Raw genomic sequence first — 56178 nt, forward strand, 5'->3', positions numbered from 1 at the left:
TCGGCCATGGCGCGCAGCGTCTCGGGCGGCAGGCTGCCGTCCTGCCGGCGCGGCAGGCCCTGGGTGGCATAGGCGCCGAACATCTCGTCGAACTGCCATTCGTGGCGCACCGCCGCCACCCGCCCCTGCGCGTCGAACTGCACCACGGCGCGCGCGTCGATCCACATGTGGGGGTGGGCCTGGACGGCCGGGGCTGCCGCCGTGCCGATGAGCGCAGCGGCCATCAAGGACGCATGGCGTCGGCCAATTGACGCACGTTCCATTCGAACATTCCAATGTAGGTTCCCGCCGGCGTACCGGGCTGGGCCAGCGCATCGGAATAGAGCGTACCACCGACCCTGGCGCCGGTCTCGCGCGCCACGGTTTCCACCAGCCGCGGGCTCTGCACCGTCTCCACGAATACCGCGGGCACATGCGCCTCGCGCACCTGCTTTATCAGCACGCCGAGTTCGGACGCCGAAGGCTCGGCCTGGGTCGACATGCCCGCGACCGGGATGAAGCGCACCCCGTAGGCATCACCGAAATAGCCGAAGGCGTCGTGCGAGGTGACCACCGTGCGCCGCCCGGCGGGAATGGCGTCGAAAGTGGCGCGGACCTGCGCATCGAGCTGCTCCAGGCGCTGCGCATAGGCCCGGCCGCGCTCGCGGTAGGCCGCCGCACGGGCCGGATCGGCCTGCGCCAGCGCCTCGGCGATATTGCGCGCGTAGACGGCCCCGTTCTTCAGGCTCTGCCAGGCGTGCGGATCGAATTCGCCATGATGATGGTGATGTGCGCCGGCGTGATCATCGTGGTCGTGCCCATCGTGATCATGCCCATCGTGGTCATGCCCATCGTGGTCATGCTCATCGTGATCGTGTTCCTCGTGCGCATGCCCGGACCCGCGTTGCGCCGCCTCATGGCCATGCTCCCCGTCTCCGGCCAGCCGGCGCGGCGCCACCCCTTCGGAAGCCACCACCGTGCGGCCGGCATAGTCGGCGGCCTTGAGCAGCCGCGGCAGCCAGGCCTCGAACTGCAGCCCGTTCACCACCAGCACCTGCGCGGCCCCCAGCTTGCGCGTGTCCGAAGGCGTGGGCTCGTAGGTATGCGCATCGCCGTCCGGACCGACCAGCGTATCCACCGTCACGTCGGGGCCGCCCACTTGCCGCACGATGTCGCCCAGGATGGAAAAGCTGGCCACCACGCGCAGCGGCGCGTCGGCCGCGGGCGCCATGGCCGGCAGGCAGGCCAGCAGCAGCGCCGCGGCCCGGGCGGCCATGGGCCGCATGCCTCGCAGGGAGGCCAGGGAAATCTTGATCATGCAACAGCTCCAGTTCGGGACCGCCGGCGCCATGGCTGCGCCAGCAGCCCGCCATGCGGTCCGGTAAGGACGGAAAACAGGTAGATCGCGCCGGCGGCCAGGATGATGGCGGGCGAGGCCGGCACATCGGCGTGGTACGACACCAGCAGCCCGGCCAGCGCGGCGGCGATGCCGCATCCCGCGGCCGCCGCCAGCTGGCCCACCACGCTGGCGCACCAGAACCGCGCCGCGGCGGCGGGCAGCATCATCATTCCCACCACCATCAGCGTGCCCAGCGCCTGGAAGCCGGCCACCAGGTTCAGCACCACCAGCACCAGGAAGGCCATGTGCGCCAGCGGGCCCGGTCCGCCGCAGGCGCGCAGGAATCCCGGGTCCAGGCATTCGGCCACCAGCGGGCGGTACAGGACCGCCAGCGCCAGCAAGGTCAGCGTGGCCACGGCGCTCATCAGCAGCAGCGCCGTGTCGTCCAGCCCCAGCACCGTGCCGAACAGCACGTGCAGCAGGTCCATGTTGGAGCCGCGCAGCGACACCAGCAGCACGCCCAGGCTCAGCGAAACCAGGTAGAAGGCGGCGAAGCTGGCGTCCTCGCGCAAGGGAGTCAGGCGGGCCACCAGGCCCGAGAGCAGGGCCACGGCCAGGCCGGTGACGACGCCACCCAGCATCATGGCCCCCAGCGACATGCCCGACAGCAGGAAGCCCGCGGCCACGCCCGGCAGGATGGCATGCGACATGGCATCGCCCACCAGGCTCATGCGCCGCAGCACCAGGAACACGCCCAGCGGCGCGGCTCCCAGCGACACGGACACCGCCCCGGCCAGGGCGCGCCGCATGAAGCCGAAGTCGGCGAACGGCCCGATCAGCCAATCCAGGATCGTCATGCCGCCGCCTCGCCCACGGCCAGCACGTCCGCCGCCTCGCCCCAGCCCGCGACCTGGCCGGCCAGCGCCAGCGCCTGCGGGAATTCGCGGCGCACCAGCGCCAGGTCGTGCAGCACCGCCACGATGGTGCAGCCGCGCGCGTGCAGGCGCCGCAGCGAGGCCATGAGGGTCTGCACCGTGGACGGATCGACCGCGGCGAACGGTTCGTCGAGCAGCAGCACCGGCGCATCCTGCAGCAGCATGCGGGCGTACAGCGCCCGCTGCAGCTGCCCGCCGGACAGCTCTGCCAGCCGCAGCCCGGCCTGGTCCTGCAGCCCCACCTCCGCCAGCACCGCGTCGATGCGCGCCGTCTCGCGGCGTCCGAAGGCCCGCCAGGATCCGACCCGGCGCCAGGCGCCCATCGCGACCATGTCGGCCACCGTGATGGGAAAGCTGCGATCCAGTTCGGAGCCCTGCGGCAGCCACGCCAGGTCGCGCCGTCCGCCGCCCTCGAACCGTACACGCCCCGACAACGGCCGCAGCACGCCCATGATGCCCTTGAGCAGGGTGGATTTTCCCGCGCCGTTGGGGCCGACGACGGCCGTCATGCTGCCGGGCTCCAGCACACCGGAGACCGGGCCCACGGCCAGGCGGCCGCCCCAGCCGAAAGCAGCGGCGTCGAGCACGATGCGCGGCGGCGTCATTGCAGCGCCTCCGGGCTCATGCCCACCACCCGAGCGCCCAACCCGTGAGCGCCCAGGCGCACAGCGAGACGCCGGCCGTCACGGCCAAGCGGACCCCCACGCCCAGGCGCAGGGCGGAATTCCGGCGGGAGACGGGAAGCGAAACGGAGGGCTGGCTGGGCATGCGGAACGGCATCGGAAGTTTTATTATGTTATATCATAACAATTCTGGGCCAGTGGCCAGGCTGCCGTTTCCGCCGCAAGGTAATTTCTGCTACCTTCGCCCCATTCGCACGAACCTCCCCGGAACCCTCCCGCCACCGCCATGCCCGCCGCGTCCAGCTCCCCCGACACCATCGCCGAACAGCTCCGGCTGGCCGAGTCGCTGTGTGCGCAGCGCGGCCGGCGCCTCACGCCGATCCGGCGCAAGGTCCTGGAGCTGCTGCTGCGCCATGGCCGCAGCCTCAAGGCCTATGAGCTGCTCGAGGCCATGCGCGGCGTGCACCCGGGGGCGGCGCCGCCCACCGTATACCGTGCGCTGGACTTCCTCATGGACGAGGGCCTGATCCATCGCCTCGACGCCGTCAATGCCTGGAGCGCCTGCCACGACGCGGCCGGCGCCCCGCACGACCTGCTGGTGGTATGCACCGGCTGCGGCGCCGTGGCGGAACTCAGCGACCCGGCCATGAGCCGCCAGCTCGCCGAGCGCGTGGCGCAAACCGGCTATGCGCTGGCCACGCACGAAACCGAGATCCGGGCGCTGTGCCCGCAGTGCCAGAAGAACCCGCCGGCCGGCCAGCATTCCGGCCATCGCCATACCCATTGAGCTCTGCAGCCGCAACCAGGCCGGACGGCGTTGGGCGCTGGCGGGCCGCCCCGGGAAAGCCCCCTTGATTTTCCCGATCCTGCCCCCAAATGTTGGGATCATTCGGTAGTTGGCCGGCTTCCGCCGCGATCCGCAGGAAAGGCGGGCCAGGGTTGCCACGGGGTTTGCCCATGGCTTCCGACTGTGCTGTAATCCTGCGTCCGGCCGCCGATTGGCCGGCCGCCGTCGCCCTTGTTTACGACGTGCGCCCTGGCGTACGCCGACTTCGTTAGCAGCTTCGCCATGAACACCCCGCGCAGTCTGGACAAAATGGTCCCCGTCACGATCCTCACCGGTTTCCTCGGTGCGGGCAAGACCACCCTGCTCAAACGCATCCTCAACGAATACCACGGCCGCCGCATCGCCGTGATCGAGAACGAGTTCGGGCCGGAAAGCATCGACAACGACCTGCTGGTGCAGGAGCGCGACGAGGAAATCATCGAGCTGTCGAACGGCTGCGTATGCTGCACCGTGCGCGGCGACCTGATGCGCACGCTGTCCGAACTGCGCGCCAAGCGCGAAGCCGGCCAGATCAACTTCGAGCGCGTCATCATCGAGACCACCGGCATGGCGAATCCCGGCCCGGTGTGCCAGACCTTCTTCATGGACGACGACATCGCCGAGTACTACCGCCTCGACGCGGTGGTCACGGTGGTCGACGCCAAGCACGGCATGGCCACGCTCGACGCCCAGAGCGAGGCCCAGAAGCAGGTGGGCTTCGCCGACCGCATCCTGGTCTCCAAGCGCGACCTCGTCAACGAGGCCGACTACGAAGCGCTGCGCGCCCGGCTGGTCCACATCAATCCGCGCGCGCCGATCACGCCGGTGCATTTCGGCGAGGCCGACCTCAAGTCCATCATCGACATCAGCGGCTTCAACCTGAACTCGATCCTGGACATCGACCCGGCCTTCCTCGCCGACGAGCACCCCGACGCCGCGCACGATCATGACCATGGTCACGACCACGACCATGATCACGAAGGCGATTGCGGGCCCGACTGCGGGCACGCGCATCACCATCACCACCATCATCATCATCATCATCACGACGACGAGATCGGGGCTTTCGTGTTCCGCTCGAACAAGCCGTTCGACCCGGTCCGGCTGGAAGAATTCCTGGGCGGCGTGGTGCAGGTTTACGGCCCCGACCTGCTGCGCTACAAGGGAATCCTGTACATGAAGGGCGTCAATCGCCGCATGTTGTTCCAGGGCGTGCACATGATGATGGGCGCCGAACCCGGCAAACCCTGGACCGCGTCCGAGAAGCCGTCCACCAAGATGGTCTTCATCGGCCGCAAGCTGCCCCAGGAAATTTTCACCCGGGGCCTGGAGCAGTGCCTGGTCGGCTGACGCCGCCCCGGCACGGCCTCCGGATCGATTCATAGTGGAGTGTTTTCATGGCTACGAAGGCAGCAACCAAGAAATCAAGCAAGTCGGCCAACGAGACGGCGATTGATCTGCCCAGCGAAGAAGAATTGCTGGCCATGCCCGAATCCGACTACATGAACGATCGCCAACTGGCGTTCTTCAAGGAAAGGCTCAAGCAACTCGAGCAGGACATCCTCGCGAACGCCGGCGAAACCACCGAGCACCTGCGCGAGACGCAGTTCGTGCCCGATCCTGCCGACCGCGCCACCATCGAGGAAGAACACGCGCTGGAGCTGCGCACGCGGGATCGCGAGCGCAAGCTGCTCAAGAAAGTGCAGCAGGCCATCGCCCGCATCGACAGCGGCGAATACGGCTGGTGCGAGGAAACCGGCGAACCCATCGGCATTCCGCGCCTGCTGGCCCGTCCCACGGCCACGCTCTCGCTCGAGGCCCAGGAGCGCCGCGAGATGCGGCAGAAGCTCTACGGCGACTGATTCCGTCACGCTTTTTCACGCAAGCCATCAGGGCTATGCTGGGCAACCGGCATGGCCCTTTTCATTTCCCCGGCAGCCGCGCGAGGCCATGCCGCCGGCTTGAAATCATGGCGCGCGCCCCCAGATAGGACCTTCAAAGGAAGGAACGCATGGAACAATTTCACGCCACCACCATCGTCTGCGTACGGCGCGGGAACCAGGTCGCGCTGGGCGGCGATGGGCAGGTCACCCTGGGCAACATCGTGATCAAGGGCACCGCCCGCAAGATCCGCCGCCTCTATCACGACAAGATCCTTGCCGGCTTCGCCGGCGCCACGGCCGACGCCTTCACCCTGCAGGAGCGCTTCGAGGCCAAGCTCGAGAAGCACCAGGGCAACCTGATGCGCGCCGCGGTGGAACTGACCCGCGACTGGCGCACCGACCGCGTGCTGCGCCGGCTCGAGGCCATGCTCATCGTGGCCGATGCCGAGCACACCCTGGTGCTCACCGGCAACGGCGACGTGCTCGAGCCCGAGCACGGCCTGGCGGCCATCGGCTCGGGCGGCGCCTACGCGCAGTCGGCGGCGCTGGCGCTGCTGCGCAACACCGAGCTGCCGCCCGCCGAGATCGTGAAGCAATCGCTCGAGATCGCCGGCGACCTCTGCATCTACACCAACCAGAACCACGTGATCGAAACGCTGGGCGACTAGCCCGCAGCCCCACGGGACCGCACCACCATGTCCGCATCCACCATGACCCCCGGAGAAATCGTCTCCGAGCTCGACAAATACATCGTCGGCCAGAACCGCGCCAAGCGCGCGGTGGCCGTGGCACTGCGCAACCGCTGGCGCCGCCAGCAGGTGGCCGAGCCGCTGCGCCACGAGATCCATCCCAAGAACATCCTGATGATCGGCCCCACCGGCGTGGGCAAGACGGAAATCGCCCGCCGCCTGGCCAAGCTGGCCAACGCGCCCTTCATCAAGATCGAGGCCACCAAGTTCACCGAAGTGGGCTACGTGGGCCGCGACGTCGACACCATCATCCGCGACCTCACCGAGTATTCCATCAAGCAGACCCGCGAGCTCGAGATGCGCCGCGTGCGCACGCAGGCCGAGGACGCCGCCGAAGACCGCATCCTCGACGCGCTGGTGCCCCCGCCGCGCGGCGCCAACGGCGAACCCGAGCGGGGCGAGGAAGGCACGGCGCGCCAGACGTTCCGCAAGCGCCTGCGCGAAGGCAAGCTCGACGACACCGAGATCGAGATCGAGATCGCCCAGCCCCTGCCGCAGATGGACGTGATGACGCCGCCGGGCATGGAAGAGATGGCCGAGCAGCTGCGCGGCATGTTCGCCGGCCTGGCGCGCGACAAGAAAAAGCCCAAGAAGATGAAGGTCAAGGACGCCTTCAAGCTCATCGTCGAGGAAGAGGCCGCCAAGCGCATCAATGAAGACGACCTCAAGGCCGCGGCGGTGGCCAACGTCGAGCAGAACGGCATCGTCTTCCTGGACGAGATCGACAAGATCGCCGCGCGCCAGGAAACCGGCGGCGCCGACGTCTCGCGCCAGGGCGTGCAGCGCGACCTGCTGCCCCTGGTCGAGGGCACCACGGTGAACACCCGCTACGGCATGGTGCGCACCGACCACATCCTCTTCATCGCCTCGGGTGCATTCCACCTGTCGCGCCCGTCCGACCTGATCCCCGAGCTGCAGGGCCGCTTCCCCATCCGCGTCGAGCTGGAGTCGCTCACGGCGGCAGACTTCGTGCGCATCCTGTCCGACACCGACGCCTCGCTGATCAAGCAGTACTCCGCGCTGCTGGCCACCGAAGACGTCACGCTGGAGTTCACCGACGACGGCATCTCGCGCCTGGCCGAGCTGGCCTTTTCCGTGAACGAGCGCACCGAGAACATCGGCGCCCGCCGGCTGTACACGGTGATGGAGAAGCTGCTGGACGACCTGTCCTTCGACGCCACCGCGCAAAGCGGCAAGACGGTGCGGATCGACGCCGCCTACGTCGACGAACAGCTTGCCGAGACTGCGGCCAGCCAGGACCTCGCGCGCTACGTGCTGTAGGCCCGATTGCGCCGTCCCGCACGGCGCGTTCCGCATCCGTCTGCAACAGGCCATGATCAAACGCATCATGGCCTGTTTTGTCATGCGCGGGTCATCCCTGCCCAACACACTTCGCGCCACCACCCACTGGAGGAGAAGAGGCGTGAAGCACCTTGTTGGACGACGGGCCTGGCCCGGGGCGCTGGCGGCATCGCTGCTGCTGCTGAATCTTGCTGCCTGCGGCGGCGATGACGACGACGATGGTGGCGCCACACAGCCGCCGCCCGCGGCGGAAATTTCGCAGGGAACGACACTGCAGATGGCGGTGCTGGAAACCAGCGACCTGCACGCCAACGTGCTCGGCTACGACTACTACAAGCTGGCCGAGGACCCGAGCTACGGCGTCGACCGCACCGCGACCCTGATCGCCAATGCCCGCCGGCAGTACCCCAACCACATCCTGCTGGACAACGGGGATACCATGCAGGGTACGGCGCTGTCCGACTACCAGGCGCTGGTGCAGCCCGTGCAGTGCGAGGAAATGGTTGCCGTCTATCGCCAGCTCGACGTGCTCGGCGTGGATGCGGCCACGATGGGCAACCACGAATTCAATTACGGCCTGCCGTACCTGTCGCAGATCACCAATGTCGATTTCGGCCTGGACGGCATCGCCAAGGGCACGCCCGAGAGCAATCCCGCCGGCAAGACCGACTGCGCGGCGCCGGCCTTCCCCTTCGTCTCGGCCAACGTCGTGTCGGCCGCGACCGGCAAGCCCATCTTCGATCCGTGGGTCATCGTGCCCAAGCAATTCGAGGCTACCGCCCCCGATGGCACCCGGACCACGGTCACGCTGGACGTGGGCGTGATCGGCTTTGCGCCGCCGCCCATCATGCAATGGGACAAGACCCACCTGGAAGGCCACGTCAAGGTCGAGGGATGGAAGGAAACCGCCTCGCGCTACGTGCCCGAGATGCGCGCGGCCGGCGCGGACGTGGTGGTGGCCCTGGCGCATGGCGGCATCGACATGCGCACGCCCTACGCCCCCGACATGGAGAACGGCGCAGGCTACCTGAGCGAGGTGCCGGGCATAGACGTGCTGCTCACCGGCCACCAGCACCAGCTCTTTCCCGACACCGCCGAGACCTCGCCCTTCCGCGGCCAGCCCGGCGTGGACGTGGATCGCGGCCTGATCAACGACGTGCCCGCCGTGCAGCCCGGCCAATGGGGCAACAACCTCGGCGTGGTCGCGCTCACGCTGGAGTACGACGGCAGCGCCTGGCAGGTGCAGCGCGACCAGACCCTGGTGCGCCGCGACACCAGCCGCCTCAGCGTGGCCAGCGGCAGCACCCCGGCCACCTACGTGGCGCCCGACGCCAGCATCGCGGCCCTGGTGCAGCAGGCGCACGAAGACACCATCGCCTACGTGAAGACGCCGATCGGCACCACGGACTTCGACATGTCGACCAACTTCGCGCTGGTGGGCGATGTGTCGGCGCTGCAGATCGTCAACATGGCGCAGATCGACTACTTCAAGCGATACATCGCGGCCAACTCGCCCGGCTATGCCGGCCTGCCCATCCTGTCGGCGGCGGCGCCGTTCAAGGGCGGGCGCAACGGCCCCGGCGATTTCACCAACGTGCCGCAGGGCAATATCGCCATCAACAACGCCGCCGACCTGTACCTGTATCCGAATACGCTGCAGGTGGTGCGCGTATCGGGCGACATCGTGCGGCAGTGGCTGGAAAAGAGCGCCGGGCAGTTCAACACGATAGATCCCGACGCAACCGGCGAGCAGGCCCTGGTGGACGCGACCTTCCCCACCTTCAACTTCGACGTGCTGTACGCGGAAGGCAACGCGCTGCAATACACCATCGACCTCACCCGGCCCAAGGGCTCGCGCATCGCCAGCCTCACCTACCAGGGCCAGCCGGTGCAGGCCGATGACATGTACCTGGTGGTCACCAACAACTACCGGGCCAGCGGCGGCGGCGATTTCCCGGGGCTGGCGGGAGGCAAGGGTGACATCGTGCTGCAGGCGCCCGATGCCAGCCGCGACGTGCTGATCAGCTACATCCGCGAGAAGCAGACGCTGGACCTGGCGCAATACGGCGCCGATCGCAGCTGGTCGTTCGTGCCCGTGGCCACGCAGGGCCCGGTGGTGTTCCACAGCGTGGCCGGCACCGCCGCGATGGCGGCAGCCCACGGCGTGGACAACGTGCGCGACACCGGGGAGATCGACAGCGCCACCCAGCTGTCGAAATACGAGCTGCTGCTCGACCCCGCTCCCTGACGCAGCCGCCCGGCGCGGGCCCCGGCCCGCGCCGGCCGTCAGTTCTGGATGGCCGTGACCACGTAGCGGCCGTCCTTGCGCTGCGCCGTGAAGCGGACCTTGTCGCCCGCCTTGATGCCTTGCAGCAGGGTGGGCGGCTCGGCCTGGTACACGAGCGTCATTGCGGGCAGTTCCAGGTCCGAGATGGCTTCGTGCTTGATGGTGACCTTGCCCGCGGCCTGGTCCACGCGACGCACCTCGCCCGACGCCGTGGCCTGCTGCGCCTGGGCCGCCGCCGCGGCCGCAGCGATCGTCACGATGGCCGCCATGGCGGCCGTCTTGTGCATACCCATCCGTGTTCCTCCCGTTGGATGTTGCTCCAGCATACCGCGGCCGCGCCGGCAAACGCTGGTAAAGTTACCCGACACCCCGCGGCGCCGGGGCCCGAAAGGAGTCCACGCGTGAAGAAGCTCATCAACGACCCGCACGACGTGGTGCGGGAAATGCTGGAAGGGTTGGTCGACGCCTCGGCGCACCTGGCGCTGGTCGAAGGCGAGAACATCGTGGTCCCGCGCGACCTGCCGGCGCCCGAAGCGCGCCGGGTGGCCGTCATCTCCGGAGGCGGCAGCGGCCACGAGCCCGCCCACGCAGGCTATGTCGGCGCCGGCATGCTGGGCGCCGCCGTGGCGGGCGACGTCTTCACCTCGCCCAGCGTCGACGCCATCCTCGCCGCGATCCTCGCCGTCACCGGGCCCGCCGGCGCCCTGCTGGTGGTCAAGAACTACACCGGCGACCGCCTCAACTTCGGCCTGGCCGCCGAGCTCGCCCGCGAACGCGGCATCCCCGTGGAGATCGTGGTGGTGGCCGACGACGCCTCGCTGCAGGACCTCGTGCCGCGGGAGCGGCGGCGCGGCATTGCGGGCACGGTGCTGGTGCACAAGATAGCCGGCGCAGCCGCGGCCCAGGGTCGAGCCCTGGACGACGTGGCGCAGGTGGCCCGGCGCGCCGCCGACCGGCTGGGCTCGATGGGCGTGGGCCTGGGCGCCTGCACGGTGCCGGCGGCGGGCGTGCCCAGTTTCGAGCTGGGCCCGCAGGAAATCGAGTTCGGGCTGGGCATCCATGGCGAGAAGGGCGTGCGCCGCGGCGCCATCGTACCGGCGGACCGCATCGTCGACGAAATCCTCGAGCTCGTCCTGGGAGACTTCGCCAAGCGCGGCATCGACTGCAGGCACGGCGTGGCCCTGCTGGTCAACGGGCTGGGCGGCACCACGCCGATGGAACTGCAGATCGTCGCGCGCCGGGCACTGGCGGGACTGCGCGAGCGCGGCATCGCGCCGCAGCGGGCCTGGGTGGGCACCTACATGAGCGCCCTGGAAATGCCGGGGTGTTCGCTCACCCTGCTGCCCGTCGACGAGGAGCTGCTGGCCTTGCTGGATGCGCCCGCGCAGGCGCCCGGCTGGGTTGCCACGGGCCGCATCGCGGCCGAGCGCCGCTACGTGGCCGGCGTGCCGCGGGAGGCGCCGGACTACACCGGCGTGCCGCCCGGCCCGCTGGCCCCCGCGCTGCAGCGTGCGGCCCAGGCGGTGGCCGAGGCGCTCGCCGCGGCCGAGGCCGAGCTCACCGAGCTCGACAGCCGCGCCGGCGACGGCGACCTCGGCGCAAGCATGGAACGCGGCGCACAGGCCATACGCCAGCTGCCGCCCAGCGTCTTCCATACGCCCGAGGCGCTGCTGCTGTCCATGGGCCACGCGCTGCGCCGCGCCATCGGCGGCAGTTCGGGGCCGTTCTATGCCACGGCGCTCACGCGCGCCGGACGCGTGCTGGCCGGCGTGGCCCGGCCCACGCCCGCGCAATGGCACGAGGCCTATGCCCAGGCGGTGGAGGCCGTGTCGCAGATCGGCGGCGCCAGACCCGGGGACCGCACCATGCTGGATGCGCTGGCGCCCGCGGCGCAGGCCTGGGCCCGGGCGCTGGCCTCGCAGGACGGCGCGGCGGCGTTCCGCGCCGGCGTGCAGGCCGCCGAGGAAGGCGCCCAGGCCACGGCCCGCATGACGCCACGCCTGGGCCGCGCCAGCTACCTGGGCGAGCGCGCGCTGGGCATACCGGACGCCGGCGCCGTGGCCGTCACGATCTGGCTGAAGGCAATCGAACGCGCGCTGCATTGAATGCCGCGCCATTCCTGGAGAAACAGATGGCCAACCGCTTGTCCGTGATCGCCACCCGCACCGGAGACGACGGCACCACCGGCCTGGGCGACGGCAGCCGCACCGCGAAGAACGCCCCGCGCATCGCCGCGCTGGGCGACGTCGACGAACTCAACAGCGCCATCGGGCTGCTGCAGACGCTGCCCGGGGTGCCGGCGGACATCGCGCAGGACCTCGATACCGTGCAGCACGATCTCTTCGACCTCGGGGCGGAGCTGTGCATACCCGGCCATCGCGCGCTGGCCGCCGGCCACGTCGCGTTCCTGGACGCCCGCCTGGCCCACTACAACGCCAGCCTGCCGGCCCTCAAGGAATTCATCCTGCCCGGCGGATGCCAGGCCGCGGCACAGGCCCACGTGGCGCGCACGGTCTGCCGCCGCGCCGAGCGCAGCGTGGTGGCGCTGCAGGCCCTGGAGCCGGTGGAAGCCGCGCCCCGGCAGTATCTGAACCGCCTGTCGGACCTGCTGTTCGTGCTCGCCCGCACGCTGAACCGCGCAGCCGGCCGGCCCGACGTCTACTGGCAGCGGCGCACGACCTGAGGCTTCAGCCCAGGCTCACCACCACATTGCCCAGCACCCTGCCCGACTCCACCGCCTCGTGCGCCGACACGATGTCGTCCAGCGCATACACCGCGCCCACCTGGTGTTCCAGCCGGCCATCCTGCATCAGGGCCTGCACGCGGTCGATGGCGCGCTGCCTGTCGGCGGGCAGCAGGTCATACACCAGGAAGAAGTGCAGGCTGATCGAGCGCGGCAGCCATGCGGCGAACTCCAGCGGCACGTCGCCCCGGAAATTCGAGCCGTAGCATACGAACGCCCCGTGCGCCGCCACCGCGCCTGCGGATACCAGCCGGGCGCTGGTGGAAAAGTCCATGTCGATGACTGCCTGCACCCCCTGTCCCTGCGTCAGCGCCAGCACGCGGTCGGCCACCGATTCGGTCTTGTAGTCGATGACATCGGCAAATCCCAGGCGCGCCAGCAGCGCCTTCTTGTCGTCCGAGCCCGCCGTACCGATCACCCGGGCGCCGGCGGCACGCGCCATCTGCGCCGCATAAAACCCCACGCCCGATGCCGCGCCGATGACGAGCACCGGCTTGCCGGCGATGTCGCCCGCCTTCTCCACCGCATGGGCAGCGGTCAGCGCCGGTATGCCGAGGCAGGCGCCCGCCTCGCAGGACACGCCGTCCGGCAAGGGCACCGCCTGCCCGGCCGGCACGACGATGAATTCCGCCGCCGTGCCGCGTGGACGCTGCCATTGGCCATTCCAGACCCACACCCGCTGCCCGGTCCGCGCGGCCGCCACGCCCTCTCCCACCCGGTCGATGACGCCGGCGCCGTCGCTGTGCGGCACGATCACGCCCTGCGTGACCGGCCTGCTGCCGGCGCGCGACTTCACGTCGGACGGGTTGACGCCCGAGGTGGCCAGCCGCACCCGCACCTCCCCCGGGCCGGGTTCGGGATCAGGCAGTTCGCCGACTTCCAGCACGTCGCGTGCGGGTCCGTTCCTTCCATACCAGGCTGCGCGCATGAGGCATCCTCCAAGAGTCAGGGAAAGTGCGGGGCTGCGCCCGGCCGCGGCAATCAGGACGCGGCCTACAGAATGTCTGCCTCCGACAGCGCCGGCGTCTCGGCGATGCGTTGCGTGATCGCGCGGCAGGCCTGCAGCAGCGGCCTCACATAGGCCGCTTCCGGGTCGTCCTTCTGCCGGAAACGCAATGTGCTCACGCTGATGGCGGCCACCGGCATGCCGCCCGCGCCGAAGACCGGCGCGCCGAAACAGTAGATGCCCGCCTCGTTCTCCTCTTCGTCGACGGCCCAGCCGCGCTCGCGCACCTGCCTGAGCTGGCGGCGCAGCGCATCGAGGTCTTCCAGGGTGTTGGGCGTATAGCGCTCGAAGGGCTGGGCCAGCGCTGCCAGCGCCGCTTCCTGCGCCGCCCCGTCGAGCATGGCCAGGTAGGCCTTGCCGACGGAGGTGGAGTGCATGGACACGCTGGTGCCGATGCGCGAGCTCATGCGTACGGCGCTGGGGCTCTCCAGCTTCTCGATGTAGGTCATGTGCGGGCCGTTGGGCACGGCCAGGTGCACGGTTTCTCCGGTGATATCCCGCAGGCGCTTGAGGTCTTCGACCGACGCCAGCCGGAGCTCGGAGCGGCCCCAGCTGCGGCTGGCGAGCTGGATCAGGCGCGGCCCGAGCGTGAGCTTGCCGGTGCGCGGATGCTCGGCGAGCAGGCGTTCGGCCACCAGCGCAGCCACCGTGCGATAGACCGTGGGACGCGGATAGCCGCTCAGCTTGCTGAGCTCGGCCACGGTCATGGGCTCCGGGGTGTCGGCCACCAGCTGCATCAGGTGCATGAACTTCGAGAACGCGGCGGTCCCCGCCACCTGGGCGCCGGATGATCGGGAGAGGGGCTGGGAAGCGGGCATGGCTGGACGCGTGGTGTTCGGAAGGCGGAAAGGCGCGGATACGGCGCAACCCCGCCATTATCTGCGCAAAGAATCCCCCGCGCAGCAACGCCCCTGCGCTTTGGACCGCGGCGCGTACGGGGATCCTAGGCCACCAGGTAGCCGCCGTCCACGGGCAGGATCACGCCGGTCATGAAGGCGGCGGCCGGCGTGCACAGGAAGACCACGCCGTCGGCCACGTCCTCGGGCTTGCCCCAGCGGCCCAGCGGGGTCCGCGCGAGGATGGGGCCGGAGCGCGCCGGATCGTCCTGCAGGGCCTGGGTCAGCGGCGTCGCGATCCAGCCCGGCGCCACCGCATTCACGCGGATGCCGTCTGCCGCATAGGCCAGGGCCAGCGACTTGGTCAGCTGCGCCACGCCGCCCTTGCTGGCCGCATAGGCCGGCACCAGCGAGCCGCCGAAGAAGCTGAGCATGGACGCCGTGTTGACGATGCAGCCGCCGCGCCGCGCCAGGCGTTCGCGCGCGGCGCTGCACACGCGCATGGTGCCGGTGAGGTTCACGGCCAGCACCTGCTCGAACACGGCCGGGTCGTGCTCCGCGCCGCGCCTGATGATGCCGGCGCAGTTCACCACGATGTCCAGCGCGTCCAGGCCCTCGAGCATGGCCTGCACGCCGTCGGCCTGGCTGACGTCGCCCAGGCGCACTTCGATGCCGGGCTCCAGCGCGCCGGCGCCGGACTCCAGGCCGGTTGCAATGGTGCGCGCGCCGAGCGCCGCCAGGCGGTTGGCGATGGCCGCGCCTATGCCCTGGGTGGCGCCGGTGACCAGCGCCGTCTTGCCCTTGAAGAGATCCGCTTGGTATGTCATGACGGGGATGAAGTCAGAAAGTGCCGGGATACGCGCCGCCGTCGGCCAGCACGTTCTGGCCGGTGAGGTAGCCGGCCTGCATGCTGCACAGGAAGGCGCAGATGGCACCGAACTCCTCGGCATTGCCGAAGCGTCCGGCGGGTATGCCGGCCTGGCGCGCCGCACGCACGGCGTCGAGGTCCTGGCCGGACTTGGCTGCCATGGCCGACAGCGCCGACTCGAGGCGGTCGGTGGCGAAGGCGCCCGGCAGCAGGTTGTTGATCGTCACGCCGCGGCTGGCGATGCTGCTGCGCGCCAGGCCCGCCACGAAGCCCGTGAGCCCGCTGCGCGCGCCATTGGACAGGCCCAGCACGTCGATGGGCGCTTTCACGGCGCTGGACGTGATGTTGACGATGCGGCCGAAGCCCCGTTCGGCCATGCCGTCCACCGTGGCCTTGATGAGTTCGATGGGCGTGAGCATGTTGGCCTCCAGCGCGGCCACCCACTGCGCGCGCCCCCAGTCGCGGAAGTCGCCCGGCGGCGGTCCGCCGGCGTTGGTGACGACGATGTCGTAGTCGCGCTGCACCGCGAAGATCTCGTCCCGGCCCGCCGGCGTGGTGATGTCCGCCGCCACGGCCTTCACGAAGCTGTCAGGCCGCGTGCGGGCCTGCAGCAGCTGCTGTTCGGCCGCCGCGAGGGCCTCGGCCCCGCGCGCCACGATGACCACGTTCACGCCCTCGCGCACCAGCGCGAGCGCGCAGCCGTAGCCCAGGCCCTTGCTCGCCCCGCCCACCAGGGCAGTCCTGCCCGATATGCCCAGATCCATGTTCACTCCTGGTTGCGTCCGGCCGGCGCTACGGGCGCATGCCGAACTTCTCTATCAACTGCTTGAAGGTTGCATTGTCGCGCTCCATGAGCGCGGTGAACGCCTGCTGGTCGGCCACCACGTAGCCCAGGTTCTGCTTGGCCATGAACTGCTTCAGGCTGTCCTCTGCCGCGGCCTTGCGGAATGCGGCGCCCAGCGTGTCCAGCACCGGCTGGGGCGTGCCCTTGGGCGCGGCGATGCCGCGCCACGTGCCGATGGACAGGTCGATCTTGCGTTCCTTCAGGGTGGGCACGTTCTCGAATCCCTTGACGCGCTCGTCGGCCATGACCGCCAGGGTCTTGAGCTTGCCGGCCTGCACGTACTGGACCACCTCGGCGGGGCTGACGGCCACCGCGTCGATGTGGCCGCCCAGCAGCGCCAGCACCGCGGGATTGCCGCCGTTGAACGGGATGTGGTTGAACCTGGCGCCGGTCTTGTCCTCCAGCGCAGCCGCGGCCAGGTGCCAGATCGAGCCGATGCCCGCGTTGCCCACCTGCATGGTCTCGGGCTTGGCGCGCGCGGCGTCCAGGAATGCCTCGATGGTGTCGTAGGGCGAGTCGGCCCGCACCGTGATCGCCGAAGGGTCGGCGTTGAGCTGGATGATGGGCGTGAACTGCTGGTAGGTGGTCTTGGTGAGGCCCAGGTGCGGAATGATCACCATGTCGGCCGTCACCAGCGCCAGCTTGTAGCCGTCCGGGGCGCTGTTGGCGACTTCGGTCAGGCCGATGCCGCCGGCTGCGCCCGGCTTGTTCAGGACCACGATGGGCTGCGGCAGGTGCTTGCGCGAAGCGTCGGACATGGCGCGCGCCATGGCGTCGGTGCCGCCGCCGGCGGCAAACGGCACCACCAGTTCGATCGAGCGGCTGGGAAAGCCCTTGTCCTGCGCCTGTGCGGCCGGCAGTGCGGCCAGCGCAACGGCGCCGAGCAGGGTGGAAAGAATGCAGTGGTTGAACACGCGGCGTTTCATGATGTCTCCAGTCTGGTTTTATTGCTGTCGTGGGGCGAGGGGCTCAGTAGGTGGCGCGCCCCCCGGAAAGATCGAATACCGCGCCGGTACTGAAAGTGCACGAGTCCGAACACAGCCAGGCCACCATTTCGGCCACTTCGCCGGGTTCGCCCAGGCGCCGCATCGGGCTCTTGGCGATCATGGTCTGCACATGGGCCGGCGACATCTGCTCGAGCAGGCTGGTGCGCACGGCGGCGGGCGCCACGGCGTTCACGCGGATGCCGGTGGGGGCCAGCTCCTTGCCCAGCGACTTGGTGAGCGCCAGCACGCCGGCCTTGGCGGCGCTGTAGGCGGCGGCGTCGGGCGTGCCCTCCTTGCCGGCCAGCGACGCCACGTTGACGATGCGTCCGGTATCGGCGGCGCGCATGACCGGAACCACGGCACGGCACACGTTGAACACGCCCGTCAGGTTTACCTGCACGATGCGGTCCCAGGCTTCGGGCTCGTACTGGTCCAGCGGCAGCGTGGGGCCGGCATAGCCGGCGCTGTTCACCAGCATGTGGATGGTGCCCAGGCGCGCCAGCGTACCGGCGCAGGCCTGGGCTACGCTGGCGCGGTCGGTCACGTCCACCGTCCAGGCGTGCCCTGCCGAGGCGGGCGGCTGCAGGTCCCACACCGCCACCGTGGCGCCGTGGTGGCGCAGCTGGCGCGCTATCTCGGCGCCGATGCCGCTGCTGCCGCCGGTCACGACGGCAACGCGCCCGGTGTAGTCGTATCCGGCCCTGGCGGAATGCATGGCATGCATGGCGCGCGCCTCACTTCGTGGCAACGAGCAGGCCCAGCCGGGACAGCAGCTCGCGAAAGCGCACGTTGTCGCTCTGGATGACCTGCGCGAACGCGTCCTGGTCCTTGTAGACCACGCTCAGGTTCTGCTTGGCCAGCGTGTCGCGGAACAGCGGCTCGTCGAGCGCGGCCCGGCTGATCCGGCGCAGGTCGTCCACCACGGGCTGCGGCGTTCCCTTGGGCGCAATCAGGCCGCGCCATGCGCCGATCACCACGTCGTGGCCTTTCTCGCGCAGGGTGGGCACGTCGGGGAAGGTGGCCATGCGCTCCTCGGCCATGATGCCCAGGATGCGCAGCTTGCCGGCCGCCACGTGCTGCGCCACCTCGGCAGGGCTGGTGACCACCGCGTCGATGTGCCCGCCCAGCAGCGAAAGCACGGCCGGGTTGGCGCCCGTGAACGGCACGGGATTGAGGTCCACGCCCACGGCGGCCTCGAACATCTCCGCGGCCAGGTGGTAGATGGACCCCATGCCCGGGTTGGCCACCTGCAGCCCGCCGGGATTCTGCTTCGCCGCCGCAATGAATTCCTCCACCGTCTTGTACGGCGCGTCGGCGCGCACGGTGAGCGCGGAAGGGTCTTCGCTCAGCATCGCCACGGGCACGAAATCGTCCACCGTCAGCTTGGTGAGCCCCAGGTGCGGAACGCTGGTCATGTCGACCGTGACGAATCCCAGGCGGTAGCCGTCCGGCTTGGCATTGCCCACGTCCGTGAGGCCGATGGCGCCGGCTGCCCCGGGCTTGTTCACCACCACGAAGCCGTGGGCCATGTGCGGCCTCGCCGCTTCCGCGAAGGCGCGCGCCACCACGTCGGTGCCGCCGCCCGGCGGGAAATTCACCACCAGCTCCACCGGACGCGCCGGATAATCGCCGGCCGCCGCGGCCGGGCCGGGCGAGCAGAAGATGCCGGCCGCCACGAAGGCGGCGGCCACGCCGTGCCATGCTTTCACTTTCTGTCTCCTCGCGGGCGCTATCGCCTCTTGTGATGGATCGTCAGCGGATGAACTGCTGCACGTAGTCTGCGCCCAGGCCCACCTCGGTGAAATGCCTGCGGCACATGTCGATCTTGGTGAAGACGTCTTCGTAGCCCGTGCCTTTGCCCCAGGGATCGGTGTAGTACATGACGCCGTTCACCTGGAAGTACGTGATCATCTCGTCCACATCGGGCGGCACGTACAGCGTGTGGGTCTCGCCCGGAGGCTCGAAGACATAGCTGCCCTCGGTGGCTTCCCAATCGTGCTCGAGATAGCGCCAGCGGCCCTTCAGCACGAAGCCGTGCACCGCCTGCGGATGCCGGTGGCGGCTCAGCACGCCCGACTTGCGCACCTTCAGCAGGTTCATCCAGTAGCCCTGGCTGGCGTTCAGACAGAGCGGCCGGAACCAGACGTTCTCGGCCTGCGGCACCCACAGCCGCTCGTCGGTGGGTATGGCATGGGGGATCACCAGTTCCGGCCGCGCCTCGGGCGGGTTGGGATGCTGGTACGGCATCATCGGATCGGCGTCGGGCTTGTCGATGGGCATGTTGTCTCTCCGCAGATTGTCCATATTATGGAATATATGTTTATGTTATGGACAAAGTATAGCCAGGGCCGCGCCCCCGCAAGATCCCGGGCTTTCCCTTAGCTGCACCACAACAAGACAAAGCCCCGCCAGCAGGCGGGGCTCGTGGTCTACGGCACGGCGCAACGCGCGGCCGCGGCGCGCCGGCCTAGCTGCGCGCCACGGGCCGCCCGTAGAAGGGATAGCTGGGATCGTTGTAGCCCGGCGTGGACGCGTGGCCCGGCGCCACCCAGCCATCGACCATGGCCTCTTCTTCCGGCGTCACGGCAACCTCGAGCGCCGCGTAGTAGTCCTCCATCTGGGCGATGGTGCGCGGGCCGGCGATCACCGAGCTGACGATGGGATTGGCCAGCACCCAGGCAGTGGCGAAATGGCCGGGCCGGATGCCGCGGCCGGTCGCGTATTCGGTGAGCTTGTGGGCGATCTGCAGCGATTTCTCACGGAACTCGGTATCCAGGATGCGCTTGTCGCCACGTCCGGCGCGGGTGTCGGGCGCCGGCGGCTGGCCGGGCGCATACTTGCCGGTGAGCACGCCGCGCGCGATGGGGCTGTAGGGAACCACGCCCATGCCATAGTGCGCGCAGGCGGGCAGGATCTCCACCTCCGGGCCGCGGTTCAGCATGTTGTAGTAGGGCTGGCACACCACGGGCCCGGGCACGCCCAGCTTGTCGCACAGGCGCATCACCTCGGCGATGCGCCAGCCCCGGAAATTCGACAGCCCATAGCTGCGCAGCTTGCCTGCGCGTATCAGGTCGCCCAGCGCCCGCAGGGGCTCCTCGAGATTCTCCTGGTGGAAATCGCGATGCAGGTACAGGATGTCGATGTAGTCGGTGCCCAGCCGGCGCAGGCTCTGCTCCACGCCGTGCACCAGCCACTGGCGTGAATAGTGCGAGCGGTTCGGGCCTTCGCCCATCTTGTTGCCGAGCTTCGTGGCCAGCACCCAGCCATAGCGGTCGCCGGCGATCAGGCGGCCCACCACCTCTTCCGAGCGCCCGCCGTTGTAGACGTCGGCCGTGTCGATGAAATTGATGCCGTGGTCGCGCGCCGAGGCCACGATGGCGGCGGCTTCCTCGTCCGGCGTCTGCTGCCCGAACATCATGGTGCCCAGGCAGAGCGGCGAAACGCGCAGATTGCTGTTGCCGAGTCGACGGTAGTCCATGCTTGCGTCCTTGCGTAGGGAGAATCGATGACGATGCCCCCCAGCATACCGCCGGAACCCCGCCCGCGCATGGCAGCTGGAGGTGTCAGACACCTTATACGCAGCGCCGGCGGTGTCTGACACCCTATACGCAATCATGACCGGATGGTGTCAGACACCTTATACGCGATCATGCATGGTGTCTGACACCCTATACGCAGTTGCGGAGGGCGTCAGGCGGGGTGGCCGGCTGGGGCGGTCAGTTCACGCCGGCGGCGTGGGCCTGCAGGTCGGCGTGGTAGGACGAGCGCACCATGGCGCCGACGGCGGCGTGCGTGAAGCCCATGGCATAGGCCTCGCGCTCGAACATCGCGAAGGTATCGGGATGCACGTAGCGCAGCACCGGAAGGTGGTGCTCGGAGGGCTGGAGGTATTGCCCTATGGTCAGCATGTCGACACCGTGCGCGCGCATGTCGCGCATCACTTCCAGGATTTCCTCGTCGGTCTCGCCCAGGCCCACCATCAGGCCGGACTTGGTCGGCACCTCGGGGTGCAGCGCCTTGAACTCGGCCAGCAGCTTGAGCGAGTGGGCGTAGTCCGAACCCGGACGCGCCTGCTTGTACAGGCGCGGCACCGTCTCGAGGTTGTGGTTCATCACGTCGGGCGGGCCGCTGTTGAGGATGGCCAGCGCGCGATCGAGGCGGCCGCGGAAATCCGGCACCAGGATCTCGATGCGGGTCTCGGGCGACAGCGCCCGCACCTGCGTGATGCAGTCCACGAAGTGCGCCGCGCCGCCATCGCGCAGGTCGTCGCGGTCGACGGAGGTGATCACCACGTACGACAGCTTCAGCGCGGCGATGGTGCGGGCCAGGTTGGCCGGCTCGTGCGGATCCAGCGGATCGGGGCGGCCGTGGCCCACGTCGCAGAACGGGCAGCGGCGCGTGCATTTGTCGCCCATGATCATGAAGGTGGCCGTGCCCTTGCCGAAGCATTCGCCGATGTTGGGGCACGACGCCTCTTCACAGACGGTATGCAGGTTGTGCTCGCGCAGGATGCGCTTGATGTCGTAGAAGCGCGAGCCCGGCGAGGCCGCGCGCACGCGGATCCACTCGGGCTTCTTGAGGCGCTCGGCCGGCACGATCTTGATCGGGATGCGCGCCGTCTTGGCCTGGGACTTCTGCTTCTGCGTGGCGTCGTAGGCCGTGGGCGTGGCGGCGGACGCCTGGGATGCTGCGTCCGCGGCGGGCGCGGGAGACACGGGGCTGGACATGGGGCACCTTCGGGGCGGGCTCGGCCCGCCGGATCACAAAAGGGTTAGTGTACCCATTAAGCGGGAGCCCGGTCCGCGGCGCCGGCCCGCAGCGCAGGCGGAGCCCGCCGCAATCCCGCAAGAATGCGCCCGGCCAGGGCCTCCCCCACCGCTTCGAGGGAGGCCGCGACGCCGCAACTGGCCATGTCCGTCGTGCGCAGGCCTGCATAGCCGCAGGGATTGATGCCCAGGTAGGGCGCCAGGTCCATGTGCACGTTGAGCGACACGCCGTGATAGGCGGCGCCGTTGCGCACCTTCAGGCCCAGGGCCGCGATCTTGGCCAGCGTGCCATCGGCCGCGTGCGGCACGTACACGCCCGGCGCGCCGGACTGGCGGCAGGCGCCGGCCACGCCGAAGGCGGCCAGCGTGGCAATGACGGCATCCTCCAGCAGGGCGACGTAGTCGCGCACGTAGATGCCGGCGCGCCGCAGGTCCACCAGCGGATAGACGGTGACCTGCCCCGGGCCGTGATAGGTGACCTGGCCGCCGCGATCGCAGCGCACGACCGGGATGGCGCCCGGCGCCAGCAGGTGGCTGTCGAGCCCGGCCTGCCCCAGCGTGTAGACCGGCGCATGCTCGCACAGCCAGACCTCGTCGGGCGTTGCCGGCGTGCGGCGCTCGGCATGCGTCCGCATGGCGTGCCACACCGGCTGGTACTCGGCCGGCCGCGCCAGCCATTTGACCGCGGTTTCCACGCCTACAGGACGATGGACACCATGGGATGGCCATGCAGCGCGCAGTACAGCGCATCGAGCTGCTCGCGCGAGGTGGCGCGGACGGTGAACGTGAGCCCGAGGTAATTGCCGCCCTTGCTGGGACGCATCTCGACGGTGGCGGGATCGAACCCGGGATCGTGCTGCAGCACGACTTCGGTGAGCGCCTGGGCAAAATCCGGATGATGCCTGCCCATCACCTTGATGGGAAAGTCCGAGGGATATTCGATCAGGGATTCTTCGGGGGGAATGTTCATGGCGGGCTGCCCGGCAGCGATGGCCGGCTCATGCAGGAATGGCCCGGACCGCGCGGCGCGCGGCCCGGCGGCGGCCGCTAGAGCGCGGCGATACGGGCATCATACCCCGCACGCAGGCGGGCATAAACCGGGCCGGGCCGGCCCTCGCCCACCGGACGGCCGTCGAGGCGCACCACCGGCAGGAGCTCCTTGGTGGCGGACGACACCATGATCTCGTCGGCAGCGCCGACTTCCTCCTGGCTGATGCGGCGCGCCTCGAAGGCAATGCCGGCCTCCTCGGCCAGTTCGCCCATGAGGCCGTAGCGTATGCCTTCCAGGATGAGGTTGTTCTTGGGCGGGGCCAGCAGCTTGCCGCCGGACACCACCCAGACGTTGGACGAGGAGCCTTCGGTGAGCCAGCCGTCGCGGAACTGCAGCACTTCGTCGGCGCCCGCGTCCACGGCCTGCTGGCGCGCCAGCACGTTGCCCAGCAGCGACACGGACTTGATCTCGCAGTGCAGCCAGCGCTCGTCGGGGATGGAGATCGCCACGATGCCCTGGTCGCGCTGCGCGGCCGACGGCGGATTGAACGCGGAGGTCATGCCGAACACGGTGGGCGGGACGGCCACGGCCGGGAAGGCATGGTCGCGCTTGGCCACGCCCCGCGTGACCTGCAGGTAGACGATGCAGGTGGGCGTGGCGGCGCGCTCGATCAGCTGCGTCACCACGGACTCCCAGCCCTTGCGATCGAAGGGCTGCGCGATGCGCAGCGCCGCCAGACTGCGGTCGAGGCGATCGAGGTGCTCGGCCATGCGGAATGGCTTGCCGCGATAGACGGGCACCACCTCGTAGATGCCGTCGCCGAAGATGAAACCGCGGTCCAGCACCGAGACCTTGGCCTCGTCGATGCGCATGAACTCGCCATTGAGATAGACCTGGCTGTCGGCCGGCATGCCCGGGATCATGAAGTACTCCTGAAGTAGGTTATTGGAACCAGCGGGTCACCACGTCGACCATGCGCCCGAAGAAGCCGGCGCGCTCCACGTCCTGCTGCACCACCAGCGGCTCGGTGCGCAGCAGCTTGTCGTCCAGCGTGAGCTGCAGCGTGCCCACCTGCTGGCCCTTGGTGAGGGGGGCCACCAGCGGGTCGGTGCGCTGCGCCACGGGCTTGATCTCGGTACCTTTGCCGCGCGGCACGGAGAGCCAAACGGGCTGCGGCGGCCCCAGGCGCACGCTGTCCACCTTGCCTTCCCACACGCGCACGTCCAGGCCGGGCTGGTTGTCGCCGTACAGCTTCACGGTGTCGAAGTTCTGGAAGCTCCAGTTGAGCAGCTTCAGGCTTTCCTCGGCGCGCGTGGCTTCGCTGTCGGCGCCCACCAGCACCGTCAGGATGCGGCGATCGCCGCGCTGCGCCGTGGTGACCAGGCAATAGCCCGCCGAGTCGGTATGGCCGGTCTTCATGCCGTCGACCGAAGGATCCGCCCACAGCAGGCGGTTGCGGTTGGGCTGCGTGATCTTGTTGTACGTGTACTCTTTCTGCTTGTAGTAGTGGAAGTAGTCGGGGTGGTCGGAGATCAGGTGCGCGGCCAGGATGGCGAGGTCGCGCGTGGTGGTGACGTGCTGCGGATCGGGCAGGCCCGTGGCGTTCATGAAGTGGGTGTTCTTCATGCCCAGGCGCGCGGCCTCCTGGTTCATCAGCGCCGCGAAGGCGCCTTCGCTGCCGGCCACGGCCTCGGCCAGGGCCACCGAGGCGTCGTTGCCCGACTGCACGATCATGCCCTGGTTGAGCTCGTCCACCGTGACCGGCTTGCGCGGCTCGATGAACATGCGCGAGCCGCCGGTGCGCCACGCATGCTCGGACACCGTCACCTGCTGGTCCAGCGTGATGCGCTTTTCCTCGAGGGCGTTGAACACCACATAGGCCGTCATGATCTTGGTGAGCGAGGCCGGCTCGATCTTCATGTCGGGATTCGACGAGGCCAGGGTCTGTCCACTGTTCACGTCCACCGAAATCCAGGCCTTGGCCGCGATGGTGGGCGCCGGCACCGGCGACATGTCGCCGACCTGCGCGGCAGCCGGGTCGGCGAAGGCCAGCATCTGGGCCGGCGTCTGCGAGGCCGGCGCGGCCGGCGCCGGCTGGGCGGCGGCAGGCATCGAGGCGGCGACCAGCACCGAGGCCAGGGTGGCCGCCAGCGCGCGGCGCGCATACGCAAGAGGAACGTGAACGGACTGGGAAGAATTCTTCATCGGCAACGGTATCCAGGGAAACGCCCCGGCATGCGGGGCGGAAGGCTGACAATTATAGGCAGCGTATCCGACCCGTCCCTGAAGAGAACGTTCCGGATGCCGCAGAAGTTGCAACGCAATATGGCGGGAAGCAGGGGCCTTGCAGTGCGCGCCGGCTAGCCGAGCGCAAGCTTGAGATGCCCCAGCACGAGCTGCTTGAGCAGCACCAGCTTGCCGTGGAAGAAATGCGTGGCGCCCGGCACCACGACCACCGGCAGGTTGCGCGGACGCGCCCAGTCGAGCGCCTCGGCGCAGGGCACGACCTCGTCTGCCTCGCCATGGACCATCAGCGTGTCTGCGGGCACGCGCAGTTCGCCCGGCTGGAACCGGCCCACGGCCGCGCCCATCAGCATCAGCGCCGCCGGCAGCGGCGTGGAGCCGGCTGCGGCCAGCCGATCGTACAGGGCGGCGGCCACCGAAGTGCCGAACGAGAAGCCGCCCAGCACCCACGGGGCATCGGCCAGTTCCGGATGGCGCTCGCGCAGCTGGGCAACCAGGGCGAGCATGTCTTCGGTTTCGCCTGCCGATTTGTCGAAGCTGCCCTCCGACCCGCCCACCCCGCGGAAATTCGGCCGCACGGCAAGCAGGCCGCGCTGCACGCAGGCCCGCGCGATGGTGGTGACCACCTTGTTGTCGCGGGCGCCGCCCTGCAGCGGATGCGGGTGCAGCACCAGGGCCCAGCCCTGCGGCGCCGAGTCGGGCCAGTCGAGCGCGCATTCGATGCGGCCGGCCTCGCCCTGGAAGGTATCGATTTCCGTGCGTGCGGACATGATGCTTGCGTATCCGTGGCAAAGCCCACATGTTAACGCCGCGGGCGCCGGGGGCCGCGGCGGTGTCCTACAATTCCGGCCATGTCCGTACCTGCCCCTTCCCAAGCCGAGCTGCCCGCGCCCGACGACATGGCGCGCGCGCTGGCCGGCGCCCTGCCCGCCTTCCGGCAGGTGCGCTGGGTGGCATCCACCGGTTCCACCAACGCCGACCTGCTGGCCCAGGCGCGCGACGAATCCGCCCCCCGCAAGCCCTGGCTGCTCGGCGCCCACCAGCAGACCAGCGGCCGGGGCCGCGCCGGCCGGCCATGGCAGAACCGCCCCGGCGCCACCCTGATGTTCTCGTGCGCCTTCGACGTCGACGTGCCCGCCGCAGTACTGGCATCGCTGTCGCCGCTGGCGGGCCTGGTGGTGTGCGAAGCGCTGCGCCGCCTCGCCGGGCCGGGCGCCGACGCGCTGCGCGTGAAATGGCCGAACGACGTGCAATGGCGCGACGCCAAGCTGGCGGGCATCCTGGTCGAGACCACGCGCAATCCCGCTCCGGATGCCAGCGGCCATGCCGTGGTCTTCGGCGTGGGCATCAATCTTGCCGACGGGCCCGCGCTGTCGCAGGCGCTGCAGCGCCAGGTGGCCGACTGGCAGGCCGTCGCCAGCATGCCGGGCGCGCCCCCCAGCGGCCCGACCGAACTGGTGTGCGCCGTGGCCGGCGCGCTGCACCGGGCGCTGCAGGGCTGGCAGTCCGGCGGCTTCGACGCCTTCGTGGCCCGCTACGCGCAGGTCGATGCGCTGGCCGGCCAGGACGTGAACGTGCTGGACCAGGGCCAGGTCATACAGCAGGGCGTCGCCCAGGGCGTGGACGCCCAGGGACGCCTGGTGCTGGCCACCGCGGGCGGCCTGCTGCCCGTGACGGTCGGCGAAGTCTCGGTGCGTGCACGATGATCGTTCTCCTCGACTCCGGCAACAGCCGCCTGAAGGCCGGCTGGCTGCGCCTCGTCGACGGCAGGCCCGTGCGCGAGCCGGCCGCCGCGGTTTTCGACAAGCCGGATCCCGAAACGCTGGACGCCTGGCTGGCCAGCCTGCCCGAGCCCCCGCACGCGGCCGTGGGCGTGAACGTGGCGGGCCCGGCGCGGGGCATGGCCATCGAGGCGGCCCTGCAGGCGCGCGGCTGCAGCCTCTCGTGGAAGCTGGCCGAGATCCGCACGCTGGACCTGGTCAACGCCTATGCCACGCCTGCCCAGCTCGGCCCCGACCGCTGGGCCTCGCTGCTGGGCGCGCGCGCGCGGCTGCCGCACGCGCACCCGCCATTCATCCTCGCCAGCTTCGGCACCGCCACCACCATCGACACCGTCGGCCCGGACGGCGTGTTCCCGGGCGGCATGATCCTGCCCGGCCCTGCCCTGATGCGCACGTCGCTGGCCACGGGCACGGCGCAGCTGCCCCAGGCCAGCGGCCGTGTCGTGCCCTATCCCACCGATACGCACCAGGCCATCGCCACGGGGGTGGCCGCTGCCCAGGCCGGCGCGCTGCTGCGCCAATGGCTGGCAGGGCTGGAGCGCTACGGCGTGGCACCCGAAATCTATGTGGCCGGGGGCGGCTGGCCCGATGTGCGCGACGAGGTCGAACGCCTGCTGCGCCAGGTGGGCACGGCCTACGCTGCCACGCCGCGCCCCACCTACCTGGAAAGCCCGGTGCTCGATGGCCTGGCTGCCTGGACGCGGGCCCAGCCCCTGCCCTGACCCCGGCCCCCGCCAAGGAGATCCCCGATGCGCGTGCTGTTCCTGCTGATCGTACTGGCGAACGTCTGGGCCTACGCCCTGGGCCAGGGCTGGCTGGGCGTCCCGCCCAACGACGAAGGCCGCAATCCCGCGCGCCTGGCACAGGAACTGAATGCCGGCCAGGTCTCGCTGACCACGCGATAGGCGCCAGGCGCGCCAGGCGTCAGTGCCGCAGGAGGGGCGCCAGCGCCTCGATCGTGCGGGCCGTGGCGCCGGCATGCGCGGCGGTCCAGGTCCGCGCGGCCTCCCGCATGGCCGCGCGGCGCGGCGCATCGGCAAGCAGCGCCAGGGCGGCATCCACCGCAGCCCGCGCGTCGGGCACGCGCAACGCGGCACCGGCGGCCAGCGCGTCGCGCACCGCCTGCTCGAAATTGCGGGTGTGCGGCCCCACGATCACCGGCGCGCCGGCTGCGCAGGCCTCGATCAGGTTCTGTCCGCCCAGCGGCGCAAAACTGCCCGCCACCACCGCGACATCGCAGGCGGCATAGTAGAAAGGCATCTCGCCCAGGGTATCGCCCAGCAGCACGTCCACGTCCGCGTCCGCGTCCGGCGGCGGGCCGCCTGCCGAGCGCCGCACCGCCCGGATGCCGGCCGCGCGCAGCTGGGCCGCGGCCGCATCGAAGCGCTGCGGATGCCGCGGGATCAGCAGATACAGCGGACGGACCGCCGCATCGTCGCGCACGGCGCGCAGGGCCTCGATGAACAGCGCATCCTCGCCTTCGCGCGTACTGGCCAGCGCCACCACCGGGCGGCCGAGCGCATCTCGCCACGCCCTTCCCGCCTCCAGCTGCGCGGCCGGCAGGGCCAGGTCGAACTTCAGGTTGCCGGTGACCTGCACCGGGCCCGCGCCGGCTGCCTGCAGGCGCCGCGCGTCGTCCGGCGTCTGCGCCAGCACGGCCTGCAATCCGCCCAGCGCTTCGCGCATCGCCTGGCCCAGCCAGCCCGCCTGGCGCTGCGCCGACTCGGAGAAGCGGGCGCTGACCAGGGCCATGGGCACGCCACGCCCGCGCGCGGCGGCGAGCAGGTTCGGCCAGACCTCGCGTTCGATCAGCAGGCCGCAGCGCGGCGCATGGCGCGCCAGGAAACGTCGCGTGGCGCCGGGGAAGTCGTAGGGCAGCCAGGTCTGGCGCAGCTGGCCGGCGGCCAGCGCCGGCCCGAACAGGCGCGCGCCCTCGGCCCGGCCGGTGGCCGTGGTGTGCGTCAGCAGGACGGGCAGGCCGCGGTCCAGCAGCGCCTGCACCAGAGGCTGCGCGGCCCGCGTCTCGCCCAGGCTCACTGCATGCACCCACACCGCCGGCGCGGCGGGCGCCGCCTCCTGGCCCGGCTCGGCTCCGCCGAAGCGGGCGGCCGAGAATATGCCCCACTGGCCGCCGGCCCGGCGGGCGCGCCGCCACATCCACAGCCAGAGCAGCGGCGCCAGGCCGCGCAACGCCAGCGTGTAGACGCCGCGCCGCATCGCCTAGACGGCCGCCAGGGCCTGCTCGACCGCGGCCAGCACCGCCTCGCGCGACGGCGAGGCGCCCCGGTCGCCCAGGCTGGCCGTGTAGTTGGCGCCCACCAGCGGCGTGCGCACCGGCGTGGAGGCGCGGTAGATGCCGATGGTGGGGCGGCCGAGCGCGGCCGACAGGTGCGTCAGGCCGCTGTCCAGGCCCACCATCAGGCGCGCCCCTGCCAGCAGCCGGGCCACCGCGGTCAGGTCCATGCGGGGCATGACTTCCACGCCCTCCATGCCCGCCACCAGCACGCGCGCGCGCTGGGCCTCCTGCTCGTTGCCGGCCAGCAGCTTCAGCTCGCAGCCCGCCTCGCGCAGGCGCCGGAACACCGCGCGCCAGTCGTCCTCGGGCCACAGCTTGTCGTCACGGCTGGCCGACGGCATGATCACCGCATAGCCGCGGTCGACATTGAGATGATGCAGCGTGCGGCCGGCCTCCGGCGGGTCCTCCTGCGCTTCGGCCTGCGGACTGAAATGCTGCAGGCCGAAATCCGGCGGGCCGGCGTATTCGTAGCCGAACGCCAGCGAGGCCAGCTTGCGCTGGCGTATCACGGCGGGCTGCCAGAACTCCACGCGGTGGCGCACGTCGTAGAACAGCGAGGCCAGGGGCTCGCGCGCCGAGCGCCAGTCCAGGCCATGGCGCACGCCGCGCGCCTGCCGCACCAGCCAGGCGGACTTCAGCAGCGCCTGCATGTCGAGCACCACGTCGTACTCCTGCGCGCGCAGGCGCTCGCGCAGCGCGCGCCGTTCGGCGCGCACCTGCCCCGACAGCCACGCCTTGCGCCAGCGGCGGTGCGCCACGCGGATGACGTCGTGCACCGCCGGATGCCAGGCGGGGATTTCAGCGAACGCCTCTTCCACCACCCAGTCGATCTGCGCATCGGGGACGTGACGCGCGATGTCGGAGATCGCCGGCAGCATGTGCACCAGGTCTCCCAGGGAGGAGGTGCGGACGATGAGAATGCGGATGGGCATGGATCGAGCGGAACGGGACTCGCAGCGGGGCAAGCCCCCGGATAAACGATGGTCGATGGCACGGCAGCATAACCGATTGGGCCGCCGCGGCGCCCCGCAGTCCCGGACGCTTACTGGCCGATGGGCGAAGAAGCCGGGGGTTCGAGGGAATCCGCCTGCGCCTCCTGCTCCAGATGCACCCAGTCGACGATCTCGCTGCCGGGGCTGTAGCCGGACACCAGCTGCTGCAGCATGCGCCGTATCACGCCGACGTCGTTGAGGTCGAGCGCCAGCTCCAGGGCCCTGAGTTTTTCCTCCAGCACCGGCCAGGGCAGGAAATCCTCGTTCGCCTTCATGATGCGGGGATGCGGCGTGGGATTGGGGTTGTCGCCGATCAGCAGTTCTTCATACAGTTTCTCGCCGGGCCGCAGCCCGGTGATCACGATCTCGATGTCGCCCTCCGGATTGCTGGCGTCCTGCACCGTCAGGCCGGAAAGCTCGATCATGCGGCGTGCCAGGTCCATGATGCGCACGGGCTGCCCCATGTCGAGCACGAACACCTCGCCCCCCTTGGCCATGGCGCCGGCCTGGATGACCAGCTCGGTCGCTTCGGGAATCGTCATGAAGTAGCGCGTGATGTCGGGATGCGTCAGCGTGACCGGCCCGCCGTCGCGTATCTGCTGGCGGAACTTCGGCACCACGGAACCGGACGAGCCCAGGACGTTGCCGAACCGCACCATGGTGAACCGCGTGCGGGGCGATTTCTCCACGAGGGCCTGCAGCACCATTTCGGCCAGCCGCTTGCTGGCGCCCATGATGTTGGTGGGCCGCACCGCCTTGTCCGTGCTGATGAGCACGAAATCGGACACGCCCTGCTCGGCCGCCACCGATGCCGTCACGAGCGTGCCCCAGACGTTGTTCCTCACGCCCTCGGCCGGGTTGTGCTCCACCAGCGGCACGTGCTTGTAGGCTGCCGCATGATAGATGGTGTCGGGCTGCCAGGTGGAGATGATGGCGCGCATGTGCGTTTCGTCGCGCACCGATGCCAGCAGCGGCACGATGGGCGGGACGCTGGCGGGCGCCTGGATGTCCGCATGGCCCGACTCCATCAGGTGCTCGTCCTGCAACTGCTCGAGTTCGGCGTGGATGGAATAGAGCGCGTGCTCGTTGATCTCCACCAGCAGCAGCCGCGCGGGATCCAGCTTGAGGATCTGCCGGCACAGCTCGCTGCCGATGGACCCGCCGGCGCCGGTCACCAGGACCACCTTGCCGGTGATGTTCTTGCCCAGCAGGATATGGTTGGGCGCCACGGATTCCCGGCCCAGCAGGTCGTCGATGTCCAGCTCGCGCAGATCCGAGGTGCTGACCTTGCCTTGCGCCAGGTCGGTCACGCTGGGCAGGGTGCGCACCAGCACGCGTGCGGCCCGCATCGTGGCCAGGATCTCGTTGCGCCGCCGCCGCCCTATGGACGGCATGGCCAGCAGGACCGTGCCTATCCCCTGGGATTCCACCAGGCCCGACAAGTCGTCGGGGCTGTAGATGGGCAGGCCATTCAGGACATGGCCGTGCAGGCGGTCGTCGTCGTCGAGAAAGCCCACCACCTGCATTTCGTGGCTGTTCCCCAATGCCGCGACGAGCTGGCGCCCGGCGCTGCCCGCGCCGTAGACCAGCACCTTGGGCAGGGCGGCCCGCCGCAGCTGCGACTGGTACATGCCGCCGAGCCAATAGCGCGCGACGGCACGCGACGCGCCCACTGCCAGGAGCAGCAGCATGGGCTGGATGATGCCGATGCTGCGCGGCACGCCCGGCAGGCCCACCGCCGTGATCACCGCCATGTACAACAGGCCGTAGATGCCGAAGGCCCGCACCACATAGGCGATGGCATGCAGGCTCGAATGCCGGAAGATCACCCGGTAGAAGCCGTGCGTGATGAACAGCGGCAGTGCCAGGACCAGCGAAACGGCCACCGCGAGCTGCGGCTGGAACACGGCATCGCCGGACAGCCTCACCCAGGTGTCCAGGCGCAGGTAGAAGGCGATCCAGACCGTCAGGACACAAAGGCTGGCATCGACCGCGAGCGCGATCGAACGCTTGGCGATGCGCGGCATCGCCAGCAAGGGCAATGCCAGCCAGGCCAGGGGGGTTCCCATTCAAGCTCCCATATTCGTCTTCAGTGCGAAACGCCGTCCCGGCGCACCACCCGGACCGCGGTCAGCCAGAGGATCCGCAGATCGAACCAGAACGACTGGCGCCGCAGGTACTCCGCATCCAGCTTCACTTTCTCGGGTATCGGCAATTCGTCGCGTCCGTTGACCTGCGCCCATCCCGTCAGCCCCGGCGTGAGCACATGCACCCCGGCTTCGGTGCGCAGGGCGACCAGGTCGTCCTGGTTGAACAGCGCCGGGCGCGGCCCGACGAAACTCATGTCGCCCTTGAGAATGCTCCAGAGCTGCGGCAGCTCGTCCAGGCTGGACTTGCGCAGGAATGAGCCGATGGGCGTGAGGTAGGCGCCGGGATTCTGCAACAGATGCGTGGCCACCGCGGGCGTGTCGATGCGCATGCTGCGGAACTTGGGCATGCGGAAGATGCGGTTGTGCCGACCGACCCTGTCGCTCCAGTAGAGCACGGGCCCCGGCGAGGTGAGGCGCACCAGCAGGGCCACGACGAGACCGGGCCATACGAGCACCACGCCCGCACAGGCCGCCAGCAGCAGATCGAAGATGCGCTTGATCGTCATGATGGCGCCCTATCGCGGCCGCGCGTCGGCAAAAGCCTCGCGCCAGCCTTCGGCGGGATCGACCTGCGGCTCCCACTGCAAGGTATTCCTGGCGTGCGAGGGGTCGATTTCAAGAGAAGCCATGAGCTTGTCGGCCAGCCCGGCCTTGCCCACGGCGGCAGCCAGGGCCCGCAGGATGGCGGAGGGCACCGGCACGAGCCGCGCCGGCCGGCCCCGGGCGGCCGCCATGAGGCGGACCAGGTCCGCCGTGGACAACACGGCGGTATCGCTGGCGAGGAACAGCTGCCCCGCCGCGGCGGGCGCATGCACGCACAGGCAAAGGAAGCGCGCCAGGTCCTCGACGTGTATGAAGCTGCGCCGGTTGTGCAGCGCGCCGAAAGGCAGCGGCAGACCGCTGGCCACCAGGCGCGCCAGCCGGCCGAAGTTGCCTGGCGCACCCCTGCCGTATACGAGGGGCGGGCGCACCACACATGTCTCCAGCTGCGTGCCCGCCGAGATCTCCCGCAAGGCCTCCTCGGCTTCCAGCTTGGAGACCGCGTAGTCCCCTGCCGGCCTGGGCTCGCTGGCCTCGGTGAACACCTCGCCCGGCCCGGTGCGGTCGCCGTTCACGCCGATCGAGCTGACGTAGACGAAGCGCTGCACGCCGGCCCCGAGGGCCCAGCGCGCCAGCGCGGCGGTGGCGTCCCGGTTGACGCGGCGGAACGCCGGCAGGGGATCGGCCAGGGTTTCGTCCAGCACATGGGCGCGCGCTGCCAGGTGCACGATGGCGTCGGGCCGCAGACCGCCGAGCACGGCATCGAGCGGCTCGGTGAGATCGGCGGCGATACAGGTCAGGCCGCCTGCCTGGGGCATGCGCCGGCTGAGCGCCACCACCCGGTGCCCCTCCTGGAGCAGGCGGGCGCAGACGCGGCGGCCTATGAATCCGCTGGCTCCCGTCACCAGTACCTGCAACGTGGACCTCATGGGGCAGGCTCCGTCAAGACTGCGCAACGCCACGGAAGAGCGCTGCGTAGGCACTTCCGAGCGGCGGGCCGGCAAACAGGCGCTCGTACCGAGCCCGCGCCCCCTGCCCCAGCCTGCGGGCCAGGCCCTCATCGTCCAGCAGTGCGTTCATGGCATCCGCCAGCGCGCGCTCGTCCTCCGGTGGCACCACCAGGCCGCTTTCGCCATCGGCATTGACGAAGGAAGTACCCGAGCCGATTTCGCAGGAAACCAGCGGCCTGCCCAGCATCGCGGCCTCGACCAGCACCATCCCGTACGCCTCCGAACGCAGGTGCGAAGGCAGCACGAAGGCGCGGCAGCGGCTCATCAGCCCAACTTTCTGCGCGTCGGTGACCTGCCCGGCGAACACCACGTTGTGCGCCCCCTGCTGGGTCGTCAGGGCCTGCAGGGCCTCGCGCTCGGGCCCGGAGCCCGCGATGACGATGCGTGCCTTCACGTGCCGGGCGGCGCGCACCAGCGTGTGCAGCCCCTTGTAGTAGCGCAGCGCCCCGAGGAACAGGAAATAGGGCTCGCCGTCCTGCAGCCCCAGGCGCGCGATGATGCCGGCATCCTCCGGCATGGCGGTCTCATTGATGCCGAGAGGAATCGCCCGGACCTTGTGCTTCCAGCGCGGATCCGACAATACCGGGCTGGTTTGCGCATAAGTCGGCGACGTCGCCACGATGGCCGACACGGAATCCAGCGTGCGCCGCATCAGCGGGCCATAGAGCCAGCCCAGCCAGCGCTGCCGCACGATATCCGAGTGATACACCAGCACCGACGGCGCCGCCGGCCGCACCGCCAGGTGCAGCAGGTCCGCATACGGCCATGGAAAGTGGTAGCAGATCACCTGGGACTCCCTGGCCAGGCGGGCGAACTGCCGTAACGCATCGGGCCCGCCCAGGTCGCAGGAAGCCGGCGCAAGCCAGGAACGGGCCCGTACCACGCGAGCCTCGGGTTGCCGGATCTCTCCGGGCTGCGGCGTAGGCGACAGCGCGAACACCGTGCTCTGTACGCCGTACTCGCGGGTGGCCAGGCAGATCTGCCGGGCCGCTTCCGCGACACCGCCGGGCGGGTCGGGGAAATACGTGCGGTACACGTGCAGCACTTTCATCGCAGCACCTGCTCGTAGACTGCCCGGGTCCCGGCGGCACAGGCCTGCCAGGTCAACTCGCGAGCCCGGGCGAGGCCCGCCGAACGCAGCCGGGCCGCCAGCGCGTCATCGCCGGCCAGCGCGCGCATGGCCTGCGAGATCTCGCCGGCGCTTTGCGGATCGACCAGCAGGGCGGCGTCGCCGGCCACTTCGGGCAGCGACGTGGTATTGGACGTGATCACCGGCAAACCCGAAGCGAAGGCCTCGACCACCGGCAGGCCGAAACCCTCGCACAGGGAAGGAAACACCAGCGCAGCCGCCGACTGCATCAGGGCGCGCACTTCCGCGTCAGGCAGGTATTGCAGCCAGCGCACGTGCGCGCCTGCCTGCGCATCCTCCATGCGCGCGACCAGGGCGTCGCAACCCCACCCCGACCGGCCCACCATGACCAGCGGCATGTCGCGCTGCAGTCCCGCCGGCAGGCTGGCGTGCGCATCCAGGACGCGCTCCAGGTTCTTGCGCGGCTGCAGCGTGCCCACGAAGAGGAAAAAGCGGTTCGGCAACCCCAGCCGCTGCAGCACGGCCTCGCGCGATGCCGCGTCGATCGGTTCGAAGAAGCGGGGATGCACGCCCAGCGGAATGACGCTGATCCGCCCGGCCTCGATGCCGAAATGCCGGATGATCTCCGTCTTCGAGTACTCGGAGATCGTCACGACGTGGTCCGCCCAGCGGCACGCCCGGCGCCACAGCCAGCGCTTCGGCCCCGCCAGCTGCGTGCGGATCCACTGGGGATGCGACAGGGGAATCGCGTCCATCACGGTGGCCACCACGGGGATGCGCGAGAATTTCGGGACCAGGTGGTCGGTGGCATGGTAGAGATCCACCTTGCCGGCCAGGTGGCGCTCTTCGGGCCACCTCAAGGGGCTGAACGCGCACAGCGCGGCCCTCGGGGGATACCATCCCAGGTCCACGCCGGCGTCGATACCCGGCAAGGCATCGTCGTGGCAGAACAGGCGGTGCCCCACGGACAGCAGCGACAGCCCCGGCTGTGCCAGCAGCGCGCTGCCGAGCTCGCGGGTATACGAGCCGATGCCGTCGACGCCGCCGTGCGCCAGGCCCCGCGCCAGTATGGTCGTGCCGAAGCCAACCCGCATCAATGCCTGCCTTCGGAGTACATCCAGTGCAGGGTGTCGCGCAGGGCAATGGCCTGCAACGGGCCGATGGCGGCCTCCAGCCGGCTCGCGTCGCCCTGCAGCCTGTGCACCTCGTTGGCGCGCACGAAAGCCGGGTTCACGCGCACCTCGATGCGGTAGCCCGCCATCTCTTCCATCATGGCGATCACCGCCTTCAGCGACACGGCCTGGCCCGAACAGACGTTGAATACGCCGCCCGCCGGCGCCAGCTGCAACAGGCGCCGGTACGCATCCACCACCCGCCGCACGTCGGAAAAATCCCGCTCGACGTCGATGTTGCCCAGCTCGATGACCCGCTCGTCGCGCTGGAAGTGACCCACGATCTTGGGCAGGAGGAACTGCGGCGACTGCCCCACGCCCGTGTAATTGAACGGCCGCGCGATCACGATGGGCAGCCGGTCCGTCCACAGGCGCGCCATGTATTCCATGGCCAGCTTGCTGACGGCATAGTCGTTGGCCGGATTCGGCGCCACCGATTCGTCGATGCGCTCCACCTCCGCATTGCCGTAGATGTTGGCGCTGCTGGCCAGCAGCACGGCCGTAGGCCTGGCGGACAGCCCGGCCAGCGCCTCCAGCAGGTTGCGCGTACCCACCACGTTGGTGCGGTAGATGGCGTCGGCATCCCCGTGCGCCACGAACGCGATGGCCGCCAGGTGCGCCACGACGTCGGGCTGCACCTCCTGCACGACCCGCGCCAGCCCGGCCCGGTCGCAGAGGTCCACGGCATACATGTCCGGCCCGGCCGGCTCCGAGCCGTGCGCCGTGCCGAACACCCGATAGCCGGCATCGGCCAGCGCCCGCGCCAGGTAGCGGCCGGTGAAGCCACCCAGCCCCGTGATCAGCGCCCGCGGCGCGTCAGAACGAGAAGCCATTGCCGTTGCGCCGCAAATCGGCTTCGACCATCATCGCGCACAGCTGCTCCAGCGTGGTGCGCGGCTCCCAGCCCAGCTTCTGCCTGGCCTTCTCCGGATTGCCGATCAACAGGTCCACCTCGGCGGGACGGTAGAACTTGGGGTTCACCTTCACCAGCGTCTTGCCGCTGGCGCTGTCTATGCCCACTTCATCCTCGGCCTTGCCCTTGAACTCCAGTGCAATGCCGGCGGCCTTGAACGCCATGCTGACGAAGTCGCGCACGGTCTCGGTGCGATTGGTGGCCAGCACGAAGGTGTCGGGCTCGTCGGCCTGCAGCATGCGCCACATGCCTTCCACGTACTCCTTGGCAAAGCCCCAGTCGCGCTTGGCGTCCATGTTGCCCAGCTCCAGCACGTCGAGCTTGCCCAGCTTGATCTTGGCGACCGAGTCGGTGATCTTGCGGGTGACGAACTCGCGGCCGCGCAGCGGGGACTCGTGATTGAAAAGGATGCCGCTGCAGCCGAAGATGTCATAGCTTTCGCGGTAGTTCACCGTCATCCAGTGCGCGTACAGCTTGGCCACGCCGTACGGGCTGCGCGGGTAGAACGGCGTGCTCTCCACCTGCGGTATGGCCTGCACCTTGCCGAACATCTCCGACGTGCTGGCCTGGTAGAAGCGGATCTTCGGGTTGACGATGCGGATGGCTTCCAGCAGGTTCAGCGGGCCGATGCCGGTGATCTCCGCCGTGGTCACGGGCTGGTCGAACGAAACGCCCACGAAGCTCTGCGCCGCCAGGTTGTAGACCTCGGTGGCGCCCGTGCTCTGCAGCAGGCGGATGCTGGCAGACAGGTCGGTAAGGTCGTACTCGACCAGGTGCAGGTTGGGATGCTTGTCGATCCCGAGTTCCTCGATGCGCCAGAAGTTCACCGAACTGGTGCGGCGATACGTGCCGTATACCGTGTAGCCCTTCTCGAGCAGCAGCTGCGCCAGGTAGGCGCCGTCCTGGCCGGTGATGCCGGTGATGATGGAAGCTTTTGTGGTCATTGTGGTGTGCCTTATACGGGTAATGCGTTACGTTCGAGCAGGCCTGCAAGGTCCTGCCGGCCCTCTGCTGCGGAGCTGAACACGCGCAATATCACGCCTTGGCGGCGCATATCGTCATGCATGCCTTCCTGTTCCGCTGCCACTTCGGGCCCCATGAATACATCGCCAGCCCAGTAGTCCATGGCCTCGTCCGGCAGAATCGGCTCGTAGCCCATCAGGCGGGCCGTGAAACGGCGCGCGTAGCGATAGCGCCCGTCCTCGGCCGGATAGACGGGTTCGACCCGGCAGCCCGCGGGCGGCTGTTCCAGCCACGGCCGGATCTGGGCGAGCAGATCCTCGTTCCCCGGCCCTTCCGCCGAACCTACATCGACCAGGAGCTGTCGCGGACGGCAAGGCGGCGGCGCGTTGCGCGCCACGGCGGCGGAGACCTGCACCAACTGTTCATCGTCTGCCTGCCCAGCCTGTGTCGCGATGGCCCTTGCCAGCGCGGCGACATGGCCTTCGGCGTGCCGATAATAGCCCTCGATGGCGTCCCGGTACTGCGCCGCGCAGGTCGCCGGATCATGCAGGTTCAGGATGGTATTGCGCGCTGCCTCGCCCATGCGCTGCCGCAGCGATGCATCGCGGAACAGCTTCTCCAGCGCCTCCACGAGCTGCGCGTCCGAGAATTCGTCCGGAAGCATCCAGACAACGTCGGGGTCCAGGTCTGCCATGCTGCCATTCGCATTGACGATGGTGGGCTTGGCGTAGTTCATGCAGTCGAGCACGGTGCCGGAAGTCTCTCCGCGGGATAGGGTGCGCAGTTGCACGCCCACGTCGGCAGCCGCCAGGTAGCGGCGGAACGCGTCCGTGTCGGCCCATCCGGTGATGTGCACCTGGCTGCCAGCCTGATGCTGCGCGATGGTGTCGACCAGGGCCGCCCCATAGGCGCCACCATCGTTCTCCCCCACGAACACCAGGCGGCAGGACGGATCCTTCGCCAATGACGACTGGAACCAGGCCTGCAGGAGCCGGTGGTTGAGTTTGGTGGGCGCCAGCAGGCCGAAGGTGCACACGAGGAAAACGTCCTCGTCGATACCCAGCGCCTGGCGCGCGGCAGCCCGGTCCAGCTCCAGACGCGCATCCCGCATATGGGGGATCACGGTCCAGTCCGAAACGTCGGACGAATACCAGCGGGCCGCCAGTCGCAACGAATTCCGGGAATGCACGATCATGCCCAGCGCCTTCTGGACCACGCCCAGGCTGCAGGGATATTCCCAGAGGACTTCCGTGCGGTTCGCGGCGTGCTGCAGGTCGTACAGCGCGATGTGGCCGTGCGACTCGTACAACGACTTCAGCCAGACGCCGGCAGCAGGGTCCCGCGACTCCATGTGGGCCAGTACCCCCGACATGAAAAAATCGTGCAGCACCACCACGCCAGGCACGTCCTGCAACAGCTGGAACATGTGTTGATGGAATGCCGAATTCCCGAAGTGGTAGAGCACGCGGTCGTATTGCCCGGCGTGTTCCCGCAGCCATTGAGGCGTGCGCACCGGGCAGTTCGCCTTGACCCAGGGGTCCGTGACCTCGTCCTGCTCGACCACGACATCGATATCGTAGAACCTGCCGAGCTCCGGCAGCAGTTCGGCGCTGTAGTCGGCGATGCCTGAGCGCACGGGCTGCAACGGCGACACATAGGCCAACTTCGGCCGCTGCGGCGCCTGGGCAGAAACCACCTCGGTCCACTGCGCGCGCTTCCGTTCCATTGCTGCGATCGCCTGCCGCGCGCTGCCGTCCCAGGAAAACCTGCGGGCCTGCTCGCTGCCATGCCGCAGCAGCGCCTGGCGGTGCGCATCGTCGACCAGGCCGCGTTCGATGGCGCGCGCGATCGACTCGTCGGAATGCGGATCGAACAAGGCTTCATCCCAGCCTATCACCTCGGGCAGGCTCGACGTGTTGGCGCCTATCACCGGCGCGCCGCAGCGCATGGCTTCCAGTGCCGGCAGGCCGAACCCCTCATGCCACGAAGGAAAGACGAACAGCTTGCACAAGTTGTAGAAGGCCAGCAGGTCTTCGTCCGGCACGAAACCCGTCAGCACCACGTCCTGTTCGTCCAGCCCCTGCTGCTTGACCAGTCGCACCAGCTCTTCGCGGCTGGCGGGTTGGACGGAACAGACGATGGCCAGCTGGTGGGCACTGCGCAGCGGCTGGGGCAGCCTCGCGAAGGCGCGGATCAGGCCCTCGACGTTCTTGCGGTAGTCGATGCCCCCCGTATACATCACGAACGGCCGGGACAATCCGTACTGGGCCCGCAGGGCCGCCTCGCGCTCTGCAGCAACCGGAGCAGGCTGGAAGAGTTCGTCAGCGTCGGTGGCGATGTTGACCGACCATTCTTCAGGCAGCCCGAGATGGGCAATGCCCTCCTGGCGCGACGACTCCGATATGGCCAGCCACAGGTCTGCCCGCTTCAGATGCTCCACCTTCTCCAGGTACCAGGCCTTCACGGCCGGGTTCTCCAGGTAGGGCTTGGGATGGATGTAGGGGATCAGGTCGTACAGCGTCACGGCCACCGGCGTGTTCCGCAGCAGGCTGTGTATGCTGGTCACGGAATTGTCGGCCAGCCCTTCGAAGAGGCTGGTGACGTAGACGAAATCCGGCTTGAGGCTGGCCAGGAAGGACTCGTACGTCAGCTCCGCGGCGCGGCGCCGCCAATCATTGGCCTTGTCGGCATGCGCGGTCGGCATGGCTGCCTGCCATACGCGGATGTCCTCCGGCGGCAGCAGGCCTTCGAAAGCGGCGCGTATGGGTTCCACGGTATCGGGGAAGCCCCCGTTGAGGGCCAGCACGATGCGATGATCGCCGCGGTTGCGTGCCAACGCCTTGGTGATGGCCAGCGTGTAGCGGCCTATGCCGCGGTTGCGCGACCCGGCGCTCTGGGCGCCCTGCATATCGATGACGATACGCATCAGGATTCTTCCTTCTGGTGATGCTTCATGGCGAACTGCAGCGTGGCGTGAACCTGTTGCGCACGCGGGGTGAGCTGGTGGCTCTCCACCGTGGCGGAAGTCATGTCGGTCGACGGCCGGGTGGCAACGCTGAAAAGCCGATGCTTGAGGCCGGGCATCCTGTCCAGCACCAGCAGAGCCGCTTTCCGGAACCAGGGACGGGATTGACCGTAGGCCGCCAGCCGACGGATCAACCGTGCAGCGTGCGGCTTCAGCACTTCCCGGCCGTGGCCCCGCACGACCGCTCCGAGCAGTCGCACCGGCCGGGTGAGACGCCACGACGTACTGCGATAGATCAATTCGCACTGCCGCTGTGCAGCCTGAGCGGCGGCTTCCGCCCGCCGCAGTCGATGCTCGGTTTCCTGGATGCGTTCCTCCAGCTGCCTGCTGCAGGCCTCGGCTTCTTCTGCCCGTGCCAGCGCCTGCCGGGTCTCGCGCTCCGCATCCGCCGCAACGGATTCAGCCTGGGCTTCACTCGCGCGCACGAACTGGTCGAAGACGTTGGGCGGGTAGCGGAACGCTGCCGCCAGGCCGGCGTGCTCGCGCGCCACGTAGAACCGGTTCAGCCCGTCGGCATAGACATGGTCGTAGCCGCCCTGCAGCAGGATGGGCTCCCATTCGTCATGGGACTCCGTCTGGGTAGACGGCTGGGTGGCTTCCACCAGGACGATCCACGGCCGGCAGGAGCTCCAGTCATGGCCGCGCAGCACCTGGGCCTCCAGGCCCTCGACGTCGATCTTGACGAAGTGGACTTCCTGGCCAGCGGGAACATGGGCCTTCCAGATATCCGTCAGCGTCTGCAGCCTGACCGTCTTCTGCTCCGCACTCCATCCCGACTGCCTGTGCGCCTCGATGACATCAGTGTCGACGGAGGACAGCCCGGTGCCGCCGATGAAGTGCATGACGACCTCACCCGCGTGGTCGCCCACGGCCACCGGCAGGTTCACGTCGCGCGGGCGCTGCTGCTGGAGCAGAGCATGGAACGCGGGGTTGGGCTCCACATTGATGCCCGACCATCCACAGTCATAGAACGCCTTCGTGACGGAATCCTCGTCCGGCCATGCGGCACCGACGTCGATATAAAAGCCGGCCTCGACGTGCTTCAGCGCCCTTCGAAGCATGACGTCTTCGAAATTCTGCGCATAGGATATGAAACTCATCTCTGCTCTATACAAATATCCGGGTCGATCCAGGCCACGCCGGCGAAATGCGGTTTATTGGCGTTGATCACATTGAACACCAGCGCCAGGTCGCGCCATTCGTAGTTGTTGACCACGTGCGTGTCCGTGCTGACCAGGGCCGTCTGGATGGAATAGGTGCCGGGGCCCAGATTGACCGGAAACTTCATGTCGAAGCGCACGAAGCTGCCGGCGGGTACGTTCTCGAGCGGTTGCTTCTTGAGGTAGGTGTTGGTGCCGTATACCACCTGCCCCAGCCTGTCCTTGATGCCATAGCCCAGCACCAGCCGCTCGAGGAACGCATTCGTGCGCACGTCCACCCGCAATGTGACGGCCTGCCCGACGTCGACCACTTCCAGCCGGTTGCCGGCCTCATCCAGCAGGGCGATGTCGGCCACCTGGGCTTCACCGGTGCCGGAGATCGTCTGTATTTTTCCGCTGTCCAGCACCTGCTGCGTGACCGTCTGATTCTGGTGGTCGGCCAGCATGGCGTTGTAGTAATCCATCACGGCCTCCGGCGGCCCCTCCATCGCCAGCTTGCCGGCGTTGAGCAGGATGGCACGGTCGCAGATGGACTGTATGGCCGCCTTGTCGTGCGACACGATCAGCAGCGTGGTGCCCTGGTGGCGGAATTCGCGGATGCGGTCGAAGCTCTTGTGCTGGAAATACGTGTCCCCCACCGACAGGGCCTCGTCCACGATCAGCACGTCGGGCCGGTGTGCCGTGGCCACGCTGAAAGCCAGGCGCATCTGCATGCCGCTGGAGTACACCCGCACCGGCTGGTCGATGTAGTCGCCGATCTCGGCGAACGCCTCGATCTGCGGCATCAGGGCCGTGATTTCGTCCACGCCATAGCCCAGCAGCTGCCCGGCCATGATGGCGTTCTGGCGGCCGGTGAAGTCCGGATGGAACCCCATGCCCAGCTCCAGCAGCGCGGCCACCCGGCCGGTCAGCTGCACGCTGCCCGTGGTGGGATGCGTGGTGCCGGTGATCATCTTCAGCAACGTGCTCTTGCCTGCGCCATTGATGCCGATGATGCCCACGGCCTCGCCCGCGCTGACGCTGAAGTTCAGGTCCTGCAGCACCCAATGCAGCTGATGATGCGGCTTGCCGCGCGGGTCCATCCATTCGACCAGGCGCGACCAGCGCGTCGGATACTGTTTGTAGGCCTTGCCGAGGTTGGTGACGGTAATGGTGCCCATCAGAGTTCATCCACCATTTCGCCCGCATGCTTGCGGAACAGGGAAAGGCCCAGCAGGCACAGCACGGCGGCCAACGCCAGCACAGGCCAGAGGCTGTACCAGTTGGGCCATTGGCCCTGCACCAGGATCACCTGGAAGGCCTCCATCAGGCGCGCCATGGGATTGAAGCGCATCCATCCTTGCACCACCTGCGGCAGGATGCTCACCGGATAGACGATCGGGGTCAGCCAGAACCAGAACGTCAGCACGATGCCGTAGAACTGGCCGACGTCGCGGAAGAACACGTTGAGCACGCCCAGCGTGATGCCCAGCCCGATGGCGAACAGCACCAGCAGCGCCAGCACGGGAGCCAGCGCGAAATACGGCAAGCCGGGGAAATTGCCTGTGATCAGCAGGAACAGCGTGAAGAGGCCGAACACGATCGCGAAATTCACCAGCGCGTTGGCCACCACGATCACCGGCAGGCACAACCGCGGAAAGCTCAGTTTCTTCAGCAGGTTGGCATTGTCGATGAAGGCGGTCTGGGCACGGCCGGATATTTCGGCAAACAGGCCCCAGGTGAGCACGCCGGCGCACAGGTGGATGCTGTAGGCAAGATTGCCTTCCACGCCCGGCAGCTTGGCGCGCATGACCTGCGAAAAGATCACCGTGTAGACGACGATCATGGCCAGGGGGTTGAGCACCATCCACGCCGCCCCCAGCAGGGAATTACGGTACTTGGACTGGAACTCCCGCTTGACGCTGCCCAGGACGAAACCACGGTAGGCCCACAGGGCCCGCAACATGCCGAGCATCAAGCGCGTCCGTAGATGTCTTGGAAGCGGACGATGTCGTCCTCGCCCAGGTATTCGCCGCTCTGCACCTCGATCATCACCAGGTCGAGCACGCCGGGGTTCTCCAGGCGGTGCTTGTGCCCCGCCGGGATATAGGTGGATTCATTGGTGCCCACGAGCAGTTCCTTCTCGCCGTTGACCACCTTGGCCATGCCGCTCACCACGATCCAGTGCTCGCTGCGATGATGGTGCATCTGCAGGCTGAGGCTGGCGCCGGGCTTGACCTCGATGCGCTTGATCTTGAAGCGCGGGCCTTCCTCCAGCACCGTGTAGGTGCCCCATGGCCGGGTGACGGTACGGTGCAGCTTGTAGGCCTCGTGGCCCTGCTTCTTGAGCTTGCTGACCACCTGCTTCACGTCCTGGGCCTTGTCGGGATGGGCCACCAGCAGCGCGTCGGGGGTGTCGATGATCATCAGGTTGTCGACGCCCACGGCCGCGACCAGGCGATCGTGGCTCTGCACGTAGGTATTGCGGCTGTCGACGAACACCGCATTCCCGGCGGCGCGGTTGTCGTCCGCGTCCGGAGGGGTGAGCTCACGCACCGCCACCCACGAGCCGATGTCGCTCCAGCCGAAGTCGCCGGGCACTACCGCCACGTTCGCCGAACGTTCCATCACGGCGTAATCGATGGAGATGTCGGGCACCTGCGAGAACAGCTCGGCAGGGATCTCCAGCATGCTGCCGTCGGACGGGCTGGATTCGCGCATGGCGGCCCAACAGGCCTTGGCGGCGGCGGCCACCTCGGGCGCATGGCGCTCCATTTCCTCCAGGATCACGCCGGCCTTGAAGCAGAACATGCCGGAATTCCACAGGAACCGGCCCGAAGCCACGTATTCGCGCGCCTTGTCGAGCGAGGGTTTCTCAACGAAGCGCGCCACGCGCTTGCCGCCATCGGTGAGGTCCTCGCCGGTTTCGATGTAGCCGAAGCCGGTTTCGGGCGCGCTGGGGATGATGCCGAAGGTGACGAGCTTGCCCTGCTGCGCCAGCGCCACGGCGCTGGCCACGGCGCCGGCGAAGCGCCGGGAGTCCTGCACCAGGTGGTCGGCCGGCAGCACCAGCAGCATGGCGTCGGCGCCATGCGCCTCGACGGCGTGATGGGCGGCCATGGCGACGGCCGGCGCGGTGTTGCGGCCCATCGGCTCGAGCAGGAACGCCCCCGTCTGGGAGGGGCCGAGCTTGGCCAGCGCCATCTCGTCCTTGCTCATGAAGTAGTAGTCGCGGTTGGTGACGGTGAGCACCTCGACCGCATCCACCGCCAGGGCGCGCTTGTACGTCTTGAGCAGCAGGCTTTCGCCGTCCGCGAGCTTCATGAACGGTTTGGGATAGCCCTCACGGGAGACGGGCCAGAGGCGGGTACCAGCACCGCCGGACAGCACCACGGGAATCAGCATGAATACCTTGCAGGAGTTTTAGGCACGCTACCGCCCTGCCGTTTCACGATCGGCAAGCGCGGCAGGAGCGGAAGGGCCGGGCACGGCGGCGTCCCGCCCGTGCGCAGCATGTCATCGGCTTGAAAAATGGGATTTTAGATTTGAAAAGTACCAATCCCATTAGCCGCCGGTTAATCAATGTTAAGTGTGTGAATTTTCGCCTGTCAAACGGACGGACGAAAACGGACGGGCGAAAAAACCGGCTCAGCGGTCTCCCACGGCACGCAGCGTGGCCTGCGGAACCCGTACGCGCACCGGCTTGCTCAGGATTTCGATCAACACCATGGCGCGCTGTTCGCCATCGGGCATTTCATAGACGCCTTCGAGGCCTGCCAGGGCGCCAGTGTTGAAGCGCACGATCTGGCCGGCATCGAAACGCCGCTGGGGATGACCTTGCATGGCCGCCTCACAGGCCTGGAGCTGGGCCACCAGGGCGGCGTCGATCCGGGCGGGTTCGGTGCCGAAACTCACGAGATTGCTGACGCCGCGCGTGGACCGCAGGGGTGACCAGCTCTTGGCGTCGCTGCCCGTATCGAGCTGGATGAACAGATACCGGGGGAACAAGGGTTCGGCAGCGACGGCCAGGCGCCCCTGGTGCAATCTTTCGACATGGACGACGGGCAGATAGCAGGCGTACCCCTGCTGTTCGAGATTCTGCAGCGCGATTCTTTCCTGTCTGGGTTTCGTGTGGATCAAATACCAGTGCATCGCCATTCGTGGCACCTTGCGCACGAGAAAAAGCCGGGGTTCAGGCTACCGCCGAGCCGTTCGGGGAAGCTCCGCATCCATGACCGCGCGATGCAAATAATTTCCATTCATGCATCGCGCCTGCTGCAGCGTTATTCGTAATTTGGCACACGCGATACCAGCCGTCCGGACTGCATGGAAAATGCAGACTTTTCCGCAACACGGCCTGGCGAGGTACTGCCGCCAGGACCGCCAACGACACCAAAATAAAGGAATACTGCGCAAAGGCCATGGACTGCCGGACCCGTTCCCGCGAATTGTAAGCCTAGAGCGCCCAGCGTACGCCGCCGAACAACAAGGATTATTTGCTGTTGTCACCAAAAGCAGCGAGGCAAATCGAGGGCATATCGCCACAACGGCGCCCGCACCGCGCGCGCTATACTGCCGCGCCATCCCTGTCCGCCTGACGCCTGCCAGAGAAATCTTACCCTTGTAACGCGCTGCTTTCGTTATCCTGGGTCACCGCGTGCCGGCCATCGTGTAGGCTCGCTTCCGATGATGCGTTCCACCCTGCTACGTCCCGTTTCCGCGCTGTATGCCGTGCTCATCGGCCTGATGCCGGTACTGCTGCTCACCTCCGGGGGCGGCAGCCAACTGTTCTATATGTTGGCGGTAGCCTCGCTGGCGGTGGTGGCCATGCAGCCGGCGCAGGCCTGGCAGCGGCTGCGCCCCTATCGGGGCACGGTATTGTGGCTGTGCCTGCCCTTGGCCGCCGCCGTGCTCAGCCAGGTCCTCAACGCCGAATGGCGCGGTTCCGAAGTCGAGCGCGGCGCGCGCGTGTCGCTGATCTTCCCGCTGCTGCTGGCGGCGCTGCTCGCACTGGACGCGCAGATACTGCGCTGGGCCATGGCCGGGCTGGCAGCGGCGGGCGTGGCGTCCGCGGTGGTGGTGCTGCAATTGATCTGGCCGGACTTCGGCCGGCCGCTCACCCCGCAGTACAACGCCGTCACCTACGGGAACATGATGCTGTTCATGGCCGTGGTCACCGCATACGGCATCGCCTGGCCGCTCGGCTCCCGCCCACGGGCGGAACGCGCCATCAAGATAGCCGCGGCCACTTTCACTTTTGCCGGCTTCGTGCTGACCCAGACGCGCACCGGCTGGATGGCCGTGCCGGTATTTGCGGCGATCGGCCTGCTGCTGATGCGCCGGCTGCGCCATCCCGTGCGCGACCTCGCCGTGCTGGCGGGCGTGGTCGCTGTCGTCGCCGTCCTCGGCGCCTCCAGCCCTGCCCTGCGCGAACGCGTGCAGCAGGGCTTCGAGGAGGTGCATCAATGCCAGACGGTAGACCGCACGGCCAACACCTCCATGTGCATCCGGCTGCAGCTGTGGCGGGCCACCTGGGACATGTTCGTATCGCAGCCGTGGTCCGGCATGGGCAGCGGCCCGCGCTTCTCCGAAGAGCTGCGGCAGCGCGTAAGCAGCGGCGAGGTGTCGCGCTACGTGGCCGACAATTTCGGCGAACCGCACAACGACATGCTGCTGGCGCTGGCCTCGCACGGCATACTCGGCGGCCTGGGCCTGCTGGCCATGTACCTGGCTCCGGCCTGGCTGTTCCTGCAGCGCCTGAGGCAATGGGATGCGCCCCCCGGCGCGCGCGCCGCGGCGGCCATGGGGCTGGCGCTGTGCCTGGGATTCTGCATATTCGGCGTCACGGAACTGATGTTCCGGGGCATGCGCTCGGTGGGATTCTATGTGGTGCTGCTGGCGTGGATGATGGCCTTGTCTGACCCGCGCCAGGCGCGGGTGCCGGCCTCCGGGTAGTCAAACCGGGCGTTTCGCGCCAGAATGGCTGCAAAGGGCCCCGTCGGACCCCATAAGGAGACAGCCATGCGCATAGCCGACGCTCAATGGATTCCTTCCACCCCGCACCAGACGTGGGACGCCCTCACCGATCCGGCAGTGCTGCAGAAATGCCTGCCGGGCTGCGTGCAGATCCGGCAGCTCACCCCCACCGAGTACGCCATCACGGTCCATACCAAGGTGGGCGACATCGAAGCCGACTACGAAGGCGAGATCCTGCTGTCCGACCTGGACCGGCCCAACGGCTTCACGATGGCCTTCGAAGGCAAGGGCCAGGCGGCCGGGCTGGCCATCGGCACGGCCCAGGTCAGCCTGTCTCCCAAGGACGACGGCACCCGCCTGGGCTACACCATGGCGGCCATGGCCGGCGGCAAGCTCGCCGAAGTGAGCCAGTCCGCCCTGGTGAAGGCCGGCGGCCGCATCGTCGAACGATTCTTCGCGGCATTCATCGACCACATGGCGGCCCAGCCCCGCATCGAGCCTCCGCCGCCGCCCGAGCCGGCGGAGCGCGGCCTGGCGGCGTCGCGCTGGTCATGGGCCGTGGTGGCGGGCGTGGTGCTGGTGATCGTGGGCTATCACACGCTCTTCTAGGCCGTGTCGCATCGGCTGCCGTCCGACGGTGATATGCTTGGCGCCACCATGACGCAGCCCGACGAACCCGCGCCTGTACCGCCCACGCCGGGCGACGCCGCCCCGACGGATTCCTCCCGCTCCCACCGCGAGCTGCTCCTTGCCATGGCGGGGGTGGCGGCCACCGTGGTGCTGGTGGCCTTCGATTCCACCATCGTCAGCACCACCCTGCCGCGCGTGGCGGCGGCCCTGGGAGGCATGGATCTCTACGCCTGGGTGGGCACCGGCTACCTGCTCGCCACGGCGGCGTCCATCCTGATTTTCGGCCGCCTGGGCGACATGTACGGCCGCAAGCCGCTGATGCTGGTGTCGGTGTCGCTGGTGGCGCTGGGCTCGATTGCCTGCGGCCTGTCGCAGTCCATGTCGCAGCTCATCGTGTTCCGAACCTTGCAGGGGGTGGGCGGCGGCATGATGATCGCCACGGCCTTCGCGGCGCCTGCCGACCTCTTCCCCGACGCCAAGCAGCGGGTGCGCTGGATGGCCCTGGTCTCGGCTGTCTTTGCCATGGCCAGCGGCATCGGGCCGGTGCTGGGCGGCGCCGCAACCGAGGCGCTGGGCTGGCGCGCCGCTTTCTTCATTTCTCCGGTCGCCGCCGTGGCGGCGCTGTTCCTGCTGGCGCGCTACTTCCCGCGCATCCGGCCGGCCGGCGGCGAGGCCCGCCGCATCGACTGGATCGGCGCCGTGCTGCTGGTGACGCTCGTCAGCGCGCCGCTGGCGGCCATGGAGCTGGCCTTCGCCCAGGGCGCCGCGGCCCACCCGGGATGGGCCGCGGCGCTGGCGCTGGCGGCCGTGCTGGCGGCCGTCGTGCTGATTCCGTACGAGCGGCGGGTGGCCTCGCCCATCTTCCCGCTGCGCGTGCTGGCGGGGCGCGAGCCGCAGCTGCTCAACCTGGCCGCGCTCGCGGTGGGCGCGATCATGTTCGTGCTGATCTTCTACAGCCCGCTGCTGCTGCAGCACGAGCTCCACTACTCGCCCAGCCAGGCCGGACTGCTGCTCACGCCGCTGGTGGCCGCCATTTCGGTGGGCAGCATCATCAACGGCTACCTGTTCCCGCGCCAGACCGAGCCGCAGCGCCTGATGGTCTTCGGCGGCCTGCTGCTGGCGGTCGGTTCGGGCATGGTGCTGGCCATCGGCCCGGAAACCTCGGCCCTGTGGATCCTGGCGGCATTCTTCGTGAACGGCACGGCGCTGGGCTTCATGCTGCCCAATCTCACGCTCTTCATGCAGATGCTCAGCGAGCGGCGCGACGTGGGCGTGGCTTCCGCCCTGGTCCAGACCACCCGCGCCATCGGCAGCGCGGCGGGCACGGCGCTGGTCGGCATCGTCATCGCGCGCACGTCCGTGCTCGACGGGGTGCGCGCGGGCCTGGCGATGTGCGTGGCGCTGTCGCTCTTCAGCGCCTTGCTGGCGCATCGCGTCAAGATGAAGAACGTGGTCTCGCCCAAGGCCGCTGCGCGCCGTGGCTGAAGGCATGTCCATGACACGCCGCGACATGGCCGACCTGCTGTTGCTGGCGGCGGTGTGGGGCGGCTCGTTCCTGTTCATACGCATCGCGGTGCCCGAGTTCGGGCCCGCGCCGCTCATGGTGCTGCGGGTCGGCCTGGCCGCCCTGGTGCTGTTGCCGGCGGCTGCGCTTGCCGGCGAGCTGGGCGTGCTGCGACGGCATTGGCGCGCCGTGCTGCTGGTGGGCGCCTTCAACGCGGCCCTGCCCTTCCTGTTCTATGCCTACGCGGCGCAGACGCTGGGCGCCGGCTTCCTGTCGGTGGCCAATGCCAGCACCCCGGTGTGGGGCGCGATGATAGGCTGGCTGTGGCTGAAAGACCGGTTGCCGGCCAGCCGCCTGATCGGTCTCGCGATCGCCATGGCCGGCATCGTGGTGCTGGTGTGGGACAAGCTCGAATTCCATGCCGGCGGCACCGGCCCCGCCGTGCTGGCCTCGGTGGCGGCGCCGCTGTGCTACGGCGTGGCGGCCAATGCCACCAAGCGCTACCTCAGCGGCATCAATCCGCTGGCCAATGCCACCGGCAGCATGCTGGCGGCGAGCCTGCTGCTGTTGCCCATGGCGGTATGGAGCTGGCCGGCCCAGCCGGTGTCCTTCGCGGCCTGGCAGGCCACCGTCCTGCTGGCGCTGGTCTGCACCGGCGCAGCCTACGTCATGTTCTTCCGCCTGATCCGCAGCGTGGGGCCCACCGGGGCGGTCAGCGTCACCTTTCTCGTGCCCGTCTTCGGCGTGCTGTGGGGCATGCTGTTCCTGGACGAAGCCGTCACACCCCGCATCCTCGGCGGCGCCGGCGTCATCCTGGCCGGCACCGCCCTCGCCATGGGACTGATACGCCCGCCCAGGGTTGGTGTCTGACACCAGATTTCACTCGCGTGTAGATAGCTGGTGTCTGACACCAGTGTTCAGGAAAATCAGGACAACTGGTGTCTGACACCAGAGTTCAGAAGTTTCAGGAAATTCAGAATTCCGAGGCGCGGCCGGTGAGGGCGACGCCTATGCGCAGGAGGGTGTAGGAGGCGGCGTCGACGCAGCGACGCAGCCAGCCCCGGCGACGGTATTCGCGGGTCATCACGCGCCTGCCGCCTTCGGCGATGGCGTGCTCCAGGCGCTCCTGCAGGGTGGCGGCGAAGGCGGTGTCGCTTACGATCACGTTGGCTTCCAGGGCCAGCAGCAGGCTGAATGGATCCAGGTTGGAGGATCCCACGGTGGCCATGCCGTCGATCACGGCGACCTTGGCGTGCAGGTAGCCCGGCATGTACTCATAGACCTCGATGCCGCCGGCCAGCAGTTGGTCGTACAGCGCCCGGGTGGCGTAGTACTGCAGCCGGTACTCGGGCTTGCCCTGCAGCAGCAGGCGCACACGCACGCCGCGGGCGGCTGCCTCGAGCAAAGTCTTGCGGAACCGGCGCCCCGGAAAGAAGTACGCGTTGGCGATCAGGATCTGGCGCTGCGCGCGGTAGATGCCATGGAGATAGGCGCGCTCGAACGTCTTGCGGAAACGCAGGTTGTCGCGCAGGACCAGCGCGGCGCGCAGCTTGCCGGCCGCCGGCGCATGGCCCGTCTCCGGCGGCACCAGCCGCAGCCGCCGCCAGTCGCGCGGATGGCGCCGCAGGCGGCCCCAGTTCAGGCGCACCCACAGCAGGTCCTGGGCGTGCTGCACCTGGGGCACGACCGGCCCGCGCACGGCCACCGCGAAATCGAAGCGCGGCGCGCCGACGCCGTCGGCAGGATCGAGGTCGTCGTAGTCGTCGACGATGTTGATGCCGCCCACGAAGGCCAGCTCGCCGTCGACGACCGCCAGCTTGCGGTGCAGCCGGCGCAGCCGGCTGCGCGACAGGTTCAGCCAGCCGAACCAGCGCGGTTCGGGCCGGAAGATGCGGCAATGCGCCCCCGCGGCCAGCAGACGCCGACGCACCTCGTCGACCGTGCCGGCGGAGCCGAAGCCGTCGATCACGACGCGCACCTTGACGCCGCGCCGCGCCGCCTGCTCGAGGCTCGCCAGCACGCGGCGGCCCGTCCGATCGAGCACGAAGATATAGGTTTCCAGATGGACGCTGGCGTGCGCCGCGTCGATGGCATGGCACAGGGCGGGAAAGAAATCGGCGCCGTTCTGCAGCAGCTCGACCGCGTTGCCGTCGGTCCAGGTCAGGCGCGCGTCTTCGTCCTTCACGGCAGTTCCAGCTCTGCCACCAAGGGCGCGTGATCCGACAGCCGGGCCCACTCGCGGCCATGCAGCACGCGCGCGCTGCGCACGGCAAAGCCGCGCTGGTAGATGCGATCCAGCCGGAACCACGGGAACACGGCCGGGAAAGTGCGCGGCGGCGGCAGGGGGCAATAGGCGCCGCCCATGCCGAGCTGGTTGCCGCGATCGATCACCCGTGTGGCGGCAGGCACGCCGCGCAGTACGCCGCCGATGCGGCGCATCGAGTCGCGCAGGCGGGGCAGCTCGCCGCCGCGCGAACGCGGCGCGTGCGAGAACACCTCGTACAGCCCGAGCTGCTGCACGAACAGCGGCGCCAGCTTGTTGGTCCAGTCGTTGAAATCCCCCGCGATCAACAGGGGCGAGGCGTCGGGCACCTGGGCGCGGATGCGGTCGGTGAGGGCCAGGACCTGGCGGGTACGGCTGCCGGCGAACAGGCCCAGGTGCACCACGAAGCAGTGCACTTCGGTGCCGTCCACGTCGATGCGTGCGTGCAGCAGGCCGCGCTGCTCGAGCCGATGATCGGAGACGTCCTGGTTCTCGTACGAGAGGATGGGAAAGCACGACAGCAGCGCATTGCCGTGGTCGGTGCGGTCGCGGATGGCGTTGCGCCCGTAGGCCACCTGCAGGCGCAGCGCGGCGCCCAGGGATTCGTGCTGCATGTCGAGCACCGACGCATGCTCGTTGCGCCCCTGCACTTCCTGCAGGAAGACCAGGTCGGGACGCAGCCCGTACAGGCCCAGCCGCAGCTCATGCAGCGAGTCGCGCCGGCCCAGGGCCGAGCGGCCCTTGTGGATGTTGTAGCTGACGACGCGTAGGAGTGACATGAATCGACGGCATCCGGGGCAGCCGTGCCGGCCGGCAACCGGCCCCCCTGCGGGACCGGCGCGGCCAGCTTACTTCATTTCACTTCGACGTTGCGCAAGCGGATGTGCAACTCGCGCAGCTGCTTCTCGTCGACGGCGGACGGGGCCTGGGTGAGCAGGCACTGGGCGCGCTGCGTCTTGGGGAAGGCGATCACGTCGCGGATGGACTCCGCACCGCTCATCATGGTGACGATGCGGTCCAGGCCGAAGGCGATGCCGCCGTGCGGCGGCGCGCCGTACTGCAGCGCGTCGAGCAGGAAGCCGAACTTCTCGCGGGCCTCCTCCGGGCCGATCTTCAGGGCGCGGAACACCTTGCTCTGCACTTCCTCGCGGTGGATACGCACCGAACCGCCGCCGATCTCCCAGCCGTTGAGCACCATGTCGTAGGCCTTGGCGTAGGCCTTGCTCGGGTCGGACTCGAGGAAGTCCTCGTGGCCGTCCTTCGGGCTGGTGAAGGGGTGGTGGGCAGCGGTGTAGCGGCCTTCTTCCTCGTCGTACTCGAACATGGGGAAGTCGACCACCCACAGCGGCTTCCAGCCTTCCGTGCACAGGCCGGCCTTCTTGCCGAATTCGCTGTGGCCGATCTTCACGCGCAGCGCGCCGATGGCATCGTTGACGACCTTGGCGCGATCTGCGCCGAAGAAGATGATGTCGCCGTCCTGTGCGCCGGTGCGTTCGAGCAGCGTCTTCAGGGCGGCGTCGTGGATGTTCTTCACGATGGGCGACTGCAGGCCGTCGCGCCCCTTGGCGGCTTCGTTGACCTTGATGTAGGCCAGGCCCTTGGCGCCATAGATGCCCACGAACTGCGTATAGGCGTCGATCTCGCTGCGCGAGAGCTCGGCGCCGCCGGGCACGCGCAGCGCCACGACGCGGCTGCCGGGGCTGGTGGCGGCCGAGGCGAACACCTTGAAGTCCACGTCCTTCATCACGTCGGCGATGTCGGTGAACTCCAGGTTCACGCGCAGGTCGGGCTTGTCGGAACCGTAGCGCTGCATGGCCTCGGTCCAGGTCATCTGCGGGAACGGCTGGGGGAGGTCCACGCCCTGCACGGTCTTGAAGACGTGGCGGATCATGCCCTCGAAGATCTCGCGGATCTCGAATTCATCGAGGAACGAGGTCTCGCAATCGATCTGGGTGAATTCCGGCTGCCGATCGGCGCGCAGGTCTTCGTCGCGGAAGCACTTGGTGATCTGGTAGTAGCGGTCGAAGCCGGAGACCATCAGCATCTGCTTGAAGAGCTGCGGCGATTGCGGCAGCGCGAAGAAGTGCCCGGCGTTCACGCGCGAAGGCACGAGGTAGTCGCGCGCGCCCTCGGGCGTGCTCTTGGTGAGCATGGGCGTCTCGATGTCGATGAATCCCAGCTCGTCGAGGAACTTGCGCACCTCGATCGCCACGCGGTAGCGCAGCATCAGGTTGCGCTGCATCTGCGGGCGGCGCAGGTCCAGCACGCGATGCGTGAGGCGGGTGGTTTCCGACAGGTTGTCGTCGTCGAGCTGGAACGGCGGCGTGACGGAGGCGTTGAGGATCTCGACCTCGCGGCACAGGACCTCGACCTCGCCGGAGGCCAGCTCCGCGTTGGTGGTGCCTTCGGGGCGCTCGCGCACCAGGCCGGTGATGCGGATGCAGAACTCGTTGCGCAGGCGCTCGGCAGTGGCGAAAGCCTCGGCGTTGTCCGGATCGAACACGATCTGGGCCAGCCCCGCACGGTCGCGCAGGTCGATGAAAATGACCCCGCCGTGGTCGCGGCGGCGGTTCACCCAGCCGTACAGGGTGACAGTCTGGCCGAGATGGTCACGGCAAACCTGGCCGGTATAGCAGGTACGCATGCGGGATAACTCCGTGTATAGGCTTGTTCAGCGTAGCGGTTACGGTTCGGCGCGGGGCGTGACGGGCATGCCCGGTGCCGTGGAAACGGGCGCTGGCGGCGCGCCGGACGGCGCCGGCGGGGCCACGACGCCCATGGAAACGATGTACTTGAGGGCGGCATCGACCGACATGCGCAGCTCGACCACCTGGTCGCGCGGCATCATGAGAAAGAAGCCGGAAGTGGGATTGGGCGTGGTGGGAACGTACACGCTCAGGTGTTCGCCGGGCAGGTGGCTGGCCACCTCGCCCCCCGGCGCGCCGGTGAGAAAGGCGATGGTCCAGGAGCCGACGCGCGGATACGGGATCAGCACGGCCTGCCGGAATGCCCGGCCATTCGGCGCGAGCACGGTATCGCTGACCTGCTTGACCGAGTTGTAGATGGAGCGCACCAGCGGGATGCGGCCCAGCAGCCGCTCCCATTGCTCGAGCAGGCTGCGTCCGATGAGATTGGCCGTGAGCATGCCGGTAAGCAGCACCACCAGCAGCACGAGCACGAACCGGAACCCCGGGATCTCGACGCCGAACAGCGACTGGGACGAAAGAAAACCGGGCACGAAACCTTCGAGCGTGGCCACGAGCAGGCTGATCACCCAGATGGTGATCGCCAGGGGGGCCCATACCAGCAGGCCAGTGATGAAATACCGTTTGAACACGCCCGGACGCGCCGCAATCAACTGCTGCTGGCCGGGGGCGTGGCGGCGCCGCCGCTGCCGGTGGCGGCGGCCGGAGCAGGTGCGGGGGCAGGCGCGGCCGCGGTGGACGGCGCCGCGGCGCCCTCGGCGCCGGACGGCTTGGCGCCAGCCGACGCGCCGTTGTTGCGGAAGTCGGTGACGTACCAGCCGG

At 68.8% G+C, this 56178-nt stretch carries 55 protein-coding genes (2 of these 55 running past the window's edge); 15 read left to right on the top strand and 40 right to left on the bottom strand.

Annotated features, from left to right (window positions below; genetic code table 11):
- The 4 genes in view from ACYBYQ_RS19770 to ACYBYQ_RS19785 are tightly spaced (at most 56 nt apart) and all read right to left on the bottom strand, a layout consistent with a single transcriptional unit that may run on beyond the window.
- A protein-coding gene (locus ACYBYQ_RS19770) for a DUF1007 family protein (protein ID WP_459618830.1) crosses the window boundary here: on the bottom strand, nt 1–167 show its beginning. Its footprint begins 427 nt before the window's first position; only the first 167 of its 594 coding nucleotides appear in the window; the start codon lies at nt 165–167; the stop codon falls past the left edge of the window.
- A 56-nt stretch (nt 168–223) separates the two neighbouring features.
- Nucleotides 224–1255: a metal ABC transporter substrate-binding protein gene (locus ACYBYQ_RS19775; RefSeq protein WP_459618831.1), complete on the bottom strand. Its 1032-nt coding sequence runs from the start codon at nt 1253–1255 to the stop codon at nt 224–226.
- A 38-nt stretch (nt 1256–1293) separates the two neighbouring features.
- The gene (locus ACYBYQ_RS19780; RefSeq protein ID WP_459616124.1) at nt 1294–2175 is read right to left on the bottom strand and encodes a metal ABC transporter permease; all 882 of its coding nucleotides are present in this window, start codon (nt 2173–2175) and stop codon (nt 1294–1296) included.
- On the bottom strand, nt 2172–2858 hold the full coding sequence (locus ACYBYQ_RS19785) for a metal ABC transporter ATP-binding protein (RefSeq protein ID WP_459616125.1): 687 nt from the start codon (nt 2856–2858) through the stop codon (nt 2172–2174). The genes ACYBYQ_RS19780 and ACYBYQ_RS19785 overlap by 4 nt, the downstream gene beginning before the upstream one ends.
- A gap of 304 nt (nt 2859–3162) precedes the next feature.
- On the opposite strand from ACYBYQ_RS19785, the gene ACYBYQ_RS19790 reads away from it, so the two are divergent.
- The 6 genes from ACYBYQ_RS19790 (at nt 3163) to ACYBYQ_RS19815 (ending at nt 9884) form a co-directional block, all read left to right on the top strand.
- Complete coding sequence (locus ACYBYQ_RS19790; RefSeq protein WP_459616126.1) at nt 3163–3663, top strand: Fur family transcriptional regulator; 501 nt, start codon at nt 3163–3165, stop codon at nt 3661–3663.
- 282 nt (nt 3664–3945) lie between these two features.
- The gene (locus ACYBYQ_RS19795) at nt 3946–5052 is read left to right on the top strand and encodes a CobW family GTP-binding protein (protein ID WP_459616127.1); all 1107 of its coding nucleotides are present in this window, start codon (nt 3946–3948) and stop codon (nt 5050–5052) included.
- A gap of 47 nt (nt 5053–5099) precedes the next feature.
- Nucleotides 5100–5564 carry an RNA polymerase-binding protein DksA gene (dksA, locus tag ACYBYQ_RS19800; RefSeq protein WP_459616128.1) on the top strand — a complete coding sequence of 155 codons (465 nt, stop codon included), beginning with the start codon at nt 5100–5102 and terminating at the stop codon, nt 5562–5564.
- A gap of 149 nt (nt 5565–5713) precedes the next feature.
- Nucleotides 5714–6253 carry an ATP-dependent protease subunit HslV gene (gene hslV / locus ACYBYQ_RS19805; protein ID WP_459616129.1) on the top strand — a complete coding sequence of 180 codons (540 nt, stop codon included), beginning with the start codon at nt 5714–5716 and terminating at the stop codon, nt 6251–6253.
- A 27-nt stretch (nt 6254–6280) separates the two neighbouring features.
- The gene (gene hslU / locus ACYBYQ_RS19810; protein ID WP_459616130.1) at nt 6281–7615 is read left to right on the top strand and encodes an ATP-dependent protease ATPase subunit HslU; all 1335 of its coding nucleotides are present in this window, start codon (nt 6281–6283) and stop codon (nt 7613–7615) included.
- 142 nt (nt 7616–7757) lie between these two features.
- Entirely contained in the window at nt 7758–9884 is a 2127-nt protein-coding gene (locus tag ACYBYQ_RS19815) for a 5'-nucleotidase C-terminal domain-containing protein (protein ID WP_459616131.1), read from the top strand.
- Nucleotides 9885–9922: 38 nt separating this feature from the next.
- Here the strand turns inward: ACYBYQ_RS19815 and ACYBYQ_RS19820 are convergent, their stop codons facing one another.
- A complete protein-coding gene (locus ACYBYQ_RS19820; RefSeq protein WP_459616132.1) occupies nt 9923–10216 on the bottom strand; it encodes a copper-binding protein in 294 nt (97 codons plus the stop codon).
- Nucleotides 10217–10324: 108 nt separating this feature from the next.
- Between ACYBYQ_RS19820 and ACYBYQ_RS19825 the strand changes: the two genes are divergently transcribed.
- Together ACYBYQ_RS19825 and ACYBYQ_RS19830 are read left to right on the top strand one after the other, a co-directional pair.
- On the top strand, nt 10325–12028 hold the full coding sequence (locus tag ACYBYQ_RS19825) for a dihydroxyacetone kinase family protein (protein WP_459616133.1): 1704 nt from the start codon (nt 10325–10327) through the stop codon (nt 12026–12028).
- Between the two features lie 26 nt (nt 12029–12054).
- On the top strand, nt 12055–12606 hold the full coding sequence (locus ACYBYQ_RS19830; protein WP_459616134.1) for a cob(I)yrinic acid a,c-diamide adenosyltransferase: 552 nt from the start codon (nt 12055–12057) through the stop codon (nt 12604–12606).
- Between the two features lie 4 nt (nt 12607–12610).
- Here the strand turns inward: ACYBYQ_RS19830 and ACYBYQ_RS19835 are convergent, their stop codons facing one another.
- The 15 genes from ACYBYQ_RS19835 to ACYBYQ_RS19905 all read right to left on the bottom strand — a co-directional run bounded on the left by ACYBYQ_RS19835 (nt 12611) and on the right by ACYBYQ_RS19905 (nt 25977).
- Nucleotides 12611–13594, bottom strand: a complete 984-nt coding sequence (locus tag ACYBYQ_RS19835) for an NADPH:quinone reductase (protein WP_459616135.1) — start codon at nt 13592–13594, stop codon at nt 12611–12613.
- Between the two features lie 65 nt (nt 13595–13659).
- The gene (locus ACYBYQ_RS19840; RefSeq protein ID WP_459616136.1) at nt 13660–14490 is read right to left on the bottom strand and encodes an IclR family transcriptional regulator; all 831 of its coding nucleotides are present in this window, start codon (nt 14488–14490) and stop codon (nt 13660–13662) included.
- A 125-nt stretch (nt 14491–14615) separates the two neighbouring features.
- Nucleotides 14616–15335, bottom strand: a complete 720-nt coding sequence (locus ACYBYQ_RS19845) for an SDR family NAD(P)-dependent oxidoreductase (protein WP_459616137.1) — start codon at nt 15333–15335, stop codon at nt 14616–14618.
- A gap of 13 nt (nt 15336–15348) precedes the next feature.
- Nucleotides 15349–16140, bottom strand: a complete 792-nt coding sequence (locus tag ACYBYQ_RS19850) for an SDR family oxidoreductase (RefSeq protein ID WP_459616138.1) — start codon at nt 16138–16140, stop codon at nt 15349–15351.
- A gap of 28 nt (nt 16141–16168) precedes the next feature.
- Nucleotides 16169–17146 (bottom strand): tripartite tricarboxylate transporter substrate binding protein, encoded by a 978-nt coding sequence (locus ACYBYQ_RS19855; protein WP_459616139.1) that lies wholly within the window; start codon nt 17144–17146, stop codon nt 16169–16171.
- A 43-nt stretch (nt 17147–17189) separates the two neighbouring features.
- Nucleotides 17190–17921, bottom strand: a complete 732-nt coding sequence (locus tag ACYBYQ_RS19860; RefSeq protein ID WP_459618832.1) for an SDR family NAD(P)-dependent oxidoreductase — start codon at nt 17919–17921, stop codon at nt 17190–17192.
- A 19-nt stretch (nt 17922–17940) separates the two neighbouring features.
- Nucleotides 17941–18915, bottom strand: a complete 975-nt coding sequence (locus tag ACYBYQ_RS19865) for a tripartite tricarboxylate transporter substrate binding protein (RefSeq protein WP_459616140.1) — start codon at nt 18913–18915, stop codon at nt 17941–17943.
- Nucleotides 18916–18958: 43 nt separating this feature from the next.
- Complete coding sequence (locus ACYBYQ_RS19870) at nt 18959–19486, bottom strand: 2,4'-dihydroxyacetophenone dioxygenase family protein (protein ID WP_459616141.1); 528 nt, start codon at nt 19484–19486, stop codon at nt 18959–18961.
- 187 nt (nt 19487–19673) lie between these two features.
- Nucleotides 19674–20684 (bottom strand): aldo/keto reductase, encoded by a 1011-nt coding sequence (locus ACYBYQ_RS19875; protein ID WP_459616142.1) that lies wholly within the window; start codon nt 20682–20684, stop codon nt 19674–19676.
- 238 nt (nt 20685–20922) lie between these two features.
- Complete coding sequence (gene lipA, locus ACYBYQ_RS19880) at nt 20923–21933, bottom strand: lipoyl synthase (protein WP_459616143.1); 1011 nt, start codon at nt 21931–21933, stop codon at nt 20923–20925.
- A gap of 56 nt (nt 21934–21989) precedes the next feature.
- Nucleotides 21990–22607, bottom strand: coding sequence for a lipoyl(octanoyl) transferase LipB (lipB, locus tag ACYBYQ_RS19885; RefSeq protein WP_459618833.1), 618 nt, complete (start codon nt 22605–22607; stop codon nt 21990–21992).
- 62 nt (nt 22608–22669) lie between these two features.
- Nucleotides 22670–22942 (bottom strand): YbeD family protein, encoded by a 273-nt coding sequence (locus ACYBYQ_RS19890; protein ID WP_459616144.1) that lies wholly within the window; start codon nt 22940–22942, stop codon nt 22670–22672.
- 77 nt (nt 22943–23019) lie between these two features.
- Complete coding sequence (locus tag ACYBYQ_RS19895) at nt 23020–23886, bottom strand: D-amino acid aminotransferase (RefSeq protein ID WP_459616145.1); 867 nt, start codon at nt 23884–23886, stop codon at nt 23020–23022.
- A 19-nt stretch (nt 23887–23905) separates the two neighbouring features.
- Nucleotides 23906–25075, bottom strand: a complete 1170-nt coding sequence (locus tag ACYBYQ_RS19900) for a D-alanyl-D-alanine carboxypeptidase family protein (RefSeq protein ID WP_459618834.1) — start codon at nt 25073–25075, stop codon at nt 23906–23908.
- Nucleotides 25076–25323: 248 nt separating this feature from the next.
- Nucleotides 25324–25977: an alpha/beta hydrolase gene (locus ACYBYQ_RS19905; RefSeq protein WP_459616146.1), complete on the bottom strand. Its 654-nt coding sequence runs from the start codon at nt 25975–25977 to the stop codon at nt 25324–25326.
- Nucleotides 25978–26058: 81 nt separating this feature from the next.
- Between ACYBYQ_RS19905 and ACYBYQ_RS19910 the strand changes: the two genes are divergently transcribed.
- Genes ACYBYQ_RS19910 through ACYBYQ_RS19920 form a run of 3 tightly spaced genes read left to right on the top strand, consistent with a single transcriptional unit; the run spans nt 26059 to nt 27893 of the window.
- Nucleotides 26059–26913, top strand: a complete 855-nt coding sequence (locus ACYBYQ_RS19910; RefSeq protein WP_459616147.1) for a biotin--[acetyl-CoA-carboxylase] ligase — start codon at nt 26059–26061, stop codon at nt 26911–26913.
- On the top strand, nt 26910–27710 hold the full coding sequence (locus tag ACYBYQ_RS19915) for a type III pantothenate kinase (RefSeq protein ID WP_459616148.1): 801 nt from the start codon (nt 26910–26912) through the stop codon (nt 27708–27710). Before ACYBYQ_RS19910 ends, ACYBYQ_RS19915 begins: the two co-directional genes overlap by 4 nt.
- A 27-nt stretch (nt 27711–27737) precedes the next feature.
- The gene (locus ACYBYQ_RS19920; RefSeq protein WP_459616149.1) at nt 27738–27893 is read left to right on the top strand and encodes a hypothetical protein; all 156 of its coding nucleotides are present in this window, start codon (nt 27738–27740) and stop codon (nt 27891–27893) included.
- Between the two features lie 19 nt (nt 27894–27912).
- Here the strand turns inward: ACYBYQ_RS19920 and ACYBYQ_RS19925 are convergent, their stop codons facing one another.
- The 15 genes from ACYBYQ_RS19925 to rfaH form a co-directional block, all read right to left on the bottom strand.
- Entirely contained in the window at nt 27913–29205 is a 1293-nt protein-coding gene (locus tag ACYBYQ_RS19925; RefSeq protein ID WP_459616150.1) for a 3-deoxy-D-manno-octulosonic acid transferase, read from the bottom strand.
- Nucleotides 29206–29208: 3 nt separating this feature from the next.
- On the bottom strand, nt 29209–30216 hold the full coding sequence (gene waaC / locus ACYBYQ_RS19930) for a lipopolysaccharide heptosyltransferase I (RefSeq protein WP_459616151.1): 1008 nt from the start codon (nt 30214–30216) through the stop codon (nt 29209–29211).
- 110 nt (nt 30217–30326) lie between these two features.
- The gene (locus tag ACYBYQ_RS19935; protein ID WP_459616152.1) at nt 30327–32345 is read right to left on the bottom strand and encodes a polysaccharide biosynthesis protein; all 2019 of its coding nucleotides are present in this window, start codon (nt 32343–32345) and stop codon (nt 30327–30329) included.
- Between the two features lie 20 nt (nt 32346–32365).
- Nucleotides 32366–32926, bottom strand: coding sequence for a sugar transferase (locus ACYBYQ_RS19940; protein ID WP_459618835.1), 561 nt, complete (start codon nt 32924–32926; stop codon nt 32366–32368).
- Nucleotides 32927–32941: 15 nt separating this feature from the next.
- The gene (locus ACYBYQ_RS19945; RefSeq protein WP_459616153.1) at nt 32942–33895 is read right to left on the bottom strand and encodes an NAD-dependent epimerase/dehydratase family protein; all 954 of its coding nucleotides are present in this window, start codon (nt 33893–33895) and stop codon (nt 32942–32944) included.
- Between the two features lie 13 nt (nt 33896–33908).
- A complete protein-coding gene (locus ACYBYQ_RS19950) occupies nt 33909–35027 on the bottom strand; it encodes a glycosyltransferase (protein ID WP_459616154.1) in 1119 nt (372 codons plus the stop codon).
- Entirely contained in the window at nt 35024–36160 is a 1137-nt protein-coding gene (locus ACYBYQ_RS19955) for a glycosyltransferase family 4 protein (protein WP_459616155.1), read from the bottom strand. The genes ACYBYQ_RS19950 and ACYBYQ_RS19955 overlap by 4 nt, the downstream gene beginning before the upstream one ends.
- The gene (locus tag ACYBYQ_RS19960; RefSeq protein ID WP_459616156.1) at nt 36160–37071 is read right to left on the bottom strand and encodes a GDP-mannose 4,6-dehydratase; all 912 of its coding nucleotides are present in this window, start codon (nt 37069–37071) and stop codon (nt 36160–36162) included. The genes ACYBYQ_RS19955 and ACYBYQ_RS19960 overlap by 1 nt, the downstream gene beginning before the upstream one ends.
- On the bottom strand, nt 37055–38095 hold the full coding sequence (gmd, locus tag ACYBYQ_RS19965; RefSeq protein ID WP_459616157.1) for a GDP-mannose 4,6-dehydratase: 1041 nt from the start codon (nt 38093–38095) through the stop codon (nt 37055–37057). Before gmd ends, ACYBYQ_RS19960 begins: the two co-directional genes overlap by 17 nt.
- An 11-nt stretch (nt 38096–38106) precedes the next feature.
- Complete coding sequence (locus ACYBYQ_RS19970; protein ID WP_459616158.1) at nt 38107–41040, bottom strand: glycosyltransferase; 2934 nt, start codon at nt 41038–41040, stop codon at nt 38107–38109.
- A complete protein-coding gene (locus ACYBYQ_RS19975; protein ID WP_459616159.1) occupies nt 41040–42239 on the bottom strand; it encodes an FkbM family methyltransferase in 1200 nt (399 codons plus the stop codon). The genes ACYBYQ_RS19970 and ACYBYQ_RS19975 overlap by 1 nt, the downstream gene beginning before the upstream one ends.
- The gene (locus tag ACYBYQ_RS19980; RefSeq protein ID WP_459616160.1) at nt 42236–43459 is read right to left on the bottom strand and encodes an ABC transporter ATP-binding protein; all 1224 of its coding nucleotides are present in this window, start codon (nt 43457–43459) and stop codon (nt 42236–42238) included. Before ACYBYQ_RS19980 ends, ACYBYQ_RS19975 begins: the two co-directional genes overlap by 4 nt.
- Nucleotides 43459–44253: an ABC transporter permease gene (locus ACYBYQ_RS19985; protein ID WP_459616161.1), complete on the bottom strand. Its 795-nt coding sequence runs from the start codon at nt 44251–44253 to the stop codon at nt 43459–43461. The genes ACYBYQ_RS19980 and ACYBYQ_RS19985 overlap by 1 nt, the downstream gene beginning before the upstream one ends.
- A complete protein-coding gene (locus ACYBYQ_RS19990) occupies nt 44253–45683 on the bottom strand; it encodes a mannose-1-phosphate guanylyltransferase/mannose-6-phosphate isomerase (RefSeq protein WP_459616162.1) in 1431 nt (476 codons plus the stop codon). The genes ACYBYQ_RS19985 and ACYBYQ_RS19990 overlap by 1 nt, the downstream gene beginning before the upstream one ends.
- A 243-nt stretch (nt 45684–45926) precedes the next feature.
- Nucleotides 45927–46436 carry a transcription/translation regulatory transformer protein RfaH gene (gene rfaH / locus ACYBYQ_RS19995; protein WP_459616163.1) on the bottom strand — a complete coding sequence of 170 codons (510 nt, stop codon included), beginning with the start codon at nt 46434–46436 and terminating at the stop codon, nt 45927–45929.
- A 528-nt stretch (nt 46437–46964) separates the two neighbouring features.
- Between rfaH and ACYBYQ_RS20000 the strand changes: the two genes are divergently transcribed.
- From ACYBYQ_RS20000 to ACYBYQ_RS20015, 4 genes are all read left to right on the top strand, one after another.
- Nucleotides 46965–48233: an O-antigen ligase family protein gene (locus ACYBYQ_RS20000; protein ID WP_459616164.1), complete on the top strand. Its 1269-nt coding sequence runs from the start codon at nt 46965–46967 to the stop codon at nt 48231–48233.
- Between the two features lie 66 nt (nt 48234–48299).
- Nucleotides 48300–48863: an SRPBCC family protein gene (locus ACYBYQ_RS20005; protein ID WP_459616165.1), complete on the top strand. Its 564-nt coding sequence runs from the start codon at nt 48300–48302 to the stop codon at nt 48861–48863.
- 48 nt (nt 48864–48911) lie between these two features.
- The gene (locus tag ACYBYQ_RS20010; RefSeq protein ID WP_459616166.1) at nt 48912–50369 is read left to right on the top strand and encodes an MFS transporter; all 1458 of its coding nucleotides are present in this window, start codon (nt 48912–48914) and stop codon (nt 50367–50369) included.
- A gap of 10 nt (nt 50370–50379) precedes the next feature.
- On the top strand, nt 50380–51258 hold the full coding sequence (locus tag ACYBYQ_RS20015) for a DMT family transporter (protein ID WP_459616167.1): 879 nt from the start codon (nt 50380–50382) through the stop codon (nt 51256–51258).
- Nucleotides 51259–51361: 103 nt separating this feature from the next.
- On the opposite strand, the gene clsB is transcribed toward ACYBYQ_RS20015, so the two are convergent.
- From clsB to ACYBYQ_RS20040, 5 genes are all read right to left on the bottom strand, one after another.
- Complete coding sequence (gene clsB, locus ACYBYQ_RS20020) at nt 51362–52573, bottom strand: cardiolipin synthase ClsB (protein ID WP_459616168.1); 1212 nt, start codon at nt 52571–52573, stop codon at nt 51362–51364.
- Entirely contained in the window at nt 52570–53430 is an 861-nt protein-coding gene (locus tag ACYBYQ_RS20025) for an endonuclease/exonuclease/phosphatase family protein (protein WP_459616169.1), read from the bottom strand. Before ACYBYQ_RS20025 ends, clsB begins: the two co-directional genes overlap by 4 nt.
- A 74-nt stretch (nt 53431–53504) precedes the next feature.
- Nucleotides 53505–55295, bottom strand: a complete 1791-nt coding sequence (aspS, locus tag ACYBYQ_RS20030; RefSeq protein ID WP_459616170.1) for an aspartate--tRNA ligase — start codon at nt 55293–55295, stop codon at nt 53505–53507.
- 39 nt (nt 55296–55334) lie between these two features.
- Nucleotides 55335–55988 carry a DUF502 domain-containing protein gene (locus tag ACYBYQ_RS20035; protein WP_459616171.1) on the bottom strand — a complete coding sequence of 218 codons (654 nt, stop codon included), beginning with the start codon at nt 55986–55988 and terminating at the stop codon, nt 55335–55337.
- Between the two features lie 17 nt (nt 55989–56005).
- A protein-coding gene (locus ACYBYQ_RS20040) for an FmdB family zinc ribbon protein (RefSeq protein WP_459616172.1) crosses the window boundary here: on the bottom strand, nt 56006–56178 show its 3' portion. Its footprint extends 151 nt past the window's final position; only the last 173 of its 324 coding nucleotides appear in the window; its start codon lies off the right edge, out of view; its stop codon occupies nt 56006–56008.

This window comes from Bordetella sp. 2513F2 (genome assembly GCF_054642735.1).

Coding starts and splice junctions, on each gene's coding strand:
- ACYBYQ_RS19775 (WP_459618831.1), bottom strand. CDS start 1,255: ATGGCCGCCCGGGCCGCGGCGCTGCTGCTGGCCTGCCTGCCGGCCATG.
- ACYBYQ_RS19780 (WP_459616124.1), bottom strand. CDS start 2,175: ATGACGATCCTGGATTGGCTGATCGGGCCGTTCGCCGACTTCGGCTTC.
- ACYBYQ_RS19785 (WP_459616125.1), bottom strand. CDS start 2,858: ATGACGCCGCCGCGCATCGTGCTCGACGCCGCTGCTTTCGGCTGGGGC.
- ACYBYQ_RS19790 (WP_459616126.1), top strand. CDS start 3,163: ATGCCCGCCGCGTCCAGCTCCCCCGACACCATCGCCGAACAGCTCCGG.
- ACYBYQ_RS19795 (WP_459616127.1), top strand. CDS start 3,946: ATGAACACCCCGCGCAGTCTGGACAAAATGGTCCCCGTCACGATCCTC.
- dksA (WP_459616128.1), top strand. CDS start 5,100: ATGGCTACGAAGGCAGCAACCAAGAAATCAAGCAAGTCGGCCAACGAG.
- hslV (WP_459616129.1), top strand. CDS start 5,714: ATGGAACAATTTCACGCCACCACCATCGTCTGCGTACGGCGCGGGAAC.
- hslU (WP_459616130.1), top strand. CDS start 6,281: ATGTCCGCATCCACCATGACCCCCGGAGAAATCGTCTCCGAGCTCGAC.
- ACYBYQ_RS19820 (WP_459616132.1), bottom strand. CDS start 10,216: ATGGGTATGCACAAGACGGCCGCCATGGCGGCCATCGTGACGATCGCT.
- ACYBYQ_RS19830 (WP_459616134.1), top strand. CDS start 12,055: ATGGCCAACCGCTTGTCCGTGATCGCCACCCGCACCGGAGACGACGGC.
- ACYBYQ_RS19835 (WP_459616135.1), bottom strand. CDS start 13,594: ATGCGCGCAGCCTGGTATGGAAGGAACGGACCCGCACGCGACGTGCTG.
- ACYBYQ_RS19840 (WP_459616136.1), bottom strand. CDS start 14,490: ATGCCCGCTTCCCAGCCCCTCTCCCGATCATCCGGCGCCCAGGTGGCG.
- ACYBYQ_RS19845 (WP_459616137.1), bottom strand. CDS start 15,335: ATGACATACCAAGCGGATCTCTTCAAGGGCAAGACGGCGCTGGTCACC.
- ACYBYQ_RS19850 (WP_459616138.1), bottom strand. CDS start 16,140: ATGGATCTGGGCATATCGGGCAGGACTGCCCTGGTGGGCGGGGCGAGC.
- ACYBYQ_RS19855 (WP_459616139.1), bottom strand. CDS start 17,146: ATGAAACGCCGCGTGTTCAACCACTGCATTCTTTCCACCCTGCTCGGC.
- ACYBYQ_RS19860 (WP_459618832.1), bottom strand. CDS start 17,921: ATGCATTCCGCCAGGGCCGGATACGACTACACCGGGCGCGTTGCCGTC.
- ACYBYQ_RS19870 (WP_459616141.1), bottom strand. CDS start 19,486: ATGCCCATCGACAAGCCCGACGCCGATCCGATGATGCCGTACCAGCAT.
- ACYBYQ_RS19875 (WP_459616142.1), bottom strand. CDS start 20,684: ATGGACTACCGTCGACTCGGCAACAGCAATCTGCGCGTTTCGCCGCTC.
- lipA (WP_459616143.1), bottom strand. CDS start 21,933: ATGTCCAGCCCCGTGTCTCCCGCGCCCGCCGCGGACGCAGCATCCCAG.
- lipB (WP_459618833.1), bottom strand. CDS start 22,607: ATGCGGACGCATGCCGAGCGCCGCACGCCGGCAACGCCCGACGAGGTC.
- ACYBYQ_RS19890 (WP_459616144.1), bottom strand. CDS start 22,942: ATGAACATTCCCCCCGAAGAATCCCTGATCGAATATCCCTCGGACTTT.
- ACYBYQ_RS19895 (WP_459616145.1), bottom strand. CDS start 23,886: ATGATCCCGGGCATGCCGGCCGACAGCCAGGTCTATCTCAATGGCGAG.
- ACYBYQ_RS19900 (WP_459618834.1), bottom strand. CDS start 25,075: ATGCCTGCCGCCGCCCAGCCGGCGCCGGCCGCGCCGGCCTCGCAGACG.
- ACYBYQ_RS19905 (WP_459616146.1), bottom strand. CDS start 25,977: ATGTCCGCACGCACGGAAATCGATACCTTCCAGGGCGAGGCCGGCCGC.
- ACYBYQ_RS19910 (WP_459616147.1), top strand. CDS start 26,059: ATGTCCGTACCTGCCCCTTCCCAAGCCGAGCTGCCCGCGCCCGACGAC.
- ACYBYQ_RS19915 (WP_459616148.1), top strand. CDS start 26,910: ATGATCGTTCTCCTCGACTCCGGCAACAGCCGCCTGAAGGCCGGCTGG.
- ACYBYQ_RS19920 (WP_459616149.1), top strand. CDS start 27,738: ATGCGCGTGCTGTTCCTGCTGATCGTACTGGCGAACGTCTGGGCCTAC.
- ACYBYQ_RS19925 (WP_459616150.1), bottom strand. CDS start 29,205: ATGCGGCGCGGCGTCTACACGCTGGCGTTGCGCGGCCTGGCGCCGCTG.
- waaC (WP_459616151.1), bottom strand. CDS start 30,216: ATGCCCATCCGCATTCTCATCGTCCGCACCTCCTCCCTGGGAGACCTG.
- ACYBYQ_RS19935 (WP_459616152.1), bottom strand. CDS start 32,345: ATGGGAACCCCCCTGGCCTGGCTGGCATTGCCCTTGCTGGCGATGCCG.
- ACYBYQ_RS19945 (WP_459616153.1), bottom strand. CDS start 33,895: ATGAGGTCCACGTTGCAGGTACTGGTGACGGGAGCCAGCGGATTCATA.
- ACYBYQ_RS19950 (WP_459616154.1), bottom strand. CDS start 35,027: ATGAAAGTGCTGCACGTGTACCGCACGTATTTCCCCGACCCGCCCGGC.
- ACYBYQ_RS19955 (WP_459616155.1), bottom strand. CDS start 36,160: ATGCGGGTTGGCTTCGGCACGACCATACTGGCGCGGGGCCTGGCGCAC.
- ACYBYQ_RS19960 (WP_459616156.1), bottom strand. CDS start 37,071: ATGGCTTCTCGTTCTGACGCGCCGCGGGCGCTGATCACGGGGCTGGGT.
- gmd (WP_459616157.1), bottom strand. CDS start 38,095: ATGACCACAAAAGCTTCCATCATCACCGGCATCACCGGCCAGGACGGC.
- ACYBYQ_RS19970 (WP_459616158.1), bottom strand. CDS start 41,040: ATGCGTATCGTCATCGATATGCAGGGCGCCCAGAGCGCCGGGTCGCGC.
- ACYBYQ_RS19975 (WP_459616159.1), bottom strand. CDS start 42,239: ATGAGTTTCATATCCTATGCGCAGAATTTCGAAGACGTCATGCTTCGA.
- ACYBYQ_RS19980 (WP_459616160.1), bottom strand. CDS start 43,459: ATGGGCACCATTACCGTCACCAACCTCGGCAAGGCCTACAAACAGTAT.
- ACYBYQ_RS19985 (WP_459616161.1), bottom strand. CDS start 44,253: ATGCTCGGCATGTTGCGGGCCCTGTGGGCCTACCGTGGTTTCGTCCTG.
- ACYBYQ_RS19990 (WP_459616162.1), bottom strand. CDS start 45,683: ATGCTGATTCCCGTGGTGCTGTCCGGCGGTGCTGGTACCCGCCTCTGG.
- rfaH (WP_459616163.1), bottom strand. CDS start 46,436: ATGGCGATGCACTGGTATTTGATCCACACGAAACCCAGACAGGAAAGA.
- ACYBYQ_RS20000 (WP_459616164.1), top strand. CDS start 46,965: ATGATGCGTTCCACCCTGCTACGTCCCGTTTCCGCGCTGTATGCCGTG.
- ACYBYQ_RS20005 (WP_459616165.1), top strand. CDS start 48,300: ATGCGCATAGCCGACGCTCAATGGATTCCTTCCACCCCGCACCAGACG.
- ACYBYQ_RS20010 (WP_459616166.1), top strand. CDS start 48,912: ATGACGCAGCCCGACGAACCCGCGCCTGTACCGCCCACGCCGGGCGAC.
- ACYBYQ_RS20015 (WP_459616167.1), top strand. CDS start 50,380: ATGACACGCCGCGACATGGCCGACCTGCTGTTGCTGGCGGCGGTGTGG.
- ACYBYQ_RS20025 (WP_459616169.1), bottom strand. CDS start 53,430: ATGTCACTCCTACGCGTCGTCAGCTACAACATCCACAAGGGCCGCTCG.
- aspS (WP_459616170.1), bottom strand. CDS start 55,295: ATGCGTACCTGCTATACCGGCCAGGTTTGCCGTGACCATCTCGGCCAG.